The sequence below is a fragment of the Streptomyces sp. NEAU-W12 genome, from assembly GCF_026242095.1.
Classification (GTDB): Bacteria; Actinomycetota; Actinomycetes; order Streptomycetales; family Streptomycetaceae; genus Streptomyces.
In genome coordinates this window covers 57,672-115,342 of sequence record NZ_JAPJDM010000001.1, presented here as the reverse complement: position 1 = coordinate 115,342, position 57,671 = coordinate 57,672, and the positions used below count along the sequence as shown (strand labels likewise).

At 72.2% G+C, this 57,671-nt stretch carries 46 protein-coding genes, 1 tRNA gene, 1 other RNA gene and 3 pseudogenes (2 of these 51 cut by a window edge); 26 read left to right on the top strand and 25 right to left on the bottom strand.

Features of this window, described 5'->3' with window-relative positions:
• The 4 genes from drmD to ORI94_RS00500 form a co-directional block, all read right to left on the bottom strand.
• Positions 1-1,256: the start of a DISARM system SNF2-like helicase DrmD gene (gene drmD, locus ORI94_RS00515; protein WP_266071661.1), read on the bottom strand. Its footprint begins 2,002 nt before the window's first position; 1,256 of the gene's 3,258 nt are visible here — the first part of the coding sequence; the start codon lies at positions 1,254-1,256; the stop codon falls past the left edge of the window.
• Positions 1,257-1,681: 425 nt separating this feature from the next.
• Positions 1,682-2,047, bottom strand: a complete 366-nt coding sequence (locus ORI94_RS00510; RefSeq protein WP_042163045.1) for a PH domain-containing protein — start codon at positions 2,045-2,047, stop codon at positions 1,682-1,684.
• A 102-nt stretch (positions 2,048-2,149) separates the two neighbouring features.
• On the bottom strand, positions 2,150-3,877 hold the full coding sequence (gene metG, locus ORI94_RS00505) for a methionine--tRNA ligase (RefSeq protein ID WP_266071660.1): 1,728 nt from the start codon (positions 3,875-3,877) through the stop codon (positions 2,150-2,152).
• 191 nt (positions 3,878-4,068) lie between these two features.
• The gene (locus ORI94_RS00500) at positions 4,069-6,240 is read right to left on the bottom strand and encodes a VWA domain-containing protein (RefSeq protein ID WP_266071659.1); all 2,172 of its coding nucleotides are present in this window, start codon (positions 6,238-6,240) and stop codon (positions 4,069-4,071) included.
• A gap of 254 nt (positions 6,241-6,494) precedes the next feature.
• On the opposite strand from ORI94_RS00500, the gene ORI94_RS00495 reads away from it, so the two are divergent.
• Positions 6,495-8,585, top strand: coding sequence for a PhoX family protein (locus tag ORI94_RS00495; protein WP_266071658.1), 2,091 nt, complete (start codon positions 6,495-6,497; stop codon positions 8,583-8,585).
• 214 nt (positions 8,586-8,799) lie between these two features.
• Here the strand turns inward: ORI94_RS00495 and ORI94_RS00490 are convergent, their stop codons facing one another.
• The 3 genes from ORI94_RS00490 to ORI94_RS00480 all read right to left on the bottom strand — a co-directional run bounded on the left by ORI94_RS00490 (position 8,800) and on the right by ORI94_RS00480 (position 11,475).
• Entirely contained in the window at positions 8,800-9,804 is a 1,005-nt protein-coding gene (locus ORI94_RS00490) for an endonuclease/exonuclease/phosphatase family protein (RefSeq protein WP_266071957.1), read from the bottom strand.
• 55 nt (positions 9,805-9,859) lie between these two features.
• Complete coding sequence (locus ORI94_RS00485; RefSeq protein WP_266071657.1) at positions 9,860-10,921, bottom strand: hypothetical protein; 1,062 nt, start codon at positions 10,919-10,921, stop codon at positions 9,860-9,862.
• Positions 10,922-11,034: 113 nt separating this feature from the next.
• The gene (locus ORI94_RS00480; RefSeq protein ID WP_266071656.1) at positions 11,035-11,475 is read right to left on the bottom strand and encodes a hypothetical protein; all 441 of its coding nucleotides are present in this window, start codon (positions 11,473-11,475) and stop codon (positions 11,035-11,037) included.
• Between the two features lie 853 nt (positions 11,476-12,328).
• On the opposite strand from ORI94_RS00480, the gene ORI94_RS00475 reads away from it, so the two are divergent.
• From ORI94_RS00475 to ORI94_RS00460, 4 genes are all read left to right on the top strand, one after another.
• Entirely contained in the window at positions 12,329-13,510 is a 1,182-nt protein-coding gene (locus tag ORI94_RS00475; protein WP_266071655.1) for a hypothetical protein, read from the top strand.
• A gap of 107 nt (positions 13,511-13,617) precedes the next feature.
• Positions 13,618-13,980, top strand: a complete 363-nt coding sequence (locus tag ORI94_RS00470) for an effector-associated constant component EACC1 (RefSeq protein WP_266071654.1) — start codon at positions 13,618-13,620, stop codon at positions 13,978-13,980.
• A gap of 4 nt (positions 13,981-13,984) precedes the next feature.
• Positions 13,985-16,777, top strand: coding sequence for a vWA domain-containing protein (locus ORI94_RS00465; RefSeq protein WP_266071653.1), 2,793 nt, complete (start codon positions 13,985-13,987; stop codon positions 16,775-16,777).
• Complete coding sequence (locus ORI94_RS00460; protein WP_266071652.1) at positions 16,774-18,210, top strand: extracellular solute-binding protein; 1,437 nt, start codon at positions 16,774-16,776, stop codon at positions 18,208-18,210. The genes ORI94_RS00465 and ORI94_RS00460 overlap by 4 nt, the downstream gene beginning before the upstream one ends.
• Before the next feature lie 277 nt (positions 18,211-18,487).
• Here the strand turns inward: ORI94_RS00460 and ORI94_RS00455 are convergent, their stop codons facing one another.
• Positions 18,488-18,655, bottom strand: coding sequence for a hypothetical protein (locus ORI94_RS00455; RefSeq protein WP_266071651.1), 168 nt, complete (start codon positions 18,653-18,655; stop codon positions 18,488-18,490).
• Between the two features lie 158 nt (positions 18,656-18,813).
• On the opposite strand from ORI94_RS00455, the gene ORI94_RS00450 reads away from it, so the two are divergent.
• Positions 18,814-19,089 (top strand): hypothetical protein, encoded by a 276-nt coding sequence (locus tag ORI94_RS00450; protein WP_266071650.1) that lies wholly within the window; start codon positions 18,814-18,816, stop codon positions 19,087-19,089.
• 33 nt (positions 19,090-19,122) lie between these two features.
• Here the strand turns inward: ORI94_RS00450 and ORI94_RS00445 are convergent, their stop codons facing one another.
• On the bottom strand, positions 19,123-19,947 hold the full coding sequence (locus tag ORI94_RS00445) for a hypothetical protein (protein ID WP_266071649.1): 825 nt from the start codon (positions 19,945-19,947) through the stop codon (positions 19,123-19,125).
• Between the two features lie 284 nt (positions 19,948-20,231).
• Between ORI94_RS00445 and ORI94_RS00440 the strand changes: the two genes are divergently transcribed.
• Positions 20,232-21,260 (top strand): nucleoside hydrolase, encoded by a 1,029-nt coding sequence (locus ORI94_RS00440; protein WP_266071647.1) that lies wholly within the window; start codon positions 20,232-20,234, stop codon positions 21,258-21,260.
• 99 nt (positions 21,261-21,359) lie between these two features.
• On the opposite strand, the gene ORI94_RS00435 is transcribed toward ORI94_RS00440, so the two are convergent.
• Positions 21,360-21,731, bottom strand: coding sequence for a DUF6479 family protein (locus ORI94_RS00435; protein WP_266071646.1), 372 nt, complete (start codon positions 21,729-21,731; stop codon positions 21,360-21,362).
• Positions 21,732-22,428: 697 nt separating this feature from the next.
• On the opposite strand from ORI94_RS00435, the gene ORI94_RS00430 reads away from it, so the two are divergent.
• Positions 22,429-22,632: a cold-shock protein gene (locus tag ORI94_RS00430; protein ID WP_004985680.1), complete on the top strand. Its 204-nt coding sequence runs from the start codon at positions 22,429-22,431 to the stop codon at positions 22,630-22,632.
• Positions 22,633-22,718: 86 nt separating this feature from the next.
• On the opposite strand, the gene ORI94_RS00425 is transcribed toward ORI94_RS00430, so the two are convergent.
• Together ORI94_RS00425 and ORI94_RS00420 are read right to left on the bottom strand one after the other, a co-directional pair.
• Entirely contained in the window at positions 22,719-23,048 is a 330-nt protein-coding gene (locus ORI94_RS00425) for an antibiotic biosynthesis monooxygenase family protein (protein ID WP_266071645.1), read from the bottom strand.
• A 258-nt stretch (positions 23,049-23,306) separates the two neighbouring features.
• Entirely contained in the window at positions 23,307-24,278 is a 972-nt protein-coding gene (locus ORI94_RS00420; RefSeq protein WP_266071644.1) for an SCO2400 family protein, read from the bottom strand.
• A gap of 529 nt (positions 24,279-24,807) precedes the next feature.
• Between ORI94_RS00420 and ORI94_RS00415 the strand changes: the two genes are divergently transcribed.
• Positions 24,808-25,905: a sugar ABC transporter substrate-binding protein gene (locus ORI94_RS00415; RefSeq protein ID WP_266071956.1), complete on the top strand. Its 1,098-nt coding sequence runs from the start codon at positions 24,808-24,810 to the stop codon at positions 25,903-25,905.
• Between the two features lie 27 nt (positions 25,906-25,932).
• Here ORI94_RS00415 and ORI94_RS00410 read toward each other — a convergent pair whose 3' ends face one another.
• Together ORI94_RS00410 and ORI94_RS00405 are read right to left on the bottom strand one after the other, a co-directional pair.
• On the bottom strand, positions 25,933-26,301 hold the full coding sequence (locus tag ORI94_RS00410) for a hypothetical protein (protein WP_266071643.1): 369 nt from the start codon (positions 26,299-26,301) through the stop codon (positions 25,933-25,935).
• A gap of 174 nt (positions 26,302-26,475) precedes the next feature.
• A complete protein-coding gene (locus tag ORI94_RS00405; protein WP_266071642.1) occupies positions 26,476-27,807 on the bottom strand; it encodes a lipase family protein in 1,332 nt (443 codons plus the stop codon).
• A gap of 301 nt (positions 27,808-28,108) precedes the next feature.
• Between ORI94_RS00405 and ORI94_RS00400 the strand changes: the two genes are divergently transcribed.
• The 3 genes from ORI94_RS00400 to ORI94_RS00390 all read left to right on the top strand — a co-directional run bounded on the left by ORI94_RS00400 (position 28,109) and on the right by ORI94_RS00390 (position 30,565).
• Positions 28,109-28,579 carry a histidine kinase gene (locus tag ORI94_RS00400; RefSeq protein WP_266071641.1) on the top strand — a complete coding sequence of 157 codons (471 nt, stop codon included), beginning with the start codon at positions 28,109-28,111 and terminating at the stop codon, positions 28,577-28,579.
• Positions 28,580-28,673: 94 nt separating this feature from the next.
• On the top strand, positions 28,674-29,924 hold the full coding sequence (locus ORI94_RS00395) for a hypothetical protein (RefSeq protein ID WP_266071640.1): 1,251 nt from the start codon (positions 28,674-28,676) through the stop codon (positions 29,922-29,924).
• 35 nt (positions 29,925-29,959) lie between these two features.
• Positions 29,960-30,565, top strand: coding sequence for a hypothetical protein (locus ORI94_RS00390; RefSeq protein ID WP_266071639.1), 606 nt, complete (start codon positions 29,960-29,962; stop codon positions 30,563-30,565).
• Positions 30,566-30,598: 33 nt separating this feature from the next.
• Here ORI94_RS00390 and ORI94_RS00385 read toward each other — a convergent pair whose 3' ends face one another.
• Positions 30,599-33,112, bottom strand: coding sequence for a tetratricopeptide repeat protein (locus ORI94_RS00385; protein WP_266071638.1), 2,514 nt, complete (start codon positions 33,110-33,112; stop codon positions 30,599-30,601).
• Positions 33,113-33,341: 229 nt separating this feature from the next.
• On the opposite strand from ORI94_RS00385, the gene ORI94_RS00380 reads away from it, so the two are divergent.
• On the top strand, positions 33,342-36,515 hold the full coding sequence (locus ORI94_RS00380; RefSeq protein ID WP_266071637.1) for an AfsR/SARP family transcriptional regulator: 3,174 nt from the start codon (positions 33,342-33,344) through the stop codon (positions 36,513-36,515).
• Positions 36,516-37,146: 631 nt separating this feature from the next.
• Here ORI94_RS00380 and ORI94_RS00375 read toward each other — a convergent pair.
• On the bottom strand, positions 37,147-38,115 hold the full coding sequence (locus tag ORI94_RS00375) for a LysR family transcriptional regulator (protein ID WP_266071636.1): 969 nt from the start codon (positions 38,113-38,115) through the stop codon (positions 37,147-37,149).
• 120 nt (positions 38,116-38,235) lie between these two features.
• Here ORI94_RS00375 and ORI94_RS00370 point away from each other — a divergent pair, with 120 nt between their 5' ends.
• Together ORI94_RS00370 and ORI94_RS00365 are read left to right on the top strand one after the other, a co-directional pair.
• Positions 38,236-39,192, top strand: coding sequence for a serine hydrolase (locus tag ORI94_RS00370; RefSeq protein WP_266071635.1), 957 nt, complete (start codon positions 38,236-38,238; stop codon positions 39,190-39,192).
• A 98-nt stretch (positions 39,193-39,290) separates the two neighbouring features.
• Positions 39,291-40,322 carry an MBL fold metallo-hydrolase gene (locus ORI94_RS00365; RefSeq protein ID WP_266071634.1) on the top strand — a complete coding sequence of 344 codons (1,032 nt, stop codon included), beginning with the start codon at positions 39,291-39,293 and terminating at the stop codon, positions 40,320-40,322.
• A gap of 4 nt (positions 40,323-40,326) precedes the next feature.
• On the opposite strand, the gene ORI94_RS00360 is transcribed toward ORI94_RS00365, so the two are convergent.
• The 3 genes and pseudogenes from ORI94_RS00360 to ORI94_RS00350 form a co-directional block, all read right to left on the bottom strand.
• Positions 40,327-41,883, bottom strand: a complete 1,557-nt coding sequence (locus ORI94_RS00360) for a DEAD/DEAH box helicase (RefSeq protein ID WP_266071633.1) — start codon at positions 41,881-41,883, stop codon at positions 40,327-40,329.
• 327 nt (positions 41,884-42,210) lie between these two features.
• On the bottom strand, positions 42,211-42,414 hold the full coding sequence (locus ORI94_RS00355) for a cold-shock protein (protein ID WP_042163016.1): 204 nt from the start codon (positions 42,412-42,414) through the stop codon (positions 42,211-42,213).
• A gap of 261 nt (positions 42,415-42,675) precedes the next feature.
• Positions 42,676-42,942, bottom strand: a pseudogene (locus ORI94_RS00350) (hemerythrin domain-containing protein); the annotation flags it as partial.
• Positions 42,943-43,068: 126 nt separating this feature from the next.
• On the opposite strand from ORI94_RS00350, the gene ORI94_RS00345 reads away from it, so the two are divergent.
• Positions 43,069-43,431: an ArsR/SmtB family transcription factor gene (locus ORI94_RS00345; RefSeq protein ID WP_266071632.1), complete on the top strand. Its 363-nt coding sequence runs from the start codon at positions 43,069-43,071 to the stop codon at positions 43,429-43,431.
• Between the two features lie 509 nt (positions 43,432-43,940).
• Here ORI94_RS00345 and ORI94_RS00340 read toward each other — a convergent pair.
• On the bottom strand, positions 43,941-45,185 hold the full coding sequence (locus tag ORI94_RS00340) for a PP2C family protein-serine/threonine phosphatase (protein WP_266071631.1): 1,245 nt from the start codon (positions 45,183-45,185) through the stop codon (positions 43,941-43,943).
• A 406-nt stretch (positions 45,186-45,591) separates the two neighbouring features.
• On the opposite strand from ORI94_RS00340, the gene ORI94_RS00335 reads away from it, so the two are divergent.
• Positions 45,592-45,855: an SHOCT domain-containing protein gene (locus tag ORI94_RS00335; RefSeq protein WP_266071630.1), complete on the top strand. Its 264-nt coding sequence runs from the start codon at positions 45,592-45,594 to the stop codon at positions 45,853-45,855.
• A 168-nt stretch (positions 45,856-46,023) separates the two neighbouring features.
• On the opposite strand, the gene ORI94_RS00330 is transcribed toward ORI94_RS00335, so the two are convergent.
• The 4 genes and pseudogenes from ORI94_RS00330 to ORI94_RS00315 form a co-directional block, all read right to left on the bottom strand.
• The gene (locus ORI94_RS00330) at positions 46,024-46,656 is read right to left on the bottom strand and encodes a DUF305 domain-containing protein (RefSeq protein WP_266071629.1); all 633 of its coding nucleotides are present in this window, start codon (positions 46,654-46,656) and stop codon (positions 46,024-46,026) included.
• 103 nt (positions 46,657-46,759) lie between these two features.
• A complete protein-coding gene (locus ORI94_RS00325; protein WP_266071628.1) occupies positions 46,760-47,191 on the bottom strand; it encodes a DUF6153 family protein in 432 nt (143 codons plus the stop codon).
• A 199-nt stretch (positions 47,192-47,390) separates the two neighbouring features.
• Positions 47,391-48,220 (bottom strand): annotated as a pseudogene (locus ORI94_RS00320) (IS5 family transposase).
• A 167-nt stretch (positions 48,221-48,387) separates the two neighbouring features.
• Positions 48,388-49,239: an enoyl-CoA hydratase/isomerase family protein gene (locus tag ORI94_RS00315; protein WP_266071627.1), complete on the bottom strand. Its 852-nt coding sequence runs from the start codon at positions 49,237-49,239 to the stop codon at positions 48,388-48,390.
• A 42-nt stretch (positions 49,240-49,281) separates the two neighbouring features.
• On the opposite strand from ORI94_RS00315, the gene ORI94_RS00310 reads away from it, so the two are divergent.
• The 5 genes and pseudogenes from ORI94_RS00310 (at position 49,282) to ORI94_RS00290 (ending at position 51,719) form a co-directional block, all read left to right on the top strand.
• A complete protein-coding gene (locus ORI94_RS00310) occupies positions 49,282-49,686 on the top strand; it encodes a winged helix-turn-helix transcriptional regulator (RefSeq protein WP_266071626.1) in 405 nt (134 codons plus the stop codon).
• A 65-nt stretch (positions 49,687-49,751) separates the two neighbouring features.
• A pseudogene (locus ORI94_RS00305) lies at positions 49,752-49,952 on the top strand (transposase); the annotation flags it as partial.
• A complete protein-coding gene (locus ORI94_RS00300; RefSeq protein ID WP_266071981.1) occupies positions 49,947-50,432 on the top strand; it encodes a hypothetical protein in 486 nt (161 codons plus the stop codon). The pseudogene ORI94_RS00305 and the gene ORI94_RS00300, both read left to right, overlap by 6 nt.
• A 478-nt stretch (positions 50,433-50,910) precedes the next feature.
• Entirely contained in the window at positions 50,911-51,237 is a 327-nt protein-coding gene (locus ORI94_RS00295) for a hypothetical protein (RefSeq protein WP_266071625.1), read from the top strand.
• Positions 51,238-51,245: 8 nt separating this feature from the next.
• Positions 51,246-51,719: a hypothetical protein gene (locus ORI94_RS00290; RefSeq protein ID WP_266071624.1), complete on the top strand. Its 474-nt coding sequence runs from the start codon at positions 51,246-51,248 to the stop codon at positions 51,717-51,719.
• Between the two features lie 80 nt (positions 51,720-51,799).
• On the opposite strand, the gene ORI94_RS00285 is transcribed toward ORI94_RS00290, so the two are convergent.
• Positions 51,800-51,887 (bottom strand) — tRNA-Ser (locus ORI94_RS00285).
• Between the two features lie 72 nt (positions 51,888-51,959).
• Between ORI94_RS00285 and ffs the strand changes: the two genes are divergently transcribed.
• The 4 genes from ffs to ORI94_RS00265 form a co-directional block, all read left to right on the top strand.
• Positions 51,960-52,058: signal recognition particle sRNA small type (ffs, locus tag ORI94_RS00280), an RNA gene on the top strand.
• 73 nt (positions 52,059-52,131) lie between these two features.
• Complete coding sequence (locus tag ORI94_RS00275) at positions 52,132-54,507, top strand: DNA polymerase III subunit gamma and tau (protein WP_266071623.1); 2,376 nt, start codon at positions 52,132-52,134, stop codon at positions 54,505-54,507.
• A gap of 252 nt (positions 54,508-54,759) precedes the next feature.
• A complete protein-coding gene (gene purD / locus ORI94_RS00270) occupies positions 54,760-56,022 on the top strand; it encodes a phosphoribosylamine--glycine ligase (protein ID WP_266071622.1) in 1,263 nt (420 codons plus the stop codon).
• Positions 56,023-56,375: 353 nt separating this feature from the next.
• On the top strand, positions 56,376-57,671 hold the 5' portion of the coding sequence (locus ORI94_RS00265; RefSeq protein WP_266071621.1) for a hypothetical protein. The gene runs 624 nt beyond the window's last position; only the first 1,296 of its 1,920 coding nucleotides appear in the window; its start codon is at positions 56,376-56,378; its stop codon lies off the right edge, out of view.

The window sequence follows — 57,671 nt, the reverse complement described above, 5'->3', positions numbered from 1 at the left end:
AGGAAGCGCTTCTTCAGCAGCGTCGTCACGAAGTCGGCGGCGGTCCGGCCCGCCTTCGCACCGTGCTGGTCGCCGCGCCGCAGCCGGGCGTACTCGGCCAGCTTCGCGTACGCCTCCCGCGCCTCGTCGCTGTGGTCGATCTCCAGCGCGTGCGGCACGCGCCGCGGGAAGCGGTCCTTGCCGTTCCACAGCGGGGGCAGCTCGGACTTCATGCGGCGCACCATCACGCGCTTGAGCTGTTCGTCGGTCGGCTTGATGCCGATGGCGAACCGGTTGGGGTCCAGCATCTCCAGGAGAGCGGTGAAGGAGTTGAGGAAGCCGTTGTGCGGGGTGGCGGAGAGGAACAGCCGGTGCTCGCAGTGCGGGGCCAGCAGTTTCACCGCCTGGGTGCGCTGCGAGTCGACGGCGTACCGCCCTGTGCCCGACGGGGCACAGGTGTGCACCTCGTCCACCACCAGCAGGTCGAAGGCGCGCGGATAGTCCGGGACCTGGGGCAGCACCTCACGCAGCATCCGCAGCGGGCGTTCACGCTTCAGCCAGTCGATCGAGACGATCAGCCGCGGGTGGTGCGTCCACGGGTTGGCGTACGGGCCCGCCGCCCGGCGCAGCTCGCGCAGCATCCTCGTGTCGACGATCCGGAAGTCCAGGCCGAACTTGTCCCGCATCTCGTCCCGCCACTGAAGGGTCAGTCCGGCGGGACACACGATCACCATGGACCGGGCGCGGTGCCGCAGCATCAGCTCCTGCATCACCAGGCCGGCCTCGACCGTCTTGCCGAGACCGACGTCGTCGGCGATCAGCAGGTTCGTCCGGGGCATGGAGAGGGCGCGAACCACCGGGTCCAGCTGGTAGTCCTGGATCTCCACACCGGAGCGGAACGGGGCCTGGAGGGCGGTCTTGTCCGCGGAGGCGATGGCGCCCCAGCGCACCGCGTCCAGGAAGGCGTCCAGTCGCCCGGGGTCGTCGAAGCCGTGCTCGGGAGACGGCAGCTCGTAGGCGTCGTGGACGTCCGTGGCCTGCTCCAGCTCCCACACGACCCGCAGTTCCTCGTCCCGGCCGTCGCTCTCCAGCGAGGACAGCTTCACCAGGTGGGTGGGGGCGGCCCCGGCGGCGCGCGCCGGGTCGTCACTCGCGGCGGTCGAGCGGACCACGTCGGTGACCACCCAGGGGCGGTGGCGCACCGTGACGCGCTGCCCGGGGGCCGGCACCGGCACGCCCGAGGTCTCCGGATCCACCTTCGCCGACTGCGTGGTCATCTCGCTCGTCCCCCCAGCTTCCACGGACATCCCTTCCCGGCGGTCGTAGAAGTCTAGGTGCGGAGTGGGCGGGCACGCCCCGCTTGGACGGATCTGCCCGGACCCGTCGGGACCACAGCGCAGAGGCCCGGAAACACGCGGGATGCCGTTGGTCAATGAATCCGTGACGGCCCCCGCCCATGCCCGCAGTGACGCCACTCACGGGCAGGACGCCTCCACCATCGACTGGGACAACCAGCAGGTGACCTGCCCGGACGGAGTGACCAGCACGCAGTGGCACCCACCCCGGCCCCCTGGCAGCACTCCGCCCCGCCGCACAGCGACGGGGCGGAGCAACCCGGCCCGAACTGACCAACAGCATCCGGTGGCGGTTCCGGGCCCCTCGCGTGTGCTGACGTGGGGTGCGGCAGGGCGGGGTGGTCGGGTCAGCGGGCCACGAACTGGGTGAGGATGGCCTGGACCTCGTAGATGTCGACGCCCTTGGTGAAGGTCTTCTGCACCGGGGTGGGCGTGCCGGAGATCCAGATCTTCAGCTCGGCGTCGAGGTCGAAGGTGCCGGCAGTCTCGACGGCGAAGTGGGTGATGCTGCGGTACGGGACGGAGTGGTACTCGGTCTTCTTGCCGGTGATGCCCTGCTTGTCGATCATGATCAGCCGGCGGTCGGTGAAGAGGATGGTGTCGCGGATCAGCAGGTAGGCGGCGTGCACCTGCTCGCCCTGGCCCAGGAGGCGGGCGTACTCCTGCTGCGCCTGCGACGGGTCGATGCTGTGCGCGTTGCCGAACAGTGCCATGGATGCTCCCCCAGCGTGAAGTGATCTCCCTGAGACGCTATCGAACGCGTCAGGGCCCGGGAACCTCTGTTCCCGGGCCCTGACGTCGGTGGTGCGAGGTCGTTACGCGGGCTGCGGCTCGCCGCCGAAGCGCTCCTTGTACGCCTCCAGGTCGTCGTCCGTCAGCTTGGCGAACAGGACCGGCGGGACGGTGAAGGGGGTGCCGGCGGGGACCGAGGTGAGCGCGCGGGTCTCCTCGGTGCCGGCCCAGGTCGCGGTGTCGCCGGGCAGGGTGAAGACCTGGCGCATCGCCGCCGACGTCGACGGGATGAACGGCTCCGACACCACCGCGTACAGGCGGATCAGGTTCATCGCCGTACGCAGCGTGAGGGCGGCGGCGTCCTGGTCGGTCTTGATCTCCAGCCAGGGGGCCTTCTCCTCCAGGTAGGAGTTGCCCGCGGACCACAGGGCGCGCAGCGCGGCCGCCGCCTTGCGGAACTGCAGCGCCTCCATCTGCGACTCGTACTCCGCGAGGAGCGACGTGATCTCCTCCCCGAGCCTGCTCTCGGCCTCGCCGGGCTCGCCGCCCGCCGGGACCTCCTCGCCGAAGCGCTTCTTCGAGAAGGACAGGACACGGTTGACGAAGTTGCCCAGGGTGTCGGCCAGGTCCTTGTTCACCGTGGCGGTGAAGTGCTCCCAGGTGAACGACGCGTCGTCCGACTCCGGCGCGTTGGCGATCAGGAAGTACCGCCAGTAGTCCGCCGGCAGGATGTCCAGCGCCTGGTCGGTGAAGACACCGCGCTTCTGCGAGGTGGAGAACTTGCCGCCGTAGTACGTCAGCCAGTTGAAGGCCTTGACGTAGTCGACCTTCTTCCACGGCTCGCGGACACCCAGCTGCGTGGCCGGGAACATCACCGTGTGGAACGGGACGTTGTCCTTCGCCATGAACTCCGTGTAGCGCACGGTGTCGTCCGCCTCGTACCACCACGACTTCCAGTCGCGCGTCTCACCGTCGGGCGCGGAGTCCGCCCACTCCTTCGTCGCGGCGATGTACTCGATCGGGGCGTCGAACCAGACGTAGAAGACCTTGCCCTCGGCCGCCAGCTCCGGCCAGGTGTCGGCCGGCACCGGGACACCCCAGTCCAGGTCGCGGGTGATCGCCCGGTCGTGCAGGCCCTCGGTCAGCCACTTGCGCGCGATGGACGCGGCCAGCTGCGGCCACTCCTGCTCGTGCCGGGCCACCCACTCCTCGACCTCGTGCTGGAGCTTCGACTGGAGGAGGAAGAGGTGCTTGGTCTCGCGGACCTCCAGCTCCGTGGAGCCGGAGATCGCCGACCGCGGGTCGATCAGGTCGGTCGGGTCCAGCACGCGGGTGCAGTTCTCGCACTGGTCGCCGCGCGCCTTGTCGTAACCGCAGTGCGGGCAGGTGCCCTCCACGTAGCGGTCCGGGAGGAAGCGGCCGTCGGCCGGGCTGTAGACCTGGCGGATCGCGCGCTCCTCGATGAACCCGTTCTCCCGGAGACGGCGGGCGAAGTGCTGCGTGATCTCCACGTTCTGCTGCGAGGAACTGCGGCCGAAGTGGTCGAAGGCGAGGGCGAAGCCGTCGTAGACCGCCTTCTGCGCGTCGTGCGCCTGCGCGCAGAACACGTCGACGGGCAGGCCCTGCTCCTTCGCGGCCAGCTCGGCCGGGGTGCCGTGCTCGTCCGTCGCGCAGATGTACAGGACGTCGTGGCCGCGCTGGCGCAGGTAACGGGAGTAGACGTCCGCCGGGAGCATGGACCCCACCATGTTGCCCAGGTGCTTGATCCCGTTGATGTACGGAAGGGCGCTGGTGATGAGGTGTCGAGCCATCGGAGGCTGCTCCCGGGTTGAAACGTACGGAACCTTCAAATCGTAGCCGACACGGGTACGCCGCCCGCTTCTCGTTCTACGGGATGAGAAGCGGGCGGCGTGGGATGCCCGGGCGGTCGCGGCTGAGGGCCGCAGCCACGGGGTGCAGCGGTGGGGCCGGCTGTGGGTCCGGCTGTGGAGCAGAGCCGTGGTTACGGGCGCCAGGACTTCAGTACGGCCTCGTAGAGCTCCTTGTCGGTGAGCTCCAGCGGGGCCTCCCCGGCGAGGAAGTGGGCCGTGTTCGGAGTCTTCAGCTTGCGGAGGTAGTCGAACGCCTTGTTCTCCGGGTCGCCGAAGGCGACGAACGAGAAGAAGACGGAGGGGTGGGTCTTCGCCGCCTCCGTGAGGGACTGGGTCGCGGGGGTCTTCGCGTCGGGGGCACCGTCCGTCTGGAACACCACCAGGGCGGGCGCGCCCGGTGCCGCCTTGTCGTGCAGGGCGAGGACCTCGGCCACCGCCGCGTGGTAACTGGTCCGGCCCATACGGCCGAGGGACGCGTGCAGGGTGTCGATCTTGTTCTCGTGGTCGGCGAGGGTCAGCTCGCCGGTCCCGTCGACCTCGGTGGAGAAGAAGACGACCTTGACCGTGGCGGACTCGGGGTCCGCGTCGAGGTGGGCGGCGAGAGCGAGGGTCTGCTCGGCGAGGGCCTGCGCGGAGCCGTCCTTGTAGTACGGGCGCATCGACGCGGAGCGGTCGAGGACGAGGTAGACGCGGGCGCGGGTGCCGGTGAGGTCGTGCTCCGCGAGGGCTGCGGCGGCCGCTTCGTAGGCGGTGCGGATCGCCTCCGGCGTGGTGGGGGTGACCTCGGCCTCGGCTTCGCCTTCGGCGTCGGTGGTGTTCCCACCCGCACCACCCGTGCGGGTCTCGTTGTCGGGTGCGGGTGGCCCCTGCGGGGTGTCCTCGCCGTCGGCGGCCGCGGGCTCCGGCTGCGCCTCCGCCTCCGGCGTCGGCTCGGGCTCCGGCTGCGCCTCCGGCGTCGGCTCGGGCTCCGGGGCGGCCTCGGGCACCGACTCGGACGTCGGCTCGGGAGTGGCCTCGGGCGTGGGTTCCGACTGCGTTTTCGGCTCCGGCTCGGGCTCGGGCTCGGCTTCAGCCTCGGGCACGGTTTCGAGGTCGGCGTCGGGCTCGGGCTCGGCCTCGGCCTTGGGCTCGGGTTCCGGCTTGGGCTTGGCCTCGGGCTCCGGCTCGGGCTCGGCTTCAGCCTTGGGCTTGGCCTCGGTTTTGAGGTCGGCGTCCGGCTTGGGCTCGGGTTCCGGCTTGGCCTTGGGCTCCGGCTCGGGCTTGGGCTCGGCTTCGACCTTGGGCTCGGGCTCGGGCTCGGCTTCAGTCTTGGGCTTGGCCTCGGTTTTGAGGTCGGCGTCCGGCTTGGGCTCGGGTTCCGGCTTGGCCTTGGGCTCCGGCTTGGCCTTGGGCTCCGGCTCGGGCTTGGGCTCGGCTTCGACCTTGGGCTCGGGCTTGGGCTCGGCTTCAGTCTTGGGCTTGGCCTCGGTTTTGAGGTCGGCGTCCGGCTTGGGCTCGGGTTCCGGCTTGGCCTCGGGCTCCGGCTCGGGCTTGGGCTCGGCTTCGACCTTGGGCTCGGGCTTGGGCTCGGCTTCAGTCTTGGGCTTGGCCTCGGTTTTGAGGTCGGCGTCCGGCTTGGGCTCGGGTTCGGCCTTGGGCTCGGCCTTGGGCTCCGGCTCCGGCTCCGGCTTGGGCTCGGGTTCCGGCTTGGGCTTGGCCTCGGCTTCGAGGACGGCGTTCGCCACGGGCTCCGGCTCCGGCTCCGGCGCGGGCTCGGTTTCGAGGTCGGCGTCCGGCTCGGGCTTCGGCTCGGGCTCGGCTTCAGTCTTGGCGGCGGGGACGGTGGCGGGCCCGGCGTTGGCTTCGGGACGCGCTTCGGCCTCGGTGGTGGGTGTGATCTCGGGCTCTGGCTGCGGGGCCTCGGAGGGCGCGGCTGCCTTCGGCTCTGCCTCGGGCTTTTCGGCTGCGGGCTCGGGGGCCGGCTCCGCTTCCGGGGTGGGGGAGGCGGGGGTGGGGGGCGTTACGTTGTTGAAGGCCGCTGAGACGAGGTCGTGTTCGTCGCTGCGAGGTTCCGGGACGGAGGCCGTGGTCGTCTCCGGCGTCGGTTCGGGGGAGGGGGACGGGAGCCGGGGGGCCGAAGCCTCGGCCGCCGTGGACTCGTCGGCCGGTTCGGTCGGCGTCGGGGTGGCCGCGGTCGCGGCGTCCGGACGGGCGGATCGTTCCGCGGTGTCCGTTTCGGCGGCCGGCGCCGCACCCTCTGCCTCCGCCGCATTCGCTTTGCGTGACCGGCTGAACACGTTCCGCAGGAGAGTGAGAATGCTCATGTGCGCAACCCTTCGCATGAGTTGTAGCCCGTCGATCCCTGGCCAGGACGGACACGTAAGGTTAGCGGCCTTTGTGGGTGATCTTGGGCCGGGTGTCAAGGGCGTCATTCGGCCCTGTGGGTGATCATGCCGTGAGGTCGGCAACCCCGTTTGTTCTGCCGCAGCTTCACTTTCCGTTCACCCTGGCGCCCGGCTGCCGCACATATGTACTCCTACGGTCACGCTGACACCCCGGGTACCCAAGGAGAAAACACGTGCGCAAGCTGCTTCCGTTGATCGGGACGCCGTCCAATTCGCACCCTGGCGGCCGGTCCGCCCTGACCTGTCGCTTCCGGTGTGGTGACGCCTGCTTCCACGAGGTGCCCAACACCAGCTCCAACGCATACGTCGGCGACGTCATCTCCGACGCCCTCAGCCGCCGGTCGATGATGCGTGCCGCCGCCGCTGTCACGGTCCTCGCGGCCGGTGCCGGCGCGGTCGACCTCGCCGGTGCCCCCGAGGCCCAGGCGGCTCCCGCCGCCGGTAAGGGGGGCCACGGAAACGGCCACGGGCAGAAGAAGCCGAAGGGTGCCCGCGGTCTGCGGTTCACGCCCGTCGCGCCCAACACCGCCGACGCCGTCACCGTGCCGGAGGGTTACGCCCAGAACGTCGTCATCCGCTGGGGCGAGCCCATCCTGCGCGGCGCGCCCGCCTTCGACCCGGAGAACCAGACGGCCGAGGCGCAGGCCGGGCAGTTCGGGTACAACGTCGACTTCCTCGCGCTGCTCCCCCTCAAGGGTGAGCGCGGCCGGCAACTGCTCGTGGCCAACCACGAGTACAGCGACGAGGTTCTGATGTTCCGCGGTTACGACTCCGACAACCCCACCCGCGAGCAGGTGGAGATCGGCTGGGCCGCGCACGGCCTGGGCATCGTCGTCGTCGAGGAGGACCGCAGGAGCGGCAAGCTCACGCCCGTCACCCGGCACCACCTCAACCGGCGGCTCACCGCCACCTCCGAGTTCCGGCTGACCGGCCCCGCCGCCGGGTCCGACCTGGTGAAGACCTCCGCCGACCCGACCGGCCGCACGGTGCTCGGCACCCTCAACAACTGCGCCGGCGGCACCACCCCGTGGGGCACGACCCTGCACGGCGAGGAGAACTTCAACCAGTACTTCGCCCGCGGCAGCAGCGCGACCGACAAGCGGTACGGCATCGGCACCGGCGCCACCGGTCGCAAGTGGGAGCGGTTCGACAAGCGGTTCGACCTCGCCCAGGAGCCCAACGAGGCGCACCGGTTCGGCTACGTCGTCGAACTCGACCCGTACGACCCGGACTCCGTCCCGCGCAAGCGCACCGCGCTCGGCCGCTTCAAGCACGAGGGCGCGACCGTGCGCCTGACGCGCGACGGCCGTCCGGTCGTGTACTCCGGTGACGACGAGCGGTTCGACTACCTCTACAAGTTCGTCGGCAGCAAGCGGATGAAGCACGGCAACAGCCGCGCCGCGCGCGAGCACAACCTCACGCTGCTCGACGAGGGCACGCTCTACGTCGCCAGGATCACCGGTGACTCGCCCGCCATCGAGATCGACGGCACCGGCAAGCTCCCGAAGGACGGCGAGTTCGACGGCAGTGGCCAGTGGATCCCGCTGGCCACCGCCACCGCCAAGGGCGCCGTCTCGCACGTCGACGGCATGACCGCCGAGGAGGTCTTCGTCTTCACGCGCGTCGCCGGTGACAAGGTGGGCGCCACCAAGATGGACCGCCCCGAGGACGTCGAGCCCAACCCGGTCACCGGCAAGGTCTACGTCGCGCTGACCAACAACACCAACCGCGGTGTCGGCTCGAACCCCAAGGCGGACGAGGCCAACCCGCGCAACGCCAACAAGCACGGCCACGTCCTCGAGCTGACCGAGCGCTGGAACCGGCCGGAGAGCACCCGGTTCGCCTGGTCGCTGTTCCTGGTCGCGGGCGACCCGCAGGACCCGGCGACGTACTTCGCGGGCTTCCCGAAGGACTCCGTGAGCCCGATCTCCTGCCCGGACAACGTCGCCTTCGACGACCACGGCAACCTGTGGATCTCCACCGACGGCGCCGCCCTCGGCTCGCACGACGGACTCTTCGGCGTCGCCACGCGCGGTGACCGCCGCGGTGAGCTGAAGCAGTTCCTCACCGTGCCGAAGGGCGCGGAGACCTGCGGTCCGATCGTCCAGGACCGGCGGGTGCTCGTCGCCGTGCAGCACCCGGGCGAGGTGGACGGCGCGTCGGCGGAGAACCCGGGCAGCACCTGGCCCGACGGCCCCGGCACGTACCCCCGGCCCGCCGTGGTCGCCGTGTGGCGCAAGGACGGCCGGGACATCGGCGTCTGACGTCACCCCACGGAAAGACGGGTTCGGACCACCGGTTTCGGGTTCACCGTCGATGACGGAACCGATGGCGCGATCGGTGACGGAACGGGTTACGGACGGGGTGCGGCTCCCTGCGGGGCGTCCGCGCCCCGTCCGCCGTATCCCCGTCCGCCGTATCCGGGTGCGCCGTATCCGGGTGCGCCGTATCCGGGTGCGGCAGAACGGTGCGGCGCGGTCAGCCGCCGGGGTGCAGTGCGAGGTCGACGACCAGGGTGCGGTGGTCGGTGTCGGGAAGGTCGAGGAAGCGGGGCCGGTCCGCGGCGAACTGCCGGGACACCAGTACATGGTCGATCTGGACGCCGAACCTCGGCGCGGTCCCGGCCGGCCAGGTCGGGGTCCGGTGGGCGCCGCCCAGCCGCGCGGCGTCGCTGAGCCCGGAGTCGAGGAGGCGCCGGAAGGCGGCGTGGTCCTGGGATGCGTTGAAGTCCCCGGCGAGCACCACGGGGGCCGTCGGGTCGGCGGTGACGACGTCACGCAGCCGGCCGAGCTCCCGCTCCCAGACGTCCACCTGGCCGGGGATCGGCGGCATGGGGTGGGCGAGCTGGAGCCGTACGGCGTGCCCGTCGACGTCGGCGACGGCACCGGGCATCCCCATGCTGCTGCCGGGGACGCCGTCGGTGCCCTCGAGCGGGAAGCGGCTGAGGATGACGGACCCCTCGGAGCCGCCGCCCGCCACGGCGCGGCGGTGCGGATAGTCCGGCGTGAGGTCCCGCCGCAGCCGCGCGTCGCAGGTGTACTCGCACTCCTGGACGAACACCACGTCCGGCCTCAGCCGGCGCACCGCGTCGACCAGCCCGTCGGTGGCCCGGCCGAACTCGACGTTGGACGTCATCACCCGGAACTCGGCGACGGGCGGCTCGACGGGCGTGACGGTCTTCCCGTACGGCTCGGTGAACCAGGCCAGCAGTCCGAGCAGGACGACGCCCCACACCGCGCCGGTCCGCCACCGGGCGAGCAGGGTGAACAGCAGCCCGAAGGCGGTCGGTACGAGGAGCCAGGGCAGGAACGCGAGCAGCTGGGGCACGGGGGTGACCGCGTCGGTGCCGACGGCCCGGCAGCCGACGATCACGCTCACCCCGGCGAAGAGCAGTGCCGCCGACCAGCTGCCGAACCGCCGCTTCGCGCTACGGCGTCCGGGCCCTTCTCCGGTGTCCGCCCACTCGGCCGTCCCGGCAGTCACAGTGTCCAACGTCCTGCCTTCCGCTCGTGGTGGATCGGTGCGTGAAGATCCTCCCTCAAGGACGGGGGCCGACGACGGGTGGTTGCGGCGATCCGTTCCGCACCTCGTCACAGGCCGGTGAGGCCGGTGAGGCCGGTGACGCCTGGGGCACCGGTGACGGCGCCTCGGCACCGGTCCGGGCCTTTGCCCGGCGTGTCCACGAACGCCGTACCGCGGCGGGTCCGCGTCCGCGGAGTCCGGTCAGCAGACAGGCGAGTGCCACCGTCAGGCCCAACGCGAGCAGCGCCCAGGACGCGGTGCGCAGCGTGGCGGTGAGGGCGTCGTAGACCACGCCCGCGGCGGGACGGTGGGCCGGCTCGGGCACGTCGGCCAGGGTGAGCCGGCGGCCGACCGCGACGGCGACGGCGAGCAGACCGCCGCCCAGGGCGACGCCGAGCCCCGTCGCGGCGAGCGCATGGCGACGGCGGACGGCGACGGCGGTCCCGGCGACGGCCAGGACGACGGCCGCGAGGGGCAGCCAGAAGGCGGCGGCGTCCATCAGCCGGTACCCCGTCCGAAGCCGGGACACCTCCGTCGCCGGCACCACCGCGACCCGGGTGTGCGCGACCGGGATGCGGTCGGCGAACGGCATGCGGTCGGCGACCAGTCGCCGCTTCACCTCGGCGGTGACGGGCGCGAGGTCGACGGTGACCGGGCCGGGGACCGCCCGGCCGTCGCGCAGGGCGTGCAGGACCGCGTCGTGCACGGCTCGGTTCGCCGCCTCCCAGGCCGTGCCGAACGCCTCGGTGCGGGTGAACGAGCGGACCGCGTCCCGTACGAACGGCCCGGCCAGGTCGCGCGCCGGCCCCGCGTCCAGCTCCCGTACGACCCCGTCCCCCACGGCGTCGGCGACCGCGTCGCGCACGGCGGGGTCGGCGGACAGCGGCGCCACGGCGCCGACGTACCGTCCGGTGTCGGCCACCGCGTGCACCGCCCAGGCCGCGAGCGCGCCGCAGGGAACGAGCAGGCACGCCAGGGCGACGAGCGTCGCCGCCAGGGCGTTGCGCAGACGCGCGGGCGGCGTCCGCTCACGGCAGTGCGGTACGGGCGGTACGGGCGGTACGGCGTGGGGAGGCATCCCCTCAGGCAAGACGCGGGGTGGCGCACACGCGAGCGCAGGGCGGGCATCCGGAGTACCGGAGCCGCCCGGATGCCCGCGCTCCGCGCCCGCCGGACCGGAAGGCCACCGCCTCACTCGATGCGGTGGCCCTCCGCGTCCTCGTGTGTGTAGTACCGGTAGAACAGGAAGGCGAAGACGCCCGCCGCGACGGCCAGGCCCAGCGCCGTCGACCGCAGCACGCTCGTATCGGCCTGGCTGACCAGGAAACCGATCGCGGCGCCGGAGAACGCGCCCCACAGCACGGCGTGCTCCTCGCGACGCAGCCTCGGCGCGATGCTCAGCAGGGCCATGCACAGGACGGCGAACGCCAGCGCGGTGAGCAGGCCGAACAGGATGTTCCAGCCGGTGAGGGGACCGCCCTCGCGCCGGTTGGCCGCCGCCCAGTAGCCGTAGACGAGCCCGAGGACGACGGGCACCGCCAGCTTGGCGGCGGCGTGGGTCCGCTCGCTGAAGACGCGGATGCCGCCCGGCCGCCTGGACGTGATCCGGGATCTGGGTGCCGCATGAGCCATGAGCGCACTCCTCTCTCCTCGCCCCCGCCTCCAGCGCACACCTGCGCGGGTCACCCGGCAACTCGACCGTTCGAACCTGCGTCGGATCCCGCCTCGTCCCGTCTCGTCCCGTCTCGTCCCGTCTCGTCCCGCCCGGTCCCGCCCGGTCCCGCCCGGTCCCGCCTGGACCCGCCTGGGCCCGCCTGGGCCCGCCTGGGCCCGCCTCGTCCTGCTCGGTCCCGCCTTTACCTGCCCGGACTACCCGGACTGCCCGGACTGCCCGGACTGCCCGGACTGCCCGGACTGCCCGGACTGCCCGGACTGCCTGGACCCGCCTGGACCCGCCTCGTCCTGCTCGGTCCCGCCTTTACCTGCCTGGCCTGCTCGGTCCTGCCCGGACTGCTCGGTCCTGCCTGGTCCTGCCTGGGCCTGCGCGGCCCCGTCCGATCCTGCCCGGACTGCTCGGTCCCGTCTGGGCCTGCTCGGTTCTGCCTGGTCCTGCTTGGGCCTGCCTCGTCCTGCTCAGATCCGCCCGAATCTGTCTGGGCCTGCTTCGTCCCGCCTGGCCTGCCCGGACCTGCCCGGACCTGCCCGGACTGCTCGGACTGCCCGGACCCGCCCCGCACTTCGTACCGAACGGATGCGGGCCGTGCGCCCGCGCGTTTCGCCGGGGTGGTGCGTCGGGGCAGCCGCAGCGACGGTCACCCGGACGACGACGCCACCGCCTATGCCGGGCCGCCGGGCCGCCGGGTCCGGGGGCAGGGAGGCCGGGGGGCGAACGCCCCGAAGAGGGACGTTCATTGACCCGAGGCCCCTGGTTGGGCCCGCAGCGGTTACGGTGCTGCTCTGGGTCGTGATCGACAGGGGAGGGAACATGCCCGGGACCACACCCGGAACCACGTCCGGGGCCACGCCCGGCACCGTGCTGCTGCTGGCGGCCTCACCGTTGGGGAGAGGACGGCTGGTGGACGCCGCGTCCGTGCTCCCCGTCCTCGCCGCCGTACCGCCCGCGGTCCTGTCCGGCACGGACACCGCGAACGTCGTCGAGCTCGCCGACCCGCTGGAGCCGCAGGCGGTCCTGACGCGGCTGCGCGCCGCCGCGACCGCCCCCGGACCGCTCATCCTGTACGTCGCGGGGCAACTGCTGCTCGACCGCCGCCAGCGCCTGCCGCATCTGGCGCTGGCCCGCACCACCGCGTCGACCGTGCGGTACACGGCGTTCCCGTGGCACTGGTTCCGGGACGAACTGCGTCTGCGCCCCCCGGGCGTCACGACGCTGCTCCTCGACCTGCACGCGGACCAGGAGACCTGGCAGGCACTGGGCGCCTCGCAGTCGCCGGGCCCACCGGGCACGCCGGGCGCACCGGGGGCGGCGCCGGTTCCGGTCACCCTGCCGGCCGCGCTCGACGCGGGCCGCGACACCGCCGTCTACGGCCGCATCGCGCCGCCGCCCTCCCGCTCCTCCCGTCGTACGGTCGCGGAACCGGTGTACATGAAGGCGGTCGCGACGCTGCTGCGCAGCGGAAGGCGCCCGTCGGACGAAGAGTTGCACCAGCAGGCGCTGGTCCGGGTCGCCGCCGAGGGCACGCCCCCCGGATTCGTCCTGGCACGGCGTGGACCCGGACCCGTGGCGGGGGACCCGCACACGGTCATCACGGAGGCCGTACGGTCCGGCCGCCACGCCGACGCCCACGCGCTCGCCGCGCGGCAGGAGCAGAACGCCGCCCTCACCCACGGGCCCGCCTCCGAGGAGGCGCTGCACTGGGCCGAGGTCCGCGCGGATCTGGCGATGCTGGCCGGGGACGCGGCGCTCAGCTGCCACGTCTGGCTGACCGTGGCCGCCGCGCGCCTCAACACCGGCCAGGCGGTGGACGCTTCCGCCGTCGAGACGGCCGTGGACCGGGCCCACCACCAGTGGGGCCGGATCGCCGACCCGGTACGGGCCCGTGAACTCGGCCTTCTGCTGGCGGAGTTGCGCAGCCGCGTGCCCGGACGACGGGAAGGTGCCCTGGACCACGTGCGGCGGCAGCTGAGCCAGTTGCAGACACAGGACTGAACCGGCACCCGACCGGAGCTGCCCGTACCCCTCCGCTTCCGCCCGAGAGGAGGCAACCGTTGTCGACCCCTCCCCGTGCGGCAACAGCGGTGCCATGATGGTGAGTTATGGCTGAGGGGGATGGTGTGGCCAACCAGGGCATTCGGATCCGGCTGGACGGTACCGCGAGCGCGAGCGACCTCGGTGCGCTGCGCAAGTGGCTGGAGCGGGAGAAACCGCTCGACGAACGGGTGCGTGCGGGCGATCTGCAGATCCAGGAGCGGCCCAGGACGGACGAGTCCGGTGCCCCGATGGGGCTCGGGATGGACATCGTCGTCCTGATCGTCGGTGCGGGTGCGGGTGCGATCGCCACGGAGTTGCTCGAGCAGGTCAAGAGGGCCGTGTCGGCCTGGCGGGCCAACCGGCGCGACGTCGAGGACGGCGAACCGCCCCAGGGCAGAGTCGAGCCGGTGAACCTCGACGACAGGTAGGCCGGTGATCCGTCTCGACCCGCGGGGGCTGCCCAACAGGGCGCTGTTGGTCGGCGTGTCCGAGTACGACCTGACGGAGCCGCCGCACGGTGTGCCCGGCGACCTTCCGGCGGTCAAGCACAACGTGAACCGCCTGCGTGAAGTGCTTTCGCACGGGAGGGTGTTCGGCGAGCACGAGATCACGGTCGCCCGTTCGCCGTCCCTGGAGCACTTCGAGCGGGCGCTGCTCTCGGCCGCCGCGGAGGCGAAGGGGGTGCTGCTGCTCTACTTCGCCGGGCACGGCGCCATCCCCAGCGCGGGCGACGAGTTGTTCCTGCAGATGCGCAACGCGAGCGTGGTCGCCGGCGGACACGCGGTGTTCCCGGGAGCGGAGCCCTTCACCACCGTGTTGACGATGCTGGCGACCAGCCCGGCCCGGCGGATCGTGGTGATCCTGGACTGCTGCTTCGCGGGCAACGCCGCCTGGGTCCGGGAGACCCTGAGCGACAAGCACCGCCTGCTGCTGATGATGAGCGTCCAGGCCAACCACCGTATCGACGCGGGCGACCCGCGGACACCGACGCCGTACACCGCCGAACTCGTCCGGCTCCTCGACGAGGAGGGCGGGACGGGGTTCCTGGACCTCGCCGAGCGGATGCGGGAGCGGATGGCCGCCCGCGGCCTCAGCACCGTGCGCGGCGACGCGTGGGAACCGCAGTGGCGCGCGGAACCCGGCGAGGACGTCCTGCTGGCGGCGAAGCCGCGTGCGCCGGAGCGGGAGACGCCGGAGAGCCCGGCGGAGCACCCCGCGGAGAGCTCCCCCGAGAAGCACCCGGGCGCGGCCCCGGACCCGCGCCCGGACCCGCACCCGAAGAGGACCGGCGCGGACCCGGATACGCCCGTCCCCGCCCCCGTACCCGTGCCCGACGCCGCCGGCCCACCACGGGCCCCGCGCTCGGTCCGGTTCCTCGACCGCCCCCTCGACCGCCTCCGCGGCCTCCCCGGGAAGGACCCTACGGGCCGGCGGACGGGTGGAACGGGCAGGACGGGCCGCTGGGGCCGCTGGGGCCGCTGGGGTCACTGGGGTCGCCGGGGGCGCTGGGGCACCCCCTGGACCGTCCTCCTGCTCGGCCTCCTCTCCCTCGGCCTCCTCGCCGCCGGCACCTACGGCGTCATCGGACTCGTCGGGCACCTCCGGGGCGGTGACACCGCCACCGGCTGCGTCCCGCCGCTGGAGCTGCGTGTCCTGACCGACCCGGACCTGGAGCCGACGATCCGTGCCGCCGCCGACGCCCATCTGACCTCGGCGGCGAACACCCTGGACAACGGCTGCCGCCGCGCCGGCATCACCGTCTACAGCGCCGGCTCCTCCGACGTGGTCACCGCGCTGCGCAAGCAGACCGAGGCCTGGCGGGAGCCGCACGACGTGGACACCGCCCGTTTCAACCCGCAGCGGGACGTCGGGCCGCAGCCGGACATCTGGATCCCCGCCTCGCGTGCCGACGTCGCCCGGGTCGTGGAGGGCCAGGACACCGACGCGGTGGCCGTGCCGGAGGCCGCCGACGAGCCGCTCGCCTACTCCCCGGTCGTGCTGGCCGTCCCGCAGGCCATCGCGGCCGAGGACCTGGAGGGCCGTACCGGCCTGCCCCTGACCCGCATGATCGAGCAGCTGTCCGAGCGGGACGAGAAGGCCGCGGTGCGGCGCCCCGACCCGGAGTTCACCGATGCCGGACTGCTCGCCACGATCGGTCTGTACGGCTCGGACGTGCCCGTCGGGACCGCCGAACGCCTGGTCGCCCAGCAGGGCCCGCCCTCCCCCACCGCCGCGGAGCTGCTGTGCACCCTGCCCGACAAGGAGGAGGTGGACGACCACACGGCCGCCCTGGTCCCCGAGTTCCTGATGCGCAGCGGTGTCGGCTGCGACAGCACCACCCGCACCCCCCGCATGGCCCAGTACCCCATGGACGTCCCCGGCATGGCGCCGGTGTTCGTACGGGTCCGCTGGCAGGGCGCGGACCGGGACGAGGAGGCCCGGGACGCGTCGGCCGCCGCCTTCCAGGACTGGCTGACCGGCGAGCAGGGCGAAGCGGTGTTCGCCGAGGAGGGCTTCCGCCGTCCGTACGAGTGGGAGCTGATGGACCGGGACACCGAGGTCGACGGCGTTCTGGCCGCGCCCTCCGTGCTCGAACGGTTCGCCGGCCGGGACGCGATGGAGGCGGCCCTGAAGAAGTACAAGGAGGCGGGCGGCCCGGGACGGGTGCTCTATCTGCTGGACAGCTCCGGTTCGATGACGGACCTCTGGGAGGGGCCGGGCGGCGGCCCCGGGCTGCTGAAGCAGTCGCTGGGCGGCCTCGGCGGACGGGACGAGTACGGCGTGTGGGCGGTGGCGGACACCGGCGGCCGGCCGTACGAGACACTGCTGCCGCTCGACTCGCACCGGCGGGCCGACGCCGAGCGCACCCTCGACGCCCGCGCCCGGGTCCGGGACGCCGAGGCCGACCCGCGCGACGCCCTGGGCGACGCGTTCGACACGCTGGAACCGTCCGGGACGGACAGCCGGCCGCGGATGATCGTGTACATCACCGACGGCGAGGACAGCGACCAGCTCTCCCGGGACCACCTGGACGACATCCTCTCCGGAGCGCGGACGTCCGACGTGCCGGTGACCGTGGTGTCCCTGACGAACGGCGGCTGCGACCCGGACCGGCCGGACCGCAGGATCGCCGACGTGAGCGGCGGACGCTGCCTGGACAGCGGCGACGATCCCGGCACGGCCCTGCGCGACGAGGTCGCCCGCACCGGAACGGGGGAGGAATGACGACCCGGCCCCGTCGGCCCGACGCCGGGCCGACGGCCCTGCTGCTCGCCCTGCTGCTGATCGCCGTCTGCGCCGCCTGCACCGGAGGAGGCCCCCGCGGCACGGACGGCGACGGTGGCGGCGGCACTGCCGCCGGGTCCGCCGCCCCGGACGACGTGACCGGTCACATCGTGGTCGCCAGCGGCCGGGACGTCACCGGCAAGAACGGCATACGCCAGCAGCTCATCGACGCCTGGAACCTCCGTGAGCAACGGCGGAACTCCGGCTTCCGGGCCCGCCTGGTCGAACTTCCGGGCAGCGCCGACGAACAGCGCAGCCAGCTGCTCGGCGCCCTGCAGTCCCGCAGCGCCGCCTACGACGTGGTCAACCTGGACGTGACCTGGGTGCCGGAGTTCGCCACCGCGGACCTGATCGAACCGCTGCCCCGGGACCTGGTCGACGCCGACATCATCCCCTCCGTGGCCGGCACGGCCTGGTGGCACGGGAAGGTGTACGCGGTGCCGTTCAACAGCGACGTCGGTCTGCTGTACTACCGGCGCGACTACCTGAAGCGGGCCGGGGTCGAGCGCCCCGACGTCGGCGACGACCTCACCTGGGACGGGCTGCGGCGCCTCGTCGAGGCCCTGGACGCCGAGTCCGCCCCGGACGCCTACGAGAAGGGCTGGACCACCCAGCTCGCCGCCTACGAGGGCCGTACGGTCAACGCGGTGGAGGCGTTCGCGTCCGCGGTGCCGGACCTCGAGCTGGTCGACGGAAAGGGCCGCTACACCGGCGACGTCGCCGAACTGACCGACGGGATCGCGGAGCTGAGGCGCCGCACGGAGACGGCGTACACCCTCCAGGACGCCCACTCCTCCGACGAGGACGCGTCCCTGAGCGACTTCGCCGAGGGCCGCACCGCGTTCCTGCGCCACTGGCCGTCGGAGTACCGCACGCTGTACCGGACCTTCTCCGAGGACCAGCTCGGTGTCGCCCCGCTGCCCGGCCGGGCGGTGCTCGGCGGGCAGAACCTCGCGGTCACCGGTGTCTCGCAGCGCAAGGGCAAGGCGGCCGAGCTGATCCGGTTCCTCACCGGGAAGGAGAGCGAGCGCTGCCTGCTGGAGGCGGGCTTCGCGGCCACCCGCACCTCGGCCTACGAGGGCAGCGGGGGCGGCGAGCGGTGCACCGCCGTCGGCCCCGGGCCCTCGGCGTCCCCCACGGGCGAGGGCGCCGACCCGGTCCCGCGGGACGCGGGCGGCCGCCCCGACTACGCCCGCGACATCCTCCTGCCGGCCCTGCGGAAGGCGGTCCACCGGCCGAGGACCCCGCTGTACGGCGCGTTCACCCAGACGTTCACCACGCGGCTCGGTCCGCTGCACGGTGACGGCGTGCCCTCGGACGAGGCCCTGGCCGGGCAGTTGGACAAAGCCCTGCGCAGGGCGCTCCCGCACTAGGTCCCGCCGCCACCTCCCCGTCGTCCGCCCGCAGGGCGCCGCGAGGCGGGCGGGAAGGTGACGACAGGGCTGGGGCCTGGGGCGAAAGGGGCGCCTGCCGCGTGACGCCCGGCACGTGCTCCCGCCGCACCGCCCGAAAGACCGGGCACGCCCGGTGGGAGGGCTGCGGGCGGCACGCCGGAGCCCGCTCTCCTACGCTCCCGGCTTCGCCCGAGCAGGGGTCCCATGACGTCGCACGGCCGCCCTCCGGGCGACGACGCCACGTGCGCCACAGGTCCTAGCGGACGGCGGCTTCCACCGGACCCGTGGTGCGGTGGTCCGGCTCCCCGGGGTGGGTGGCCCTGGCCGGGCTCGCGTGGGCTGCCAGGACCAGTGCGGTGACCGCGGCGACGGCCGCGACGAAGCCTCTCGCGTAACGCCTGGTGGTGCGAATGCGTTCCGGCACGGCGACCTCGCAACAGCGACGGGTACGGGGTGGGCAGGGTGGGTCCGCGGATGAACCTAAGGGCTGCCGGACTCGAACGGCAAGGGGCACAAAGGGGGCCGGCCGAGTTCGAAGACGCGGAGGGGCAGCCCCCTCCGGACTCCCTACACTTGCCGCCCATGGACATAGCCGTGCTCTTCCTCACCTCCGTCGTGATCCTCGGAATGCTGACCGTCCACAACAACGTCTCCCGGGCCGAGCGCAACATCGCGCGTCTCGAACGCAAACTCGACCTGGTGCTGGAGCACTTGGACCTGCGCGAGGAGGTTCCGGGCGAGGAGGGGATCGCCGCGCTCGCGCGGGAGGGCAAGACGGTCCAGGCGGTCAAGGCCTACCGCGAGGCCACCGGGGCCGGCCTGCTCGAGGCCAAGCAGGCCGTGGACCGCATGACGTGACGGCCGGGCCCCTGCCGGTGAAGTCCGTGGCGGTCAGACCCGTACCCGGCCCTGCTTCTGGATCTCCGTCAGCCGGTCGGTGCCGAACTCCGCTACCACCCGCGTGATTTCGGACGCGACGTCACCGAAGCCGCCGTTGGTGAGGACGATGGTCTCCTCGCCGACCCGGACCACCGCCAAGTCCAGTGTGAGAACTGTCAGTTGACGGTCGGATGTCTCGCCGGTCATGGTGACCCGCAGCGCCTGCCGGGCGTCTCCGGTCTCCGGCAGCGTCAGCGCGTCGACCTCGACCTTCTGGACGCCGTCCTTCTTGGCCGTGGCCGTGAACTTCCCGCACTTCTCCGGCAGCCCCTCCAGCCACCGCAGCGTGCGGTCCACCTCGGCGGGCCGGTACGCGGCCACCTGGTACCGCAGCTGGGCGCCGCTGTAGGCGTCGTCCAGGGCGACCACGGCCCGCGGTCCGGCCGACGTGCCGAACAACTCCTCGGTGTAGAGGACGTCGAGCAGGCGCCGGCAGTCGGCGTTCTCCGTGCTCGACTTGAGCAGCCCGTCCCGCCAGGTCGCCACGCCTCGCGTGGGCACCCAGGGCTGCCCCAGGTCCGTCTCCGTGATCAGCGCGTCCCGCAGCTGTTCCTCGCTCAGCCCGGAGTCGGGCGCCGCCGACGGGGACGGCTCGACGGCCGGTGAGGCGGCGGAGGCGGCGGAGGGCGGCGCGGGAAGGGCGACCGAGGCGGACGCAGGGGTCGCCGGGCCGGCCGTGCCGTTCCCGAGGACGGAACAGGCTGCCGTGGTCGACAGCGCGGACACCGACAGCACGGAGGCGAGAAGGGCGCGGGCGGCGGCCGGGGCATGCGTCATCGGGGTGCCTCCTGGTGGAACCGGACTGCGGACGGGGCTGCGGCTGGCTGTGCACCGGCCGCCCGGGACCGGGGCCCGGGTCCTGACCCGGATCCGGGGCGGCGACACGTGCTCCTACGGCATCACCGCGCCGCCCGCCCCACCAGCGCGGCGGTCCGTCCGGGTGAGGACGGCCGGGGACAATGTCCTCGTCCTCGCCCGCCTCCGCGCGCCGCACCCCGCACCCCGCGACGTGCGCCCCGTGCCCGTGCCCCGTGCCCCGTGCCCCGAAGGAGTCCTCCGCCGTGCCGAACGGTCTGCCCATTCCGGTGATCATCGACTGCGACACGGGTGTCGACGACGCCCTCGCCCTGCTGTTCGCCGTCCGCCACCCCGGGATCGACCTGCGCGCGGTGACCTGCGTGGCCGGCAACACGGACGTGGACGGCGTCGTACGCAACACCCTCACCGTGCTGGAGACGGCGGGGGCGCCCGTCGTGCCCGTCGCGCGGGGTGCCGAGCGCCCGCTGGTCGAGGCCCCGCGGTCCGCGGCCCACGTCCACGGCCGCGACGGGATGGGAGACCTCGGTCTGCCCGCCCCGCGGCGCGCCCCGGCCGACGTGGACGCGGTGACCCTGCTGCGCCACGAGATCCTCGCCTCCCCGCGCCCGGTCACCCTGGTGCCCACCGCCCCGCTGACCAACATCGCCCTGCTGCTGCGGACACACCCCGAGGTCACCCGCAACATCGAGCGGATCGTGTTCATGGGCGGCGCGGCGGGCGCCGGCAACGCCACCCCGGTCGCCGAGTTCAACGTCTGGCACGACCCGGAGGCCGCCGCGATCCTGCTCACCGCCGGGGTGCCGATCACGATGTACGGCCTGGACGTGTTCAACCGGGTCGTCGTCCCGGCGGCCGAGGTGCACAGGCTGCGCGCGAGCGCCGAACCGGGCGCCCGCCTGGCCGGTGACCTGCTCGCCCACCGCCCGGCGGCCCCGGGTACCACCGCCGGCGGCACCGGCGGCACCGCCGTCCGCGCCACCGCCGACGGCCCCGACGAGACGGCGGGCGGGCTCGGCGACGCGGGCGCGCTGTGCGCGGTCGTCGACCCGGAGGGCCTGACCACCCACCGGCTCCCCGTCGAGGTCTCCCTGGCCCCCGGTCCGGCCCGCGGCCAGACCGTCGTCGACCGCCGCTCCCGCATCGGCGAGTCCGAACTCCACGAGGGCACGCGCGAGCAGGCCCTCGTGGACGTGGGGCTGGACGTGGACGTCCCGCGCTACGTGAAGCTCTACCTGGAGACCGTCGGGACGGGCAGCGGCGGAACCCGCTGAACCACCGCCGCCGGGGCATCGGGGCAGGACGGGCCCCGTCGTCCGCCGTCCTCCCGTCCTCGCCTCCCGGAGCGGACGCCATCGCGCGACGTGCGCCGGTCACACGTGTCCCGGGCCCCCACTGCCGAAGGCCCCGCTCGACCCGGGCAGCCAGCGCTTCCGCCGCTGGTCCTTCCCCGTTCTGGTGGAGGAGCGATGGAGCTGGTAGGGCATGAGCCGTTCGCCGTCCCTCGGTACCATCGGCATCTCGTCCGGCTCCCGCATCTCCCGCATCTCGTGGACCGCGCCGGTCTCCGGCAGGCACGGCTGCTCCTCGGGGCGGGGACGACGCTCCTCCTGGTCCATGACCTTCATCCCGACGCGTACGGCCCAGATCAGCGCGCCGGCCACGACCAGCCCGCCGACGAAGGCCGCGAGCAGATTCAGTACCTGCTGACTTACGGCCAGCAGTTCATACGTTGCCGTACTCATGTTCTGATTATGGCCGAGGGAATGAGATAAAGCGCCCGGAATGTCCCGTTGCTTCGCGTGGCCCTTCCGCTCGGCCGCCCCGGCTCCCCGTGCCGTGACGGATCGCGACCGGAGGGAAGGCCGGGGCGGGCCGCCGCGCCACACCCGACGAGGCCCCGCGTCACCCGTCCGGTCGCCCCCCGGCCCCGTTACCCCGTTCGGTGGGGAGATCTGTTCGGGCCGCGGCAGTTTTTCCTCCGAGGTCATGAGAGTTCCTGTGCGGGGGCCCGTCCCTGTGGCGGTCCGTGTTCCTGGCGGTCTGCAGGAGGGTGCGCATGTCCCCGGAAAGCCGGCCGCACGCCGACGTCCGGCAGCCGGTGGGCGAGCGGTTCCCCCTCGCCGACCGGTGGAGCAGGTCGAGCCGGACCGCGGGAACTGTGCCGGCGGGGTGAGCATGCCGTGGGTCGGCGCCGATGAAAATCTGTCGTCGCCGGAGTAAAAATATAGTGCTCGCCGTGGAAATCTCTTTCTTCAAACGTGTCGACCACGCTTTTCCTCGGTGATTTTCCTCGCTTGCCGTGGATATGGTCCGTGCTAGGCTGACGTCAGTTGCAGTTGTGGTTGCCAGTTTGCTACCGGTTCTCCGGGCAGGTGATCATCGCGACGATGAGGGAATTCGTAAAGTGCGTTTTCCCAGCACTGTCTCAGGAGATTTGATATGGCCACCGGTACCGTGAAGTGGTTCAACTCGGAAAAGGGCTTCGGCTTCATCGAGCAGGACGGCGGCGGCGCCGACGTCTTCGCCCACTACTCGAACATCGCCACCTCGGGCTTCCGTGAGCTCCAGGAAGGCCAGAAGGTGACCTTCGACGTCACGCAGGGCCAGAAGGGCCCGCAGGCCGAGAACATCGTTCCCGCCTGACCCGTAGTACGCGAGTACGCAGGGATTGCAGCAGGGCCCCGCACATCAGTGCGGGGCCCTGCTCCGTGCTGTGCCTGTGGTCGTGGTCAGGCCTGCTTCGGGCCGGTCTGCTGGACCACCTCGAACGACCACAGCGTCGCGTCCGTGGCCGCGGGCTTCGGGCGGTCGCCCTGCGCACCGCCGCCACCGGCGTGCGCGGCCTGGCCGCGGCCGGCCATCCAGGCCTGGAAGTCCTCCTCGGACCGCCAGCGGGTGTAGACGAGGTAGGTGTCGGTGCCTTCCACCGGACGGAGCAGCTCGAACCACTCGAATCCGTCCGACCCCTCCACCGCGCCCGCCCGTGCGGCGAACCGCTTCTCCAGCGTTTCCCGCTGCTCTTCCGGGACCGTGAGTACGTTGATCTTGACGATGCTCATGCCCCGATTGTCCCGCAGCACCGGCGTGGTGGGCGGGCGGGGCAGCCGTTGCCGCCGTGTCGGACGGACAGGGCGAGCCCTGGGCGGGGTCCGTCTTTCCCTTCTTCACCCGTCCGGCCTGTCGTCCGGTCTGTCTCGAACCGTTTGCCTCGTGCGCTTCGTTCGTTTGGTTCGCTTCGGACGAACCGCACGCGCAGGGTGGTGGCGCATTCCTCCGCCCCTGCCGGCCGCGTACGAGGATCCGCCGCGGGGCGGCCGTCAGCCGAGGCAGATCACCAGGAGGCAGAGCCCGGCGTCGGTGTCGGTGTCGGTGTCGGAACCCGAGCCGGACGAACCCGGTGACTCCGGCGTGGGCGCCGAGGGGGGCGGGGCGGCGGGCTGCGAGCCGCTCCGACTGCCCGAGCCGCCGCTTCCGCCTCCGCTGTTGTCGTCGTTGCCGTTGCCGGAGGAATCCCCAGGTGAGGAATCCGCAGGTGGGGTCGTCGGACGGGTCGCCGTAGCGGAGCCGGAGCCGTCGGTGTCCGAGCCCGCCTGCGGGCCCGATCCGTCGGACGGGGGTGTGGCCCGCGACGGGGACGTGGCCGTCGCGGTGGCACCGTCGGGCCGGGCGTCCGACGCGGCGCCGGTCGGCTGCCGGTGCGTGTCGTCGTCCGGGGCCTGCTGTGCGGGTCGGTCCTGGGAACGCTGTGTGTCCGGCGGGCTCACGGAGGGCGCCGGGCCACCGTCCCGGTCCGCGGGCCCGTCCGCGCCCCCCATGCCGGACACCTCGGGCGCCGTGGCGGCCCGGGCGCGGTCGTCGGAACCCCGGTCCACCGAGGAGAGGGCGAGTCCACCGCCGACGAAGGCCACCGCGGTGGCGACCAGGGCACGGCGCTGGGTCTTCTTCCAGCGGGCCACCTGCCTCCGCCGCGCCGCCCGCCCCGTGGGCGCGGATATCGCGAACCCGGACCCGGGCACCGGGTCCGGACCGTCCGTGCCCGGGCCCGGGCCGTTTTCTTCCTCCCCCGGCCCGCCCTTCTCCTCCCTCGGCTCCGGCTCCGACTCCGCCCCCGTGCGGACTGCCGTACCGGCCGCCGCGTCGAAGCCCGCCGCGGGGGCGGCCGAGGTCGCCGCGCCCGGGACGGTGTGACCGCCGACGGCGCTCGGTGCGATGTCGGGGGCGTAGGCGCCGCATCCGGGGCACACGAGGGCGCCGTTCAGATGCCGACGGCACGTGGAGCAGTAGTCCATCCGCTGTCTTCCCGGTTGGCAGGCAGGCACCCGCCGGGCCGGGGGCGGCCCGTTCGCGTTGTGCGGTGGGAGCGGGTGGGGCAGGGACAGCAACGCTAACGACACCCGCGAGCCGCTGTGTGCAGCCCGTGTGTCACTCCTGCGCACATTCTCTGCCCGCTTCGCGTGAATACCGTGAGCATGTGCGTCAACCGGTGCACAAGGCAGCCCCGATTGAATGTCGTTCAGTCAAAATCCTTTGATGCAAAGGCGGCTGAGGGCTGTTCGCGGAGTCGATTTGGGCTGTCACGACCGGAAATCGGAACCGGCGGAAGACGCCCAAGGCCCGGAAACGGCAGGGCTGTTCCCGTGAAAGGCGCGGTTTGACGCTGCCGGGCCGTGCGGCGTTGGCTTGCCCCTCACCTGGTCGCCACGCTGCACTCTCGCTTGGAAGGCACCCGATGTGAACCCCTGGACCACCCGCACGCGTACCCGCAGCACCACCACCCCCGCACGCCGCACGACCCGGGCGCCTCGGGGCGCCACCGCGCTGACGGCCGCCCTCGCGGCCCTGTCGGTGCTCTCGCTCTCCGCGTGCGGTGCGCTCGACGCCATCGGCGCAGACGGGGACTCCGAGTCGCCGACCCACCGCAACGACATCACCGTGGGCCTCCTCCTTCCTGACAGGGACACGGCGCGCTTCGAGAAGTTCGACCGTCCCCTCGTCCAGGAACGGGTCGGGGTCCTCACCGGCGAGGAGGGCAAGGTCGTCTACGCCAACGCCGAGGGCAGCGCGGCCAAGCAGAGCGAGCAGTTCGACCGGCTGATCGCCGACGGGGTCGACGTGATCCTCGTGGCCGCGGTGGACGCCGAGGCCATCGCGTCGGACGTCGAGAAGGCCAAGGAGGCGGACGTCCCCGTCATCGCGTACGACAGGCTCGCCCAGGGCCCGATCGACGCGTACGTGTCGCACGACAACGAACTCGTCGGCGAGGTGCAGGGCCGTGCGATCGTCGACGCACTCGGCACCGACGCGGAGAACAGCAAGATCGTCATGATGAACGGCGAGCCCGCCGACCCGAACACCGCGCTGTTCAAGGAGGGCGCGATGAGCGAGTTGGACGGCAACGTGGACATCGCCGAGTCGTACGACACCGAGAAGTGGGTGCCCGCGGTCGCCAAGGCGAACATGGAGAAGGCGATCAGGGCCGTGGGCGCGGACGACATCGCCGCCGTCTACGCGGCGAACGACGGCATGGCCGGAGCGGTCATCGAGGCCCTGGACGAGGCGGGCGTCTCCGACATCCCGCCGGTGACCGGGCAGGACGCCGATCTGGCGGCCGTGCAGCGGATCGTCGAGGGCACCCAGTACATGACGGTGTACAAGTCGTTCCTGCTGGAGGCCGGCGGTGCCGCCGAGATGGCGGTGGCCAGGGTCCAGGGACGGGACATCCAGTTCGACTCGCTGACCGGCGAACGGGTCGACAGTCCGACGCAGAAGGACATCCCGGCGATGCTGGTGCCGGTGGTCGCCCTGACGCAGGACAACATCGAGGACACGGTGATCCGGGACGGCGTCTACGACGTCGAGGACATCTGCACGGCGAAGTACCGGGCGGCCTGCGCGTCGATCGGCCTCACGCCGTAGGAGCGGAGCGGGCCGGCGACGGCCCGCTCACTGCTGGTCGGAGTATCCGATGTCGCCCACCGTCCAGGCGCTCACGTCGGCGAGCGCCACGCGGTACATGCCCCCCGTGTCCGGGATGCCGTAGCTCCCCTGGAGGATCCGGGCCATGTGGAAGTGCAGGTGGGAGGGGTGCGACGGCTCTTCGCCCCGGCCGGCCTCCGTGAACGGGACAGCGAAGTGGCCGAGGCGCGCGGAGTCGCGCAGCACCTCCGCCACGCGCTCCCGCCACAGGGCCTCGGGGGCCAGTCGGCCGGTGATGACGGCGCCGGGAATCACCACGGTCAGTGACATCTGGCTGTCCTGGTCCGACTCGACCATCGAGGCGATGGCGACAAGCAGATCGTCAGGGTGCGACATGGTCGAACAGCGTAGCCGAGCCCCGGGCCGGCGGGGTGATGCGGGTCCGGATCACTTCGACGTGGCGGCCACCGGGCCCCGCGCCGGGGACGCGCACGGAAAGCGGCGGCTCCCGTCTCACCCACCGGGAACCGCCGCGGACCTGGGTCGGCCGGCCCCTGCGGGGGCCGGCCGTCAGGGCTGCAGGGGCATGGTCCGGCAGTTGGACGCGGCCCGCTTGCCGGACAGCCGGTCGGTCAGCCAGTCGACGGCGTCGCCCTGGTCGGTCAGCAGCGGGGCGAAGTGGTTGAGCAGCGCGCTGCCGACGCCGGGGAGGACGACGGCCTTGTACGTGACGTCGGCGCCCTTGGCGCACCAGTCGACGGCGAGGTCGCGGGCCTGACCGTGCGGCACGAGGTTGTCGCTGACGCCGGTGGCCAGGCGCACGGGGCCGGACGGCTTCATCGTGCCGATGAGCTGCTTGTCCAGGAAGGTCCGGAGCGCGGGCGTGGCGGCGATGATGTCGCCGAGGGACTTTCCGTCCTTGGTCCACTTGGTGCTCTTGGCGAATCCGTGGCCGAGGAGGGCGTCGCCGACGCACATCGTCGAGAGGTCGGCGAGCGCCGCCTTGCCGGCCGCGTTCAGGTGCGCCTCGGCGATGGGCTTCAGGGACGGGTCGGACTGGAGGAAGCCGCTGAGCGACCAGCCCAGCGCGCCGGCCAGCTCGCTGCCGTCGATCGCCCCGGTGACGGCGGTCAGGTCGGCGGGCGGAGCACCGGAGTAGGTCCCGGACAGGGTGACGTCGGGGGCGTAGGAGGACTGGAGTTCGGCGGCCGCCGCGGTCGCCCCACCGCCCTGGCTGTACCCGTAGAGCCCGACCGGGGAGTCCGCGGTGACCGACGCCCCGCGGACCGAACGGGCGGCCCGGACGGCGTCCAGGACCGCGTGGGCCTCGTCGACCCGGTTCACGTAGGTGTGCAGGCGGTCGGTCGTGCCCAGGCCGACGTAGTCGGTGACGACCACGGCGACGCCCTTCGCGAGCAGACGGTAGATCACCAGGTCCTCGTAACCGACGGACACCGTCTGCCCGTTGAACCGCAGCGGGTGCTCGAGGCCCATGGACGCGGCGCACTGGTCGCCCTGCCCCAGGGTCCCGGGTGCCACCGCGACCAGGGGGCGCGGTCCGGTGCCCCTCCAGGCGGCGGACGGTTCGATGTACGCGCCGGTGACGGCGACCGGCTGCCCGCCCGAGTCGGTGGACCTGTACATCAGCCGGGTCGCGGTCCCCGGCAGCGGGCCCTTGAGGCTGGGCAGGCTCAGGGCCAGCGGGAGGGGCTCGCTGCGGATGAGGGTGCCGTCGGCGTCGGGCAGGGAGGTGGGCGGGGTGTAGAACGCGGGGATGGTGACACCCCGGGACACGACCTCGTCCGTCGCCGCGGCGGGGGCGGCCGCGACGGCTTGGGCGCCGAGGCAGGCGGCGGCGGTGACGGCCGCGGCCAGAAGCCGGGGGCGCGGGCGTGCGGGCATGGAGAACCTCCTGTGAAGCGGCGGTCAGGAAGCGGCCTCCGTGCCGGGGCGTCCCGTGATCGGCCCGGACGGGGAGGCGCGGTTGTGAAGCTGGGGAGCTGGGGAGCTGTGGGGCTGGGAGCTGGAGGGTGTCGGGCCTCGGAGCTGTGACGGCACGGTGGTCCGGCGGCGGGGTGGGGCACACGCGTCCCGCGGGCTTTCCCGCGCCGCCCGGAAGTGGTGCGGACTGAACTTACCTGTCGGTAAGTTACTCGCGGTAGCAGTAGGGAGGTCACGGTTCGGTAATGTGACGGGCGGTCCGATGCCGGTCATCGCCCGCGGGGCGCGCCCCGCGCTCGCCCTCGCCGCCGGGGCCGGACCGGACGTACTGCTCGCCCTCGGGCCACACCGTCAGGGGACATCGCGGAGGGTCTCCGACCTCGTCCTGATCTTCCTGACGCCGGCGGCGTGCTGGGCGGTCGGCCGGACGCTACGGGCGGAGCGGCGGAGGCTCGGCGCGGAGGCGGCGGCACAGGAACGGGCTCGTATCGCACGGGATGCGCACGACGAGACGACCCACCCCGTCACGGCCGTGGTGGTGGATGCGGACGCCGCGGCCGCATCCACCCACCCCGTCGACCACTCCGCCCCGCTCCGGCAGACGCCACGTGACGGATTCACGCATCCACCAAGCCGGCGCGCAGACGCGCAGACGCGCAGACGCGCAGACGCACCGGCCGTCGGCGAGCGGAGGGTGGCGGCGCGGCTCTCGGTGACTTCCCCGGACGTCTGAGGCCGTGCCGCAAGGGTGTTGCAAGGCGGCTGCAAGGAAAGTGCCGTCCGCGACGGGAACCCACCCCTCGACTGCTGTACGCAGCCGACGAATCATGGGGGATGGCGTGTCTGTCGGAACCACGAAATCAGCGCTGATCGAGCAAGGACACTGGCTGACCGTACAGGACTGCAAACGGGTACTGGTGGTCGTCCACACGGTCACGTTCGGCCAGCGGCTACGGGAGGTCTTCGGCCTGCTGGCGGCCGACCTCCGCATCCAGGTGGTCTTCACCGCCGCGCCCCACGCCTTCGGCGCCGGTGTCCCGCAGTACCTGCAGAGCCTCGGCATCGTCACCGTGCCCTGGGAGGAGGCCCTGCAGGCCGAGTTCGACCTGGCGTTGACCGCAGGTTCGCGGGGCGTGCACGAATTGCGGACTCCGGTGGTACGCATCTCGCACGGGGCCGGCCACATCAAGCTGCTCACCGACACCGCGTCCCTGGCCCGGGGGGAGAGGCGGTCGCCGGGGATGCTGAGCCGTCAGCACCTCGTACACGACGGGCGGGTGGGACCGGCCGCGATCGTCTACGCACATGAGCGTGACGTGGCGGAGCTGACGCGCTCCTGCCCCGAAGCCCTGCCGGTCGCCCACGTGGTGGGCGACCCGTGCGTCGACCGGATCACGGTCGGCATGCCCCGGCGGGAGCAGTACCGCCGGGCGCTGGGTATCGAGGCCGGGCAGCGACTCGTGGTGGTCACCTCCACCTGGGGCCCTGCCTCCACCTTCGGCCGGCTCGACGCCCTGCTGCCGCAGCTGCTGAGCCAACTGCCCGGAGACGGCTACCGCGTGGCGCTGCTGGTGCACCCGAACGTCTTTGCCGGTCACGGAACATGGCAGGTGCACAGCTGGCTCGCCGGCTGCCGCGCCCGCGGGATCGCGACGGTGCCTCCGGAAGCGGACTGGCAGGCGCCGCTGATCGCGGCGGACTGGATCATCGGCGATCACGGCTCGCTCACCGCATACGGCACCCTGACGGAGGCCACCCTGCTGCTCACCGCCGGTCCGGGGAGGGAGATCGCCGCGTACTCCCCGGCGGCACGGCTGGCAGCTCTCGCACCCGTGGTGTCCCCCGCCCATACACTGGCCGACCAGTTGGACTACGCGACGCGACAGCGCCGTCCGGGGCAGTACGACCACGTGGCCGCCCTCCTGTCATCGGCGCCGGGCCAGTTCCACCGGCGCATGCGCTCGGTCCTCTACCGGCTGCTGGAGCTGGGCGAGCCGGCCTGCCCGCCCGCGGTCCCTCCGCCCCCGCTGCCGCCGCCGCTGGAGCAGTGGGCCGCCGCCGACACGGGGGTGGCGTAGCGGTGGAAACCGAAACGGGAGAGGCTCCGCGGCCCGTGTGGACGACCGTGCGTCTGGGCCCGGCACGGACGTGTGCCGGACCGCGTCCGGACGCCCGGCTGCTTCCGGTCTCCGTCCTCGCGTCCGTCTCCTGGCGGACGCCGGCCTCGGGACGGGGACCGGCCCTGGTCCGTCTCGATCTCCTGGTCCCCGTGGTGTCGGGCCACTGGCCCCCGGGCCCGCACGGGTATCCGTATCTGCCGGGCCGGGGTGCGGCGTGCGACGTGCATCTGCGGGCCGACCCCGACGCCCCGTGCGCGGCGGGCCTGGCGGAGTGCGCCGATGTGCTCGTGAGCCCGACGCCGCTGCCGGTGGCGGCGGCCCGCCACCGCGTGAGCCACCTGCTCGTCCGCCATCCGGGGTGCCTCGTTGCCGCCGTGCCCGACGGCGACGGGGGCTGTGTGATCGGCGTACGGGACACGGCCGGCGGTGTGGGGTACGCGTGGCAGGAAGCAGGAGCGGGTGCAGAGGGGGGTCCGGCGTCGGCGGTGGGCTGTTTTCGCGCTCCGCCGCATGTCGCCGCGTCGGCCGTGCACGCCTGGTCCGTGTCGGGTGGGCCGCTGCGGGCCCTGCGCTCCGTGCGGCCGTACGGGGTCCCCTGACCGTCCGGGCGGAACGCACCGGCTGCGGTACGGTCACAGGTGCCGCAGCCGGGCTTCGACGCGTTCGGCGTCGACGGGGTTCACCCGCTGGAAGAGGTCGCGGGCGGCCTCGTAGCAGAGGCCTGCTTCCTCCGTGTCGCCCCGGGACTCCGCGGCCCGGCCGAGCCATTCCAGGGAGCGTCCTTCCCAGTGCCGGGACCGGGTGCCGCCCGCGCGGAACCTCGCCAGTGCCTCGCGCAGCCGCCGGGTGCCTTCGCCCTGGTCGTTGTCCTCGACCAGGACATGGCCGAGGAGCGCCAGCGCACGAGTCGCCTCGTAGTCCTCCGCCAGCGACTCCAGCTCGGTGTACGCCTGTCGCAGGTGCTCGGCCGCCGCACCGAAGTCGTTGCCCGCCAGGGCGGTTTCACCGAGACGCATGCGGGAGAGCGCGGCTCCCCGCCGGTAACCGATCGACTCCCGGAGCCGCAGGGCGTGTTCGAAGTGCGCGTGCGCCTCGTCGAGACGCCCGGTCAGCAGGCCGATGTGCCCCAGCCCGTTGACGGCCTGGGCCTGTTGCCTCACGTCACCGTCCGCGGTGGCGTGACCGAGAGCCTGCCGGTACCAGGCGGCCGCTTCGTCGTACTGCCCGGCGTCGCGCAGGCCGATCGCGCCGGAGGTCAGCATGCGGCCCTCACCCTGCCTGGAGCCGCTCCGGCGTGCCGCGTCGAGGCCGAGACGGTGCGCCTCGATCCACATTTCGGAGGGGCGCAGCCGCAGGAAGAGCGGCCATGCCCGGTCCGTCAACTGCCAGCAGGTGGTGTCCCACCCCACTCGGGCGCAGTGCTGTACGGCGCCCATCAGACTGCCTCGATGCGTGTCGAGCCAGGCCAGGGCTTCCTCCGGGCCGGCGAGCGGAGTAGGGGCGACGGTCGGCTCGGCGGCGGGGGCGCCGTCCGGATGCGTCATGCGGTGGCTGGGGGTGAGCATGCCCTCCGCGAGGGTCGCGGTGGCGAGGCACCAGTCCACGAACCGGCGCAGCGTGTGCCCACGCCGCCCGGTGCTCCCCTCCTTCGCCTCTTCCTCCTCGCCGAGGCGACGGGCGTGCGGGCGGACCAGGTCGTGGAAGCGGTACGTTCCCGGACCGGTCTCCTCCAGGAGACTCGCCTCCAGGAGGGCGTCGATGGCCAGGTCGACGGCCACGCCGGCGGGGGCGCCCGTGCCGCCGGTGGTCGCGTGGCCGGCGACCGCGGACAGCATGAAGTGGTCGTAGCGGTCCGTGGGCAGCAGTCCCATCCGCCGGTAGAGCGTCGCGCCGTCGTCGGGCAGCAGGTCGTACGAGGCGTCCAGTGCCGTACGCATCACAGGTTCCCCCTCGATGTGCAGCGCGTCGAGCGGTCCCCCGCCCCGGGCCAGGCTCTCGGCGAGGGCGGACACGGAACGGTGGGGGCGGACGGCGAGTTGGGCGGAGGCCAGGGCGACGGCGAGCGGCAACCGGCCGCACAGCGCCACCACGTCGCGGGCGGCGGCGGGCTCGTGCGCGACGCGCCGGCCACCGCCGAGGGCGAGGAGTTCGACGGCCGACTCCGCTGGGAGGGGGGCCAGGTGGTGTACGGCCGCACCGTCGACGCGCAGTCCGGTGAGGTGGCTTCGGGCGGTCACCACGGTGAGCCCGGCGGGTGAACCGAGAAGGAGAGGGCGTACCTGGGCCGCGGTGAAGGCGTTGTCCAGGAAGACGGCCAGCCTCAGTCCGGAGGTCACCGAACGCCACAGCACCGACCTCTGTGCGGTGGTGGCAGGGATCGAGCGAGCTCCGAGGGCGACGAGGAACCCCTCCAGGACGGTGGCGGGTGCGACGGGGCCGGGACCCCCGTCGTCGGCGTGCCCACCCAGGTCGGCGTACAGGTGGCCGTCGGGAAAACGGCTCTCGTGCTGGTGCAGCCAGCGCGAGACGAGGGCGGTCTTCCCGACACCGGCGAACCCGCTGACCACCACGAGGGGGGAGGCGTGCGGGGAGCGCCGGGCCAGCAGGTCGTCCAGGGCACGTCTGTCGTCCTCGCGGTCCAGGAAGTGTCTGTTCGACGGAGGCAGCTGCCGTGGGACGGGCAGCGGTTGACGGGCGGCGGCGGCCGGTCCGGGAGTCTGGTGGATGTGGAGACCGCCGTGGATGTCCCGGGCCTGCACGCTCGGGCCGTGCAGTACGGCCGTCCCGCCGATGACGTTGGTGGGACCGGAGTCGGCCGGGGCGGGAGGGTGGCGTCGTAACCAGTCCGTCAGAGCCCTTTCGGTGTCGGGATCACGCGAGGCCAGGTCGTCCAGTCGTGCGGCCAGTCGCTGCAGCGCGGTGGGAGCCGCATCCGGCTCCGCGCCCGGCGGCGCCACCAGGGACCACAGCAGGGCCACGGTCTGATCCGATGCCGGAGCCGCGTTCCGGCCCCTCGCTCGATCCGCCCGGACCGCGGCTCGTACGGCGTGGGTCAGTTCACGCCATGCCGGTGACTCCTGGTCGGCTGCGCACGCGGCCATGGCCGACGACAGCGCCGCCGCTCTGCCGTACTGGGGGGCTGGCACGTAGGTGCCTCCTTCTGCCGCCGGATGAGCGCCTCTTCGGCGTATGCACGGCGGTGCTGCCCGCCGCGGTGTACTGAAGAACCCCTCCCCATTCCGAGGAGTAACGGAACAAGGCCCCTGCGCAGTCATTCAATTCTGGACTTAGAAGGGCACCAGGTGGTCTCCCTTGGTGAGTTCATGACACTCTTGAAGTCCGGCAAGGGGAGGCGGTACCGGCGGGAGGACGCTGGTGAAGATCTCGATTCGACTCTCGGGACCGGTCGAAGTGCGGGCCGCCGACCGAAGCAGTGATCTTGGTTCCACCAAGACCCGCCTCACCCTGGCCGTCCTCGCCTGGGACGCCGGCCGCACCGTGGGCGTGGACACCCTGATCCGCAGGATCTGGGACGAAAATCCGCCGGTCAAGGCCAGAGAGGCCCTGCACGCCCATGTGTCGCGCATCCGCAAGGCCCTGCGGATCGCGGGTACGGACGCTCCTGCGATCGCCAGCCGTACCAACTCCTATGTCCTGAACATCGATCCGGGGTGTGTGGACCTGCGCCGCTACACGAGCTGCGTCGACCGGGCCCGTTCCCTGTCCGGTGCCGGCGACCAGGAGGCGGCCCTGCGCCTCCTCGACCGGGCGGACGAGCTCTGGCGCGGGGAACCGCTCGCCGGCATCGCGACTCCCTGGGCCGGACAACTGCGGGCCGCCCTCGGGGAGAAGAGTCTGGCCGCGGCCAAGTCCCGTGCCGGGATACTCGCCGGGGCAGGCAGGTTCGCCGAGGCGGTGCAGGTACTGCTGCCCCTGGCCGGGGAGCACCTGGTCGACGAGGCGCTGGTCGAGCAGTTGGCGCTCGCGCTGCACGGCAGCAGCCGCACGGCCGAGGCGACGAAACTGCTGCAGCGGACACGGCAGCGGGTCATCCGCGACATCGGCATCGACGCGGGCCGTCGGCTGCACCGGGTCCAGCAGGGAATTCTGGCCGGGACCCCGGCGGCGGCACTGCTGGAGCACACCGGAACCGGCAGGCACACTCCGCCCCGGCCGGACGGCCGTCCTCCTGCCGCGCCCGCGGTCTCCACCCCTGCCGTCGCCCCCACACCGGACAATTTGCCGCGTGACGTCCCGTGGGTCGGGCGGCGCGACGAACTGCGGCGGCTCACCTCCGCCCTCCTGGAGGGAAGCGGTACGCCGGGCGTGGTCGTCACCGTCGAGGCGATCGACGGCATGGGGGGCGTCGGCAAGACGGCGCTCGCCGTCCACGCGGCGCACGCACTGCGGGACCGGTTTCCGGACGGGCGCCTCTTCCTGAACCTCGGCGGACATGCCGTGGACCGGCCGGCCCTGGCTCCCGAGCGTGCCCTGGCCGAACTCCTGCGCCTGATCGGCATGGACGCCAAGGAACTCCCGCAGGACCTCGACGAACTGGTCGCGCTCTGGCGCACCAGGGTGCGGGACCGCCGCATGATGGTGATCCTGGACGATGCGGCCGGTGCCGCGCAGGTGCGGCCGCTGCTTCCCGGGGCGTCCCCGACGGTGGTCGTCGTGACCAGCCGGCACCGTCTCCCGGGGCTTCCGGGCGTACGACCGGTGTCCCTGGACGTGCTGCCGCACGGCGACGCGGTCGCCCTCTTCGAACAGCGGCTCGGCGAGCGACGCGACACCCGGACGTCCGACATCGAGGAGATCGTCCGCATCTGCGGCCGACTGCCCCTGGCCATCGAGATCGCCGCGAGCCGCCTCCTCGCCCGTCCCTCATGGAGTACGTCCGACCTGCTCGGACAGCTGACCGGCGACAGCGGGGACGGGCGGCTGTCCGAGATCCGTGACGGTGAACGGTCGATCACACATGTGTTCGCGCTCTCGTACCGTTCGCTGGACTCCTTGCAGCGGCTGGTCTTCCGCAGGGCGGGCCTGCACTTCGGGGCGGAGTTCGGACCGTACGCGGTGGCGGTGCTGACCGGTCTCACCGTCGACGTGGCCGAGCGCATCCTGGAGGAACTCCTCGCCCACCACCTTGTTTCCGAGCCCTCCCCGCACCGTTTCACCATGCATGATCTTCTGCGGGTGTTCACGCGATCACTGTCCGGGGCCGAATCGGACGTGGATTCGGACGCGGATTCGGACGTGGATTCGGAGGAGGACTCCCGGGAGGCGGTACGCGCTCTGGTGGATCACTATGTGCGCGTCGCGGACCGTGCCGACCGACTGGCCTATCCGTACCGTTCCCGCATCGGCATGGACACCACCGGTGTTTCTGTCACGCGGGGGCCGGAGATATCCACTCCCCGTGCGGCCGAGCAATGGCTGATCACCGAGAGCGCCAATCTGCTGGATGCGCTGGACTGGACGCGTCAATACGGCTCCGAACATCAACTGGCCCAGACCGTGCATGTATTGGCAGGATTTCTCGACATGGAGGGGCACCTCTCCCTGGCCGAACCCCTGCTGCGTCGGGCCGTCACGCACTGGGAGGCGGTCGGTGACGATCCGGCGCGGGCGCGGGCCCTGCTCGACCTCGGCGTCGTGCACACGCACAGCGGCCGGTCCGGGGAAGGCCTGGAGGCAGCCCGCGAGGCGCTGGACGTGGCACGCGCCCTCCGGGACTCCGAACTCGAGGGCGAGTGCGTGCGTCAGCTGGCGATGCCGTTGTGGCAGACGGGCCAGTACGAGCTGGCGCAGTCCCTGCTGAAGAGCACCCTATGTTTTCAGCTGAAAACAGGGAACGTTCTGCATGTGGCGCGCAGCCATAATCTGCTGGGCATCACCCAACTTCATCTGGGGCAGATTCGGGAAGCGATGGAATCGTTCCGGTCCGCCCTTTCCGGGTTCACCGACGTCGGAGACGACCGGGGGAGATATCGCACACTGAACAACATGGGGGAACTGCAGCAGAGAATGGGCGATCCCGAAGCTGCGGAGAGAGCCTACCGAGAAGCGATAAGTGTGGCTGCGAGGATGGGGGGCAAAGGGGATCACGCCACGCTCCACATGAATCTGGCGAGCGTTCTGACCATGCTCGGGGAGGAAAGGAAATCTCCCGTCCTCGCGGAAGAGGCCCTCGCGCTCTACGAAAGCGCCCTGCGGGTGCTGCGGAGCGTAGGGGACCTGCGGGGAGAGGCGATCGCTCTCAGCGGCACGGGTGCGGCCCATCGCGTGGCCGGTCGCCCCGAGCGGGCCCTGCCCGCGCACGTCGCCGCTCTCGCGTTGGCGCGCCGGGTGCAGGCCGCACGTGAAGAAGCCGAAATCCTCTGTGACTTGGCGCTGGCGGAGCAGGACCTGGGCGACCTGGCGCGGGCCGTCGGCCACTTGGAGGACGGCCTGTCGGCCAGCCGCCGCATCGGCGCCCGTGCCGAAGAGGAGCGCGCGTCGCGCGCGCTGGGGCAGGTGCGCCGCCGGCTCGGGGCCCGCGAGGCGTAGTCCGCCGCCGTTGCGGTTGCGCGGCGGTGCGGCATCCCGGTGCGACGTGCTGCGTCCGGCGTAACCGATGTCCCAGGTGCCGCGGTCGTGAGCCGAATTGCGTGAGAAGGGGAATCCGGCTATTACTGTGCAACGCGGTGACGACAGTGACGCCGGCCAGGGGTCGCGCGACCGCGGAACCATCGCACAAGAGGGTGCGGCGGGGGAGTCCTCACTCCAGGAAATTCAGGCTCAAGGAGCAAAGAGTAAGTGTCGCGTACGCAAGATGAAAACCGCACCGGCGGACCCCGTGGGCGCAAGCGCACCGCGTTTTGTCTGTACATTGCTCTCGCAACCACCTATGTGTGTATGGGATACGTCGTACTGAGGGACACGGCGGGTCCCGTGATGGCCGGCTGACCGCTGGGCGGCGGTGCCGGTCCCTGAACCCGCGGACCGCGGCACCGCCGCCTCGGGGGCGTCCCGCCAGACCCCCGCGGACGCGTCCGCGGCGGCACGGTGAGCGGTCCGGTGCCGCAGGGACGCGACTTCTCGGGGAGCACTTTCAACGGACCGGGCGGGTTCCGACCCTGGCCGGCCGACGGACTCGTCCGGACGTGCGTGCGGACGTGCGTGCGGATGTGCCGAACGGTCAGCCGTACACCACCGACCACGGCCGTGGAGAGTCGTCCGGTGGCTGTGGGCCGGGGGAGCGGCGGGCGGTCGCGGTGTGGTCGCGGGCCAGGACGGCGGCCGCGAGGTCGGCGAAGCGGCCGGCAGCCGGGTGCGCTCCGCGGCCGGCGGGCCAGGCGCCGCCGATGCGCTGGGTGAGGGGACGGCCGGCGAGGGGCCGCCAGGCGACACGGGGCTCCCTGCGGGCCACCGGGCCCTGGTCGAAGGCGACACCGTGCCCCGCCGTCACCAGCGCGAGCAGGAACTCGGGGTTCGACGCGTGCCGTACCCGGCCGGGTACGAAGCCCTCGGCTCGGCACACCTCGAGGATCCGGTCGTACCAACCGGGCGCCTGCGCCCGGGGAAAGAGCACCAGGTCGTGCCCGGAGAGCTCGCCGAGCGCCACCTCCGGCAGCCGGGCCAGCGGTGACGTACGCGGCAGGACGGCACCCAGGTCCAGCGAGACCTCGGGGCCGAGCCGCAGCTCGGTCGCGTCGACCGGATGGTGCACGAGTCCGACGTCCAGCCCGCCGGAGGAGAGCAGCCGTACCTGCTCCTCGGTGGTGACCTCCTGAAGGTCCACGGACAGTCCGGGAGCGTGGTCCGCGCAGACGGCGAGCAGGGCGGACAGCACGGCGGCCGTGGTGTCCGGCGGTACGCCCGCGCGCAGCGTGCCGAGGCCGCCGTCGGCGGCACGGCGGGCCAGCGTGCGCAACCTCTTCTCCCGGGCGAGGAGTTCATGGGCCTCGTCCAGCAACGCCGCCCCTGCGGCGCTCAGCCGGACACCGCGGTGCGAGCGGTCGAACAGCTCCGCACCGAGTTCCTTCTCCAGCCTGCGGATCGCCTGACTGAGCGGCGGCTGCGCCATGCCCAGCCGCTCGGCGGCCCGACTGAAGTGCAACTCGTCGGCTACGGTGACGAAAAGACGCAGGTGGCGCAAGAGATCCACGGTCACGACCCTACGCGAAGGCGGCAGCGGGGAGCCGCACGCGAAGACGGCACGCAAGGGCCGTGCACAGGGCCGTACGGGAAGGCCGCGCCGGAGCAGGCCGATGGCCAGGGGGAAGCAGTGACCGACGACCGTTCCCGTATCCCTACCCGTACTGATGTCCGGATCCGGCAGATCTTCGCGAAGGCGCGGGCCGAAGGGCAGGTGCACGCGGTTCCGGTGCACGGGGGTACGGAGGCAGTCGGCACAGGGGCCGGGGCGGAGCCGGGCGGGCGTGAGGTCGGCGTCGGCGCCGACGACCCCGTCGTGCTCGCCTCGATCTTCAAGGTGCTGCTGGTGCTGGAGTTCGCCCGGCAGGCCGTCGCCGGGCAGCTGGACCCGCGGGAGCGGGTACGGGTGACCGCGGCCGACCGGCTCGGCGGCTGGGGAACCGCCGGCTGCCTGGACGACGTCGAACTGTCGCTGCGCGACCTCGCCCACTTCGCGATGTCGGTCAGCGACAACTCGGCGGCCGACCTGCTGCTGAGCCGCGTGGGCCTGGACACCGTACGGCTGCTCGCGGCGGAACTCGGCCTGGAGCGGACCAGGATCGTGGGCGGACCGAGAGACCTGCTGGAGTCGATGCTCGCGGAGGTCGGGGCGCGCGACGAGCGGGACTTCGCCGTCCGCTACCCCGCCCTGCCGGACGACCGCAAGAGACGGCTGGCCGTGCTGGACCCCCGCCACACCACGGCGAGCACCCCCCGCGAGATCACCCGGTTGCTCCGGCTCATCTGGACCGACGCCGCCGGCCCGCCCGAAGCCTGTGCGTTCGTACGGGACCTGATGGCCCGCCAGGTCTTCCGGCACCGATTGGTGTCGGGTTTCCCGGACGACGTGGTGGTCGCGGCCAAGACCGGAACCCTGCCGGGGCTGCACATGGAGGCGGGCGTCGTCCGCTACCCCGACGGGGGGTGTTACGCGATCGCCGTCTTCGCGCGGACGCACGACCTGGCGGCGTCCCGTCCCACGGTGGACGCCGCGATGGGCAGGGCCGCCGAAACCGCGGTCGGTTTCCTCCGGGGCGAGCGCCGGTGACCTGGCCCGGCCTGACCTGAGCGCATATGCGTTCGCGTATCGGTTGAGCCGGATTCCGGTCTTGGACAAGGGAGTTCACGCACTGATCTGCTGGCGGCATGACCAAGGAAACACGTTTCCCGGGCCTCGGCCGTCGTACGGTGCTGCGCGGTGCCGCACTCGGCGCGACCGCCCCGCTGATCCCGGCCGCGACCACCACGGCCGCCACGGCCGCCACGGCCGCCACGGCCGCCGCGTCCGAAGCCCGGAACAGGAAGGCGACCGCCGGCGCGGCGTCGTTCCGCTGGCTCGGTACCGCCGGCTGGCGCATCGACGTCGGCGACCGGACCGTACTCTTCGATCCGTACCTCACCCGCTTCTCCACGGGCCTCTTCGACGGAGCCTTCGACCCGGGGACCCGCCTGCGGACCCTGCCGGAGGTCGTCGACGCGCACATCGGCAGCCCCGACCTCGTCCTGGTCAGCCACTCCCACTGGGACCACCTCGGCGACGTGCCGCACATCGCCCGGACCACCGGCGCCCGCGTCGTCGGCACCGAGACCACGTACCACCTGCTGGCCGCCCTGGGAGTCGACCCGGGGCAGATATCCGTGGTGAAGGGCGGCGAGGTGCTGGACTTCGGCGGGATCGTCGTCGAGGTCGTGCCGAGCCTGCACAGCCGCAACAAGAAGTGCGCCTACTTCGCTCCCGGCACGCTGAACTCCCGTCCCGCGAAGGCCCCGAGAACCATCTCGGACCTGCCGGAGGGAGACACCCTCGCCTTCCGGGTGACCGCGGGCCGGGGCGGCCCGTCGGCGTTCCTCATGGGAGCCAGCGACTTCTGCGAGCGGGCGGTGCGGGGGCTGCGCCCCGACCTCGCGATGATCGCCGTGCCCGCGAGCACCGCCACCCACCAGTACGTACCCCGGCTGATGCGGGCGCTGGACGGCCCCGGTGTCGTCGTCCCCGTCCACTGGGACAACTTCGAGGTGCCGTTGAGCGGTTCCCCCGTACGCGACCCGGCGATGGACCTGGACGGCTTCCTCACACAGGTCGCCCGGGCGTCCCCCACGACCCGCACCGTCGTCCCGGACTACCGCACGGTGTACGACGCCGACCTGCGCGGCACCGGCCCCGCACCCTCCCGGTGAGCCTTCAGCGGCCGCTCTTGTTCTTGCCGGCCGCGCTGCGGCGGGCCGCCTGACCGGGGCGGCGGCTGCGCCGGCTCCGGGAGGGGGAACCCGTGCGCGCGGGCTGGTTCTGGGCGGGCGGCGGAGTGAGCACGACGGGCACGCCCGACGGTGCCTGGGCTCCGGTGATGCGGTTCAGTTCGTCCTCGCCCGGACGTACCCGGGTGGTCTGCGGGGTGATGCCGGCGTCGGACATCAGGCGGGACATCTCCCGGCGCTGGTGCGGCAGGACCAGCGTGACGACCGTGCCGGACTCGCCGGCGCGGGCGGTGCGTCCACCGCGGTGCAGGTAGTCCTTGTGGTCGCTGGGCGGGTCGACGTTGACGACGAGGTCCAGGTTGTCGACGTGGATGCCGCGGGCCGCGACGTTGGTGGCCACCAGGACCGTGACGTGGCCGTCCTTGAACTGGGTCAGGGTCCGGGTCCGCTGGGACTGGGACTTCCCGCCGTGCAGGGCCGAGGCCCGCACCCCGACGGCCAGGAGCTTCTTGGCCAGCCGGTCGGCGGCGTGCTTGGTGTCCAGGAACATGATCACGCGTCCGTCGCGGGCGGCGATCTCCGTCGTGGTGGCGTGCTTGTCGTCGTCGTCCACGTGCAGCAGGTGGTGGTCCATCGTGGTGACCGCGCCCGCGGACGGGTCGACGGAGTGGACGACGGGGTCGTGCAGGTAGGTGCGCACCAGGCGGTCGACGTTGCGGTCCAGCGTGGCGGAGAACAGCATGCGCTGGCCGCCGGGGCGCACCCGGTCGAGCAGCGCGGTCACCTGCGGCATGAAGCCCATGTCGGCCATCTGGTCGGCCTCGTCCAGGACGGTGATGGCGACCTGGTCCAGACGGCAGTCGTCCCGGTCTATGAGGTCCTTGAGCCGGCCGGGCGTCGCGACGACGACCTCGGCACCGCCGCGCAGGGCGCTCACCTGCCGGCCGATCGACACGCCGCCGACCACCGTGGCGGTCCGCAGGCGCAGCGCGTGGGCGTAGGGGGTGAGAGCGTCGGTGACCTGCTGGGCCAGCTCCCGGGTGGGAACGAGGACGAGCGCCAGCGGGTACCGGGGCTCGGCCCGCTGCCCGGCGGTACGCGCCAGCATCGCCAGACCGAAGGCCAGTGTCTTGCCCGAGCCGGTACGCCCGCGGCCCAGTACGTCCCGGCCGGCCAGCGAGTTCGGCAGCGTCGCGGCCTGGATCGGGAACGGACTGGTCACGCCCTCGGCGCTCAGGGCGGTCAACAGCCGCTCGGGCATGTCGAGTTCGGTGAACGCCTCGACCGGCGGCAGCGCCGGGGTCAGGGTGACCGGCGGCGCGAACTCCCCGCCGGACGCGGCGGGACGGCCTCCGCGGCCACCGCCGCGACCACCCTTGGCTCCACCGCGGGCCGGAGCGCCCTGACGGCCGCCCGCCCCCTGGGAACGGAAGCGGCCGCCCCGGCCGGAACCCGCGGAGCCCGCCGCCTTGTCCGTACGGGAGCGGGACGAACCGGAGTTGCCGGTGCTGTTGTTCGAACGAGCTGTGTGGTTGCGGTTCATGGGGAACCCTCCTCGATGCGGCACGTATCGAGGAATTCCTCCCGACGGCGAGGTACCAGCCGCATGAGAATTCGCAAGAATGAGCCGAAAACAGTGGATCAGTGCATCACGGCGTCGGTGGACCGGCGGACGCCGACCGGTGGACGCGGTGAGACAGCGTCAGGCGACCGCGCGTTGCGGGCCGCGAGCACGCGTACGGCGCCGGCTTCGTTGCCGGGCCGGGGAACGCAGTGGGCCGGGACCCCGCGCCACAGGGGTGCGGGGTCCCGGCCACGCACTGCGGGCCGGCGTCGGCGTCGGACGCCGGCGCCGGTGTCAGCGTACGGGTCAGGCGGGAACGATGTTCTCGGCCTGCGGGCCCTTCTGGCCCTGCGTGACGTCGAAGGTAACCTTCTGGCCTTCCTGAAGCTCACGGAAACCGGAGCTGGCGATGTTCGAGTAGTGGGCGAAAACGTCGGGGCCGCCGCCGTCCTGCTCGATGAAGCCGAAGCCCTTTTCCGAGTTGAACCACTTCACGGTGCCAGATGCCATGCTGAATCTCCTTGAGGGCAGTGCCCGAGGCCCACACCTTGTGGGACCCGTCGTCGCAGCAACGGTTCACCCGGCTGTCATCCCGAATCCTGCGGAAAGCCGCGAAGCCTTCCAGGAACGAAAAAGAGTGCTCGTCGACGGAAGGTCGGAAGAGCACTCACAAGCCTCTGTAACCAAAACTGCAACTCTTCACGCTAACACAGGTGGAAAGCCGGTGCACTCGTCCGCCGTCCGCCGTCCGGCGGAGACGGGCGCCTGCGGTCACGGGGCCGGCGAGAAGTGGTTCTCCTCCTCCTGGGTGAAGTGCGGACGCAGGACGGTGTTCAGGCCGTAGAGGCAGGAGCGCAGGTCGCCGAGTTGGCCCGGGGTGAGGCCGCCCTCGGCGTGGGCCCCTCGCAGGTGCGTGGCGATGCGCCGGGAGAGTGGTTCGCTCTCGACGTGGGAGCGGCTCGTGGCGGCGGTGGCCTCGGGGCCTCCGGGGCTGGGTGCCAGGGCGGGGTGGAGTCGGTGTTCTTCGGCGTGCTCGTGGCGGCATGCGTCGATGACCTGCGCGGTCGGCATGGCGCCGGATTCGACAAGCGTCGACATGGACATTCATCGAACTCGGGTCGCTTCACCCTCGCCCCCTGCTTCAGCGCATGTCAACATAGACGCATGTCGAACACGAAGGTGCTGCCGCTGCTGGAACCCGCCGACGGCCAGGTGGCGGCACCGTGCTGCCCGCCGCTCACCGAGCGTCCGTTCACCGCGGAGGAGGCCGGGACGGCCGCCCGGATGTTCAAGGCCCTGGGCGATCCGGTCCGGCTGCGGCTGTTCTCGGCAGTGGCCTCGCACGAGGGCGGTGAGGCGTGCGTGTGCGACATCTCCGACGTCGGTGTCTCCCAGCCGACCGTCTCCCACCACCTGAAGAAGCTCAAGGAGGCCGGCCTGCTCACCTCCGAACGGCGCGGCACCTGGGTCTACTACCGCGTCGAGCCGTCCGTCCTGGCGGCGATGGGCAAGCTGCTGACCTACTGACCTACTGGCCATGACTCCGACCGCCGCTCGACCGGCGATCGGGGGCGAGATCGGGGGCGAGAGGGGAAGGCCACGGGAGCCGAGGACACCACCGCTCCCCGCCCGGGAACACGTGCAGACGGACCCGGGGTGCAGCTCGCACGAGACCCCAGCGGCTGGTGGCCGGCTTCTCCGAGCGCCTTGCCGAACCCGCCCGTGCTCTCGGCGGGGCCCCGCCCGGCGGCCGTGGCCGAGCCAGTCGTCACCCAGGTGCCGACCGGGGCCGGCGTGGACCTTGCGGCCGCGTTCCCCGAGCCGCCGACCGACGTGGCCGTGCAGGCCGCCGGAACCGCCACCACCGCGGGGCACGGGGACACCCGCCCGTCTTCCCCGGCAAGAAGTACCTCGACCGGGTCCTGGCGGGTGCCTTCGCCGCGAGCGCGGCACCGGCCCGGCCGGCTGTCCCCCGGGCCGGTGCCGCGCGCAGCCGCCGGGCGGGCGGAGGCCGGTTCACAGGCGGGCGACGGTGTTCACAGGCGGACGACGATCAGGGCGACGTCGTCCCGTCCGCCGTCGGCCACGCCGAGACGGGTGAGCAGGGTGTCGGCCAGATGGTCGGGGCTGAGGGAGGTGTGACGGCTGAGGGTGCCGGCCAGGCGGTGCAGGCCGGCGTCGATGTCCTCGCCGCGGCGTTCGACGAGTCCGTCGGTGTAGAGCACGAGGGTGTCGCCCGGGGTGTAGGACACCGTGGCCTGGGGGCGCGGGGCGTGGTCGGTGAGGACGATGCCCAGGGGAGGGTCGGTGGCCTGGTCGAGCAGGACGACGGTGCCGTCCGGCCGGGCCAGGAAGGGCGGGAGGTGGCCGGCGCTGGTGTAGGTGATGTGCCGCCGGCGGGTGTCGATGACGGCTTTGGCCGCGGTCGTGGCCAGCGCGCCCTCGAAGGTGCGGGCGTACTCGCTCAGGACGTCCATCGCCTTGCCCGGTTCGTCGCTGGCGCGGATGGCGGCGGACAGGGCGCTGCGGAGCATGCCCATGACGGCGGCGGCCTCCAGACCGTGGCCGACCACGTCGCCGACCGCGACGGTGAACCGGTCGTCGGACAGGTCCACCACGTCGTACCAGTCGCCGCAGACGTTGAGGGACCGGGTGGCGGGCAGGTAACGCACGGCGATCTCCCGGTGACCGGCCAGGTCCGGGGAGCGCAGCATGGCCTCCTGGAGGGCGAGGGCGGTACGGCGTTCCCGGTCGTGGGCCTCGCGGAGCTCCTCGTTGCGGCCCTGGAGTTCCTGCGCCCGAGTGAACAGTTCGGCCTCCATCGACCTGTGCTCCCCGCTCAGGTCGTCCGGCAGGAGGTGGAGGGGACGGGTCAGCGCGAACTCGGTCATGTCCTCCACCCGGTGGATGATCCACCGCACCTCTCCGTCGGCTCCGAGGACGGGCGTGTTGATGGGCGACCACCACTTCTCCTGGAACACCCCCGGACGGCCGGAGACCGGGATGTCGTACTTCTGCACCGCCATCGTGTCCGGTCTCTTCGAGAGGACGACCCGCTGCAGGGAGGCCCGGAGGTTGTGCACCCCGTCGGCGTCCGGGTCCGCCGGGTTGTCGGGGTGGACCTCGAAGAGGTGCCGGCCGATCAGCTCTTCCCGGGCCCGGCCCGTGGCCCGCAGATAGGCCTCGTTGACCTCGACGACCACCAGGTCGGGGTCCAGCACCAGATAAGGGCTGGGCGTCACGGCGAACAACGCCCGGTAGTCGATTTGCGGTCTGGCCACAGACGCCCTCCTGTCCGGTCCCGCTGTCCTGTCACCGGTCCCCGACTATGCGTTCAGCCGCGCGCGGCGGCCTGTCGGCTCGCCGGAGGCGATGAGCAGGCGAACGGCCGGCTGGACCGGAGTCGCCTCAGGGGGTGGTCCGGGATTCTTCGGAGACCGAGCCCCGAGCGGGACGCCGCACTGTGTCGGCCGCCGGGCATGGGCTTCTCGCCTCCCCTGACGGGGGCCCTCTCCAGCCTGCGCACGAGTACCCCTGCCGGACAAGGGCTGAACGGCCCACCGGCCCTGGACCGTCCGGCCCCGGACCGCCGCACCGGGCAGAGGGACAATGGAGGTCAAGGAGCAGGAAGCTCCTGGGAGCCCGTCCGGCCCCCGGTCGCCGACAAACCGAAGCGGGTGAGTGGCGATGATGTTCTGGTACGACCACGACGTCGACGGATGGGGCTGGTTCGCGATGTCGGCCGGCATGGTCCTGTTCTGGGCGCTGATCATCACAGCCGTCGTGCTGCTCATCCGCGCCCTCCACGCCCCCCATGAGCACACCCACACCCCCACCGCGCCCACGCCCGAGGACATCCTCCGCGAGCGGCTGGCCCGCGGCGAGATCGACGAGGAGGAGTACCGGCGCCGCCTGCGCACGCTGCACGCCGGCCCTCTCAAGAAAACCTGAGCCTCAGGCCGCCCCGGCCGCGGCCCTCCGCAGAAGGAGGCCCGTGACAACGACAAGCGCCCCTACGGCACGTACGCCCTCGCCGCCGCGACCGTCGTCGCAGCCGGGGCACGGAGCTGCTTGGCGCAGGACGGGCCCACGGGGGGGTGCGGGCCCACGGGGGTGTCGTCAGCTCCTGCCGAGGAGCTTGTTCATCTCCTCGATCTCGGCGTTCTGGGCGGTGATGATGTCGCCGGCCAGCTTCTTGGCCGGCCCGTACCGGCCCTCGTCCTTCTCGGTGGTGGCCATCTCCACGGCGCCCTCGTGGTGCTCGACCATCATGGTCAGGAACATCGTGTCGAAGCCCTTGCCGGACGCCTTCATCAGTTCGTCCATGTCCTCGGTGTCCATCATCCCGGGCATGCCCGACGCGTCGGAGCTTCCGTGGTGCATGCCGGGCATGGACGAGGGCACGTCCTCGCCCCAGGCCTCCAGCCACCCGGACATCGTCTCGATCTCCGGGTCCTGGGCCTTCTCGATGCGGGAGACCAGGTCCTTGACCTCGGCGGAAGAAGCCCGGGTGGCCGCCATCTCCGCCATCTGGAGGGCCTGCTGGTGGTGGGGGATCATCTCCTGAGCGAAGGAGACGTCCTGGTCGCTGTGGGCGCCGGCGGTGTCCTCGGCGCCCGCCGAGGCGGACGTCGGCGCGCCGGAACCGGTGTCGGAGCCGGCCTCGCCGCCACCGGCGGCGAGGACGAGGGCGGCGGTCGCGGCCGTGGCGACGAGGCCGGTGCGGCGGGCGAGGGAACGGATGCTGGTCATGCGTGAACTCCTGCGAAGTAGGTGAGTCGCCGCGCGCACGGGGGCGTGACACGGGCAGGGCCGGGTGCCGTACGCCCGGGGGCGGGGACGGCTGGGCCTTGTCCTAGATCCGCAGGAGTTGCAGTTCGGCAAGCGAAGGCGGCGCACGACCGCCCTCCGGGTCGGCTGCCGCCGGCCGGTGGCCACCGGCCGGCGACGCCGCCCGAGCGGTGGGGTCGGGCAGCAGCCCGGGAAGAGCCGGGCCCGCGCCGACGGCACCGGAGGAACACGTCGCGTCGGCATGCTGTGCGTGCCCGCTGCCGTCACCGCCGCCATGGCAGACGGACTCGGCGCTCACCGGACCCGTCATGTCCTCATGCGCAGCGGCGGAGGAGGAGTGAGGGCCGGAGGAGGAGTGAGGGCCGGTGACGGCGGTCGCGCCGCCCGGAGCGAGGCCGTGCATGCCGAACACCCCGGCCAGCAGCCCGAGCACCAGCAGCGTCGGCCACCACGTCGGTGGCGACGGCGTGCGGCGGAACTGTGCACGGGCTGTCACGGCTCTCATGCTACGGAAACTCACCGGCCTTCGCGGGCAGGCGGGCGCTCCTGCCCGGAACGGGCAACGCGCCCGAGCCGGTCCGCCGGCCTCCGAGAACGTCCAGGGCGACCGAAACCGCAACCACACCACGCCGAAGGGCCCCCTGTTTCCAGGGGGCCCTTCGACATCGTGCCCGGTGAGGCACTAACTGATCGTTTCAGAATGAGGTTCGTAGGCGTCGCAGGCAGATGATGCTGCAGGCGAGTTGGAGCAGGCCAAGGTGGAGGTCGGCGCGTATCTCGTATCTCGTAGCGGATGCGCAGGCGTTTGAACTGGTGGAGCCAGGCGAAGGTCCGTTCCACGACCCAGCGGGTCTTGCCCGGTCCGGAGCCGTGCGGGACACCTCGGCGGGCGATCTTGGGTGTGATGCCGCGGTCTCGGAGGATGCGGCGGTACTTGTCGTAGTCGTAGCCGCGGTCGGCGAACAGCCGGCCCGGCCGGTGCCGCGGTCGTCCGTGAAGTCCTCGGATGCGGGGGATTGCGTCCAGTAGGGGTGTCAGCCGGGTGACATCGTGCCTGTTTCCGCCGGTCAGGGTGACGGCGAGAGGGGTGCCGTGTCGGTCGACGAGCAGGTGGTGTTTGCTGCTCGGCCGTGCGCGGTCGACCGGCGAAGGACCGGTGTGAGCCCTCTTTGAGGGCCCGAACGGGCGAGCCGTCGATTGCAGCATCGTCCATGTCCAACAGCCCTGCCTTGCGCAACTCGGCCTTGCGCAGCTCGGCCAGGAGCACTTCGTGCAGGCGGGGCCACACCCCGGCCTCGGCCCAGTTCCGCAACCGCCGTCACGCTGTCACGCCGCTGCACCCGGTCTGCTCGGCGGGTACATCTCTCCGGCTCACGTTCTTGCGCAGTACCTAAACGACGCCTCGCAGGGCCGCGCGGTCGTCCGCCGGCAGGCGTCCGGGATACCGATGACGACGCGGCGGCCGGGGCGGCAGCAGCGGAGCGATACGTTCCCACAGATCATCAGGCACAAGATCATCCGACACCTGGACCACTCTGCCGCCACCAGACCCGATCGCCGAGCCCTCACACCGAACTCATTCGGAAACGATCAGCTTCACAGAGTTGGGGACGGCCCGTACGGTCATTCGACCCGAATTACCAAACGGGCCGTATGGACAACCTCTGCACTCCACCCGTACAGGGCGACTCGTTACGAATGTCGGACGAGGTTCGCGCGCAGCACCTCTTCGATGTCCAACTCCACCTCGCGCGTGTGAACCCCGGCCGCGAGTGCTGCCCGGGCAAGCTCTCCGGACGCGGGGGTGAACGTTTCGCCGAGCAGGCGGTCTTCCGCGCGCAGTGCGTCCTCGAGCGTGCCGTCGACCGCGTCGATTGCTTCGGTAGCCGCGGCGCGGACACCGGCGGGCAGATTCGCGATGGTCAGTGCGACCCACTCAACATATTCGTCCAGTTCTGCGGCGGGCAGAGCTCGGTTCACCCATCCCCACCGCTCGGCAGTCGCCGCGTCGACGAGCCCGCCTGTCAGCACGACCTCGAGAGCGCGAGCGCGACCCACGAGGCGGGGCAGGTGGGCAGTTGCACCGGCTCCAGGGACGATGCCGATCAGTGCCTCGAACTGGCCGAACGCCGCAGTCTCGAGGGCCGCGAATCGCAGATCCAGGCTGGAGACCAGCTCGGATCCACCGCCACGGGCGAGTCCCGCGACTTTGGCGATGGTGGTCTGAGGCAGACGCCGCCAGCGTTCATGAAGCCGCATCATCGGGCCCGTCCCGACAAGCGTCTCCTCCGCGATCGGGAGGGCGGCGTAGGTCGCGGGGTCCTCCACGAATGACAGGTCGCCGTGCGCCAAGAAGAACTCCGGATTGGCGCTCTGGACCACGATGACGTGCAGATCGGGATCATTCTCGGCCGATGCAGCGACGGCGTCCAGGTCGAGCATGAGCTGCGCCGTCATCAGGTTGACGGGTGGAACATCAATCGAGACCCACAGCACTCCGTCCTGGCGCTTGACATTGAGGCTGGGCAGGGACTGCTCGGTCATGAGATTCCTTTGGATTGACAGTATCTCTGGTATACCTGGTACATGAAAGGTACTTCAACGCAACCTGGTATCCGCGAAGATCCTGCCGGTCACGAGACCATCGTCGGCCCGCAGCGCGAGCTCCTGGATCAGCTGCTGGACAAGTGGGGTCACCTGCTGCTGGCCGCGTTGTGCCAGCAGCCGCGACGCTTCAACGAGCTCAAGAGAGAGCTCGATGGGGTCACTCAAAAATCGCTGACGCAGGCACTGCGACGGTTGGAACGCAACGGCCTCGTCGAGCGCCGGGTACTGACGCAACGCCCCGTTGCTGTGGAGTACCGGATCACGCCGCTGGGGCGCACGCTTGAGGAGCCCTTCTCGATCCTGCGCGCCTGGACCGCCGACCACCTCCCCGAAGTCGAACGACACAGGGATGCATTTGACAAAGGCGCGGACACCCATCACTGATCGTTTCCGAATGAGTTCGGTGTGAGGGCTCGGCGATCGGGTCTGGTGGCGGCAGAGTGGTCCAGGTGTCGGATGATCTTGTGTCTGATGATCTGTGGGAACGTATCGCTCCGCTGCTGCCGCCCCGGCCGCCGCGTCGTCATCGGTATCCCGGACGCCTGCCGGCGGACGACCGCGCGGCCCTGCGAGGCATCGTTTACGTACTGCGCAAGAACGTGAGCCGGAGAGATGTACCCGCCGAGCAGACCGGGTGCAGCGGCGTGACGGCGAGTGAGGGCGCCGGCCGCTGTGGCGCGTTTCACGCGGACTGGTTCGTGCCCGCGCTGTGTCTGCCGGAGCGGAAGCCCGTCCACATCGAGGAGCTGGTCCCGCAGAGCGCGACGGGCGAGAGCGTCCCGGTCCACGTGCCCAGTCGAGGGAACGGCCGCGCCGGCCGGTACATGCGGGTGTCGGCCGACGACCGTGTCCTGTGGCAGGAGCTCATCGGCGAGGAGGCCCCGGTCCCCACGGCCCCGGCCGAAGACGAGGACGACGTGATGACCTTCGCCGAGCAGGAGATCGACCGCACCTGCCGAGCGGGAGAGGGCGGCCGGTTCGTCAGCGACGGCCGGCCCTTTCGTGATCTCGATCAACCGACCGGCGGCTTCACGCTGCCCCGCATGCCGGTCCAGCGCTCCCGCGATCCGATGCGGATCACTGATGTCGAGCGGGCTGCCGCCTCTGCCGCGCTGGGATGCCCGCCGTGAGAACTCGGGCTGTGTGCAGGCTGCGGCCAGCTGATGCGGCGATACGGCCGGAACGCCGCCATGTACTGCAACGTGTGCCGGGCCGTCCTCAACGGGCGATAGCCGGAACTGAGACCAAAACTGAGAGCATCGATGTCGAAGGGCCCCACCGCAAGCGGTGGGGCCCTTCGACATCGTGCCCGGTGAGGCACTGGCGGAGGATACGAGATTCGAACTCGTGAGGGGTTGCCCCCAACGCGCTTTCCACGTCTTCGTCCGGACGTCCGGAGACGATCAGGTGCGTAATGACCTGCGACGGTTCAGGAGACTGCCGCCCATTCGGATGGCGTCGTACAGAGGTGAATGAGACCAGAACTGAGACCACGAGTCTTGTCGGGCAGAGTCGGGCAGTCGTGATCGAGTCAAGGCAGCTTGAGTTGTCGGCCTTGCTCAGGCGGAATGCTTGGCGAGGTCGTAATACGCGTCATACACTGCTGGTATGCCGAAGACGAGGATCAGTATCAGCCTGGACAGTGAGCATGCCGAGCGCATCCGGACCCACGCGGAGCGGGCTGGAATGGATGTGTCCGCTTATCTCGTCAACGCTGCGACCCGGCAGATGGCCGAGGCGGAAGCGGCGGAGGCCCAGTTCGCCCGACTTGACGCGGTGATCGCGGCAGCTGAGGCGGAGGCTGCCGCACTGGCACCGCTGCCTGAAGTCGCCGACGACGACCTCACGGAGCAGGAGCGGCAGGAGGTGCAGGAGGCTATGGGGCTCATCTATGGTGCCGAGGGTCCTGCTACCCGATCCGGTAACGCGGCGTGACTGTCCGGGTGCCGGTCTACGACACCGGCATGCTGATCGCGCTCGCGGACCGCAAGGCGAAGGCCGTGCGTCTGCATGCCGGCCTTCGGGAGACGCCGCATCGGGCGCTCGTGCTCGGACCGGTACTGGCACAGGTCTGGCGGCCCAGCCCCGCCACGGTGCATGCCCTGACCGGGGTGATGAAGGATTGCACGGTGCCTCAGGCGCGTAGTTCGGCCCCAGCCATGCGCCCTACCAGTGTGGGGCAGACGGCCTGCATCATGTGCGCCACCGGTCCTGACATCACCGAATGGCAACGCATCGGAAGCGCACTCGGTGCGGCAGAGCTGCCCCCGAAGAAGCGGCCGGACGCTGTGGATGCCCTGGTGGCTCTCACAGCCGCCCGACACGGCAGTGCCGTGGTCTTCACCAGTGATCCGGCCGACCTCGACGCCTATCTGAAGGCACTGGATGCCCAGGACGTGCACGTGGTGCAGATCTGAGCACCGATCGGCAGTTGGCCAACGTCGAAGGGCCCCACCGCAAGCGGTGGGGCCCTTCGACTTCGTGCCCGGTGAGGCACTGGCGGAGGATACGAGATTCGAACTCGTGAGGGGTTGCCCCCAACACGCTTTCCAAGCGTGCGCCCTAGGCCTCTAGGCGAATCCTCCGCCGGGAACATTACATGACCGAGGGCGGTGCTCGCGAACTCGTTCCCACCCCGCGACATGGGGTAGCCTTTGCGCAGCCCCTCACGCGGCGCTATCTGACTGAACTCCCCCAGGGCCGGAAGGCAGCAAGGGTAGGTTGGCTCTGGCGGGTGCGTGGGGGGCGTTCGCGTTCCCGGCGTCCGGATCGTCGGCGCGGCGCCGCGGGCGGGGTGGGTTGTCGGCGGGCGCCTATAACCTCGTAGACGTGTCGTCTCTCGCGCTGTACCGCCGCTATCGCCCGGAGTCGTTCGCCGAGGTCATCGGGCAGGAGCATGTCACCGACCCGTTGCAGCAGGCGCTGCGGAACAACCGGGTCAATCACGCGTACCTGTTCAGCGGGCCGCGCGGCTGCGGCAAGACGACCAGCGCGCGCATCCTCGCCCGGTGCCTGAACTGCGAGCAGGGTCCCACGCCGACGCCGTGCGGCCAGTGCCAGTCCTGTCAGGACCTCGCGCGGGGCGGGCCCGGTTCGATCGACGTCATCGAGATCGACGCCGCGTCCCACGGTGGTGTGGACGACGCCCGTGACCTGCGTGAGAAGGCGTTCTTCGGGCCCGCGGGCAGCCGGTACAAGATCTACATCATCGACGAGGCCCACATGGTCTCCCCGCAGGGCTTCAACGCCCTGCTCAAGGTCGTCGAGGAGCCCCCGGAGCACCTCAAGTTCATCTTCGCGACCACCGAGCCCGAGAAGGTCATCGGGACGATCCGGTCGCGTACCCATCACTATCCGTTCCGGCTGGTGCCGCCCGGGGTCCTGAGGGACTACCTCGGTGAGGTGTGCCGGCGGGAGGACAGTCCCGTCGAGGACGGGGTGCTGCCCCTCGTCGTGCGGGCCGGCGCAGGGTCCGTGCGTGACTCGATGTCCGTCATGGACCAGCTGCTCGCCAGCGCGGGGCCCGACGGCGTGACGTACGCCATGGCCACCTCCCTGCTCGGGTACACGGACGGCTCGCTGCTCGACTCCGTGGTCGAGGCCTTCGCCACGGGGGACGGTGCCGCGGCCTTCGAGGTCGTCGACCATGTGATCGAGGGGGGCAACGACCCGCGCCGCTTCGTCACCGATCTGCTCGAGCGGCTCCGGGACCTGGTGATTCTCGCCGCGGTTCCGGACGCCGCCGAGAAGGGGCTCATCGACGTTCCCGCCGACGTCGTCGAGCGGATGCAGGCCCAGGCCGGCGTCTTCGGCGCCGCCGAGCTGAGCCGTGCCGCCGACCTCGTCAACGAGGGGCTCACCGAGATGCGGGGCGCCACCTCGCCCCGGCTCCAGCTCGAGCTGATCTGCGCGCGCGTGCTGCTGCCCGCCGCGTACGGCGACGAGCGGTCGGTCATGGCCCGCCTGGACCGGATCGAGCGGGGCGTGAACTTCTCGGCGGGCGGCGCCGCAGCGGGTATGCCCGCCATGGGGTACGCGCCCGGCGGCGAGGGGCACGGCGATGGGGGTGGGTCTCCGGTTCCGCCGGCCGCTCAGGAGGGCCGGCCGCAGGCGCCGGTTCCGCCGGGGGGCGGTCCGGCCGCGGCCCGGGCGGCGGTACGGGGGCAGGGCGCGCCGGTACCGACGCCGGACCAGTCTCAGCCTCAGCCTCAGTCGCAGCAGCCTGTACCGGCTCCGGCGGCTGCTCCGGCTCCGCCACCCGCTCCCGCACCCGCTCCGGCCGCGGTATCGAGCGAGTCTGCGCCGCCTGCACCCAGTGCGCCCGCTCCCGGCGCCTGGCCCACCGCAGCCTCCGCCGGGAGCGGGCGGCGGCCCGGTGGCTGGCCCACGGCTGCCGCTGCGGGCGGAGGACAGGCTCCGGCCTCTGCGACCGCCGCTCCGAGCACCCCCGCCCCCGGCACCCCGGCGCCCGCGCCCGCGTCCACACCTCCGCACCCGTCGGCCCCCACGTCCTCCGGAGGCGGCGGGCTCGACCCCCGGACGATCTGGCCGAACATCCTGGAGGTGGTCAAGAACCGTCGTCGCTTCACCTGGATCCTGCTCAGCCAGAACGCCCAGGTGACCGGGTTCGACGGGACGACCCTCCAGATCGGCTTCGTGAACTCGGGCGCGCGGGACAACTTCCTGAGCAGCGGCAGCGAGGACGTGCTGCGCCAGGCCCTGGCCGAGCAGTTCAACGTGCAGTGGAAGATCGAGGCCGTGGTCGACCCCTCCGGGGGCGGTGCGGCGGCCCCGGCCCCGGTCGGCAGTCCCGTGGGAGGCCGTGGCGGCGGGGGCGGTGCGGGGTACGGCGCAGGGAGCGCGGGCGGCGGGTACGGCGGTGCGGGCGGCGGCGCCGGTCAGCGTCCCGGTGCCTCCCAGCCGCCGACTCCCTCGAACGCTTCGGGTCCCTCGGGCCCGGCTGCCCCGGCCGGTCCTTCCGCCTCCGCGCAGTCGGGCGGTGCCCCGTCGGCCGCCTCCGCGCCCGGGCCTGCTCCCGCCCCGGCCCCCCGGCCCTACGCCCCGGAGCCGCCGCCCCCCGTCTCTCCCGAGGACGACGTCCCGGAGGACGACGATCCCGACCTGGACGAGTCCGCCCTCTCCGGTAAGGAACTGATCGTCCGGGAGCTGGGCGCGACGGTGGTCGAGGAGATCACGAACGAGTGAACGGGTGAACGGGTGAACGGGCGAGTGAGTGAACGGGTGAAGGAGTGAACCGGCTCAGTGGCTCGGCGGCTCGGGGGACCCGGCCGGGGGGGGCCCGGGGGGCCGCCCGGTGGGGGGGGGGGGGGGGGCGGCCCCGGGGGGGGGGGGGGCCCGGCCCCCCGTCCGGGTGGGAGGAAACCACGAACCGCCTCGCCCCGGTCCTTCGGAAGCCCGCACAAAGCGAATTCCCCGGATCCCGTTAGGCTGACCCCCGTGAAGGTCCTCGTCATCGGCAGCGGTGCCCGCGAACACGCCCTGTGCCGTTCCCTGTCCCTCGATCCCGACGTCACCGCGCTGCACTGCGCCCCCGGCAACGCCGGTATCGCCGAGGTCGCCGAGCTGCACCAGGTCGACGCGCTGGACGGCGCGGCCGTGTCCGCGCTGGCCACACGGCTCGGCGCGGACCTCGTCGTGGTCGGCCCGGAGGCCCCCCTCGTCGCCGGTGTCGCCGACGCCGTGCGCGACGCGGGCATCCCCGCCTTCGGCCCCTCGAAGGAGGCCGCGCAGCTCGAGGGCTCCAAGGCCTTCGCGAAGGACGTCATGGCGGGAGCGGACGTACCCACGGCACGTTCGTACGTCTGTACGACTCCCGAGGAGGCCGCCACCGCCCTCGACGCCTTCGGTACGCCGTACGTCGTCAAGGACGACGGGCTCGCCGCCGGCAAGGGGGTGGTCGTCACCGACGACATCGAGGAGGCCAAGGCGCACGCCGGCGCCTGCGAGCAGGTCGTCATCGAGGAGTACCTGGACGGCCCCGAGGTCTCCCTCTTCGCCGTGACCGACGGCGTGACCGTGCTGCCCCTGAGGCCCGCCCAGGACTTCAAGCGCGCGCTGGACGGCGACGCGGGCCCCAACACCGGCGGCATGGGGGCGTACTCCCCGCTGCCGTGGGCCGATCCGAAGCTGGTCGACGAGGTCATGCAGTCGGTGCTCCAGCCGACCGTCGACGAGCTGCGGCGGCGCGGAACCCCGTTCTCCGGTCTGCTCTACGCCGGTCTCGCGATCACCTCGCGCGGTGTCCGCGTGATCGAGTTCAACGCCCGCTTCGGCGACCCCGAGACGCAGGTCGTGCTGGCCCGCCTGAAGACCCCGCTGGCCGGGGTGCTGATGGCCGCCGCCACCGGAAACCTCGCCGACATCGAGCCGCTGCGCTGGAGCGACGACGCCGCCGTCACGGTCGTCGTCGCCTCGCACAACTACCCCGGCACCCCGCGCACCGGCGACCCGGTCACCGGCCTGGAGGAGGTCGCCGCGCAGGACGCCCCGCACGCGTACGTGCTGCACGCGGGGACGAGGCGTGAGGGCGACGCGATCGTCAGCGCGGGCGGCCGGGTGCTGTCCGTCACGGCGACCGGCGAGGATCTCGCCGAGGCCCGCGACCGTGCCTACCGCGCGGTCGCCCGCATCCGCCTCGACGGTTCCCAGCACCGTACGGACATCGCCGCGGAAGCGGCCGAGGCGGCGCAGGGCGCGTAGGCGGCCGAGGCGGCGCAGGGCGCGTGGGCGTTGCTGTGCGTGCTCCGGCGCAGGTCGGCCGGGCACGCGCGTCGGGCCGCACCACGAACGGCACGAAACCCCAGGGGCTCCGGATCCGTCTCAGGATCCGGGGCCCGATCCTTGCCCTCCGTCCTCCACCTTTGCCCTAAGCCATTCCATCGGGTGACCGATGCGGTATCCGGCTGACGAGGGCCGGAACCCCAACTAGGGTGCCGCGCAAGCGTTCCGGCACTTGGCCCACCGACATTGCGATGTCGGTGACGGGTGCCACAGTGGGGGAGTGGACAACGCCGGGACAGCGTCAGGACCGTCGGGAGGGGGCGAGGCGGGGCATGAGCGGAGGCGGCATGGGCAGTGAGGCGAGCACGCAGACCGCGCGTTCACGGGCGCTCGCGGTGCTGCGCCTGCGCGGCAGGGCACTGGCCGTCGCCCTGCTGCCCGCGGCCGCCGCCGTGATCCTGCTCGTCGGCGTCCCCACCGGCCATTTCACCGGCATCGGCTGGGACCTCGCCCGCTGGACGCTCACCCCGCTCGCCGTACTGGTCCTGTGCGCCGCCGCCGGGGTCGCCCTGGTCGTCGCCCGCGCCCGGCCCGCGATGACTCCGACGGTCGCGGTCGCCGAGGAGACCGCCCCGGACCTGTACCGGATGGTGCGTGACCTCGCCGACCGGCTGGGCGTCCCCGCCCCCTCCGCGATAGAGCTCACCCCCGACTGCGACAGCTGGCTGGAGGACCGCACCCATCCGGCGCACGGCAGCCCTCCGCCCGCCGGGGAGCACGGCGCCACGGCGGGCGCGGGCCGGCATCCGCGCCACCGGGCCGTCGCCGCGCCCGTGCTGGTGATCGGCTCCCCGTTCCTGTGGTGGATGCGCGTCGGCGAGCTGCGCGCGGTCCTCGCACCGGTCGTCGCCGGTACGGGGCCTTCGGCGCATCCGGACATAGCCGCCGCCCGGCGCTTCGTCCGCGGTCTCGACGCGGCGGTGGCGGTGACCGCGGAGCACCGGCGCGGGCCGGTGTTCCGCGCGGTGTTCGCGGGCCTCGGCTGGGTCGCGCGGGTGCTGCTGCGCAGCTGCCGGGGCCATGCGGCCGAGATGGAGCGCAGGGTCGCCGCGGCGGCGGCCGAGCGTGCCCAGGTGGTGGACTACGGGCTGCGGATCGTCGCCCAGGAGCAGGTGGGGCTGGCGTACGCGGGCTGGGACCGGCTGCTCACCCGGGTCGCGCTGCCCGCCTGGCGGATGGGCCGCTGGCCCTCGCGGCTCAACGCGGGGGTGGTGGCCGCGCTCACCGAGCTGTCCCGCCGGGACCGGCTGGCCGAGGGGTTCGCCTCCCGCCTCGGCGAGCGGCCCGCCTGTGATCTGCTCGAGGAGCCCGGCACGGTGGACGAGGCCACCTCCCTGCTCGCCGCCCGGCTCTTCCACGGCGGTCCCGCCGGACGCGGACCGGACTGGTCGCCGGTCCACTGGGGCGACTACCCGGAGGAGGTCGTCGACCGCAAGTGGCGTACGGACGCGGCCCGTCTGCACCGCGTCCTGGACGCACTCGGCGTAAGCCCCGCCGTCGGCGCGGACAGCCCGGGCCCCGACGGCCCGACGCTCTCCCGCGTCCTCGACCACCTGACGGACCCCGGC

Bases quoted from the DNA above. Each gene is read 5' to 3' on its own strand.
- ORI94_RS00400 (WP_266071641.1), top strand. From the start codon at position 28,109: ATGCCGGTCATCGCCCGCGGGGCGCGCCCCGCGCTCGCCCTCGCCGCC.
- ORI94_RS00430 (WP_004985680.1), top strand. From the start codon at position 22,429: ATGGCCACCGGTACCGTGAAGTGGTTCAACTCGGAAAAGGGCTTCGGC.
- ORI94_RS00365 (WP_266071634.1), top strand. From the start codon at position 39,291: ATGACCAAGGAAACACGTTTCCCGGGCCTCGGCCGTCGTACGGTGCTG.
- ORI94_RS00405 (WP_266071642.1), bottom strand. From the start codon at position 27,807: ATGCCCGCACGCCCGCGCCCCCGGCTTCTGGCCGCGGCCGTCACCGCC.
- metG (WP_266071660.1), bottom strand. From the start codon at position 3,877: ATGGCTCGACACCTCATCACCAGCGCCCTTCCGTACATCAACGGGATC.
- ORI94_RS00335 (WP_266071630.1), top strand. From the start codon at position 45,592: ATGATGTTCTGGTACGACCACGACGTCGACGGATGGGGCTGGTTCGCG.
- ORI94_RS00395 (WP_266071640.1), top strand. From the start codon at position 28,674: ATGGGGGATGGCGTGTCTGTCGGAACCACGAAATCAGCGCTGATCGAG.
- ORI94_RS00480 (WP_266071656.1), bottom strand. From the start codon at position 11,475: ATGGCTCATGCGGCACCCAGATCCCGGATCACGTCCAGGCGGCCGGGC.
- ORI94_RS00470 (WP_266071654.1), top strand. From the start codon at position 13,618: ATGGCTGAGGGGGATGGTGTGGCCAACCAGGGCATTCGGATCCGGCTG.
- ORI94_RS00460 (WP_266071652.1), top strand. From the start codon at position 16,774: ATGACGACCCGGCCCCGTCGGCCCGACGCCGGGCCGACGGCCCTGCTG.
- ORI94_RS00295 (WP_266071625.1), top strand. From the start codon at position 50,911: ATGCCGAAGACGAGGATCAGTATCAGCCTGGACAGTGAGCATGCCGAG.
- ORI94_RS00420 (WP_266071644.1), bottom strand. From the start codon at position 24,278: ATGGACTACTGCTCCACGTGCCGTCGGCATCTGAACGGCGCCCTCGTG.
- ORI94_RS00310 (WP_266071626.1), top strand. From the start codon at position 49,282: ATGAAAGGTACTTCAACGCAACCTGGTATCCGCGAAGATCCTGCCGGT.
- ORI94_RS00315 (WP_266071627.1), bottom strand. From the start codon at position 49,239: ATGACCGAGCAGTCCCTGCCCAGCCTCAATGTCAAGCGCCAGGACGGA.
- ORI94_RS00330 (WP_266071629.1), bottom strand. From the start codon at position 46,656: ATGACCAGCATCCGTTCCCTCGCCCGCCGCACCGGCCTCGTCGCCACG.
- ORI94_RS00485 (WP_266071657.1), bottom strand. From the start codon at position 10,921: ATGCCTCCCCACGCCGTACCGCCCGTACCGCCCGTACCGCACTGCCGT.
- ORI94_RS00475 (WP_266071655.1), top strand. From the start codon at position 12,329: ATGCCCGGGACCACACCCGGAACCACGTCCGGGGCCACGCCCGGCACC.
- ORI94_RS00410 (WP_266071643.1), bottom strand. From the start codon at position 26,301: ATGTCGCACCCTGACGATCTGCTTGTCGCCATCGCCTCGATGGTCGAG.
- ORI94_RS00435 (WP_266071646.1), bottom strand. From the start codon at position 21,731: ATGAGTACGGCAACGTATGAACTGCTGGCCGTAAGTCAGCAGGTACTG.
- ORI94_RS00510 (WP_042163045.1), bottom strand. From the start codon at position 2,047: ATGGCACTGTTCGGCAACGCGCACAGCATCGACCCGTCGCAGGCGCAG.
- ORI94_RS00355 (WP_042163016.1), bottom strand. From the start codon at position 42,414: ATGGCATCTGGCACCGTGAAGTGGTTCAACTCGGAAAAGGGCTTCGGC.
- ORI94_RS00445 (WP_266071649.1), bottom strand. From the start codon at position 19,947: ATGACGCATGCCCCGGCCGCCGCCCGCGCCCTTCTCGCCTCCGTGCTG.
- ORI94_RS00450 (WP_266071650.1), top strand. From the start codon at position 18,814: ATGGACATAGCCGTGCTCTTCCTCACCTCCGTCGTGATCCTCGGAATG.
- ORI94_RS00345 (WP_266071632.1), top strand. From the start codon at position 43,069: ATGTCGAACACGAAGGTGCTGCCGCTGCTGGAACCCGCCGACGGCCAG.
- ORI94_RS00425 (WP_266071645.1), bottom strand. From the start codon at position 23,048: ATGAGCATCGTCAAGATCAACGTACTCACGGTCCCGGAAGAGCAGCGG.
- ORI94_RS00500 (WP_266071659.1), bottom strand. From the start codon at position 6,240: ATGAGCATTCTCACTCTCCTGCGGAACGTGTTCAGCCGGTCACGCAAA.
- ORI94_RS00360 (WP_266071633.1), bottom strand. From the start codon at position 41,883: ATGAACCGCAACCACACAGCTCGTTCGAACAACAGCACCGGCAACTCC.